The sequence below is a fragment of the Frankia sp. AvcI1 genome, assembly GCF_001420875.1.
Classification (GTDB): Bacteria; Actinomycetota; Actinomycetes; order Frankiales; family Frankiaceae; genus Frankia; species Frankia alni.
Genome location: NZ_LJFZ01000044.1, coordinates 1 through 56,003 on the forward strand (window position 1 = coordinate 1; position 56,003 = coordinate 56,003).

Below are 56,003 nucleotides of genomic sequence, written 5' to 3' on the forward strand. Positions count from 1 at the left end.
CACCGCCACCACCAAATCCACCGAACGAGGAACCCGAACCGCCACCACCCGATCCGGACCCGCACCCCGCTCCACCAACCAATGCGCCAACTGATTCGCCCGCCGATCCAACTCCCCATAACTCAACCGCACACCCTCACCAACAACCGCCACCCGATCCGGAGCCGACGCCACCCGCGCCTCAAACACGTCCGGCAACGTCCCCCCCACCACCCCACGACCCGTCTCATTAACCCCACCCACCAACCACTCCCACTCCCCAGCCCCCAGCACATCCACCGCACCCACCCGCACACCAGGATCAACAACCAACGCCTCCAACACCCGCACCAACCGAGCCGCGATCCCCTCCGCCGTCACCCGGTCGTAGAGGTGGTTCTGGTAGTCCAGGGAAAGGCGCAGATAGGGGTCGGCGGAATTGAGGGTGAGCGGATAGTGGGAGCCCGCGAACGGCCGGATGCCGTCAATCGTGAATCCGGCGGCGTCGTTCGCCTCGACGAGACCCTCGCGGTCGATCGGGAAGGACTCGAACACCACGATCGTGTCGAACAGCGCCGGCAGCCCGACACCCCGCTGGATGTCGGCGAGCCCGTAGTGATGGTGGTCGAGCAGCGCGGTCTGCCGCTGCTGCAGCTCGATGACGACGTCGGCCAGGCTGAGGTCCGGCCGGCACAGCACCCTGACCGGCAGGGTGTTGATGAACAGGCCGACCATCGCGTCCGAGCCCGGCAGGTCCGCGGGGCGACCGTTGACGGNGGCGCCGAACACGACGTCCTTCTGCCCGGTCAGTTTCGACAGCAGAACCGCCCAGGCAGCCTGCAGCAGCGTGTTCAGCGTGACCCCGAGTTCCGCGGCGCGCTTGGCCAGCTCGCGACCCTTGTCGATCGACAGNGGAACCTCGACCCGACCCAGCGCGGACGGCGTCTCCCGCGTGGGGGTGTGGGCGGCCACCAGGGTCGGCTGGTCGAGGTCGGCGAGCTCCGCAGCCCAGACCGTGGCGGAGNCCTGCCGGTCCTGCGCGGACAGCCAGGCCAGGTAGTCGCCGTAGTCGCGGGCCGGGGGCNGGTCCCGCGCACCCGCGTAGAGCCGGATCAGGTCCTCGATCACCAGCGGTGAGGACCAGCCGTCGAACAGGGCGTGGTGCGCCGTGATGACCAGCTTCGCCCGCTGCGGCCCGGTGGTGAGCAGCGCCAGCCGGGTCAGGGGCGGACGGGTCGGAGCCAGCCGGTCGNCGCGGTCCTCGGCGAGGTAGCGCTCGAGCGCCGCCTCCTGCTCGGCGTCGGTGCGGCCGGTCAGGTCGAGGTGCTGCCAGGGCATGTCGACGTGCTCCGGCACCACCTGTACCGGGTCGCCGCCGGCCCCGGTGACGAAGGCCGCGCGCAGGTTCGGGTGGCGCTCCAGGAGAGCCTGCCCGGCCCCGCGCATGCGCGNCGGGTCGACGTGTCCGGAAAGGTGCAGCACGAACTGCATGTGGTAGACGTCGAAGGAGCCCTCGGCGAGCTCCGCCTGGAAGAGGATCCCGGACTGCGCCGGCGGCAACGGCCAGACCTCGGCGAGCCGGCCGTAACGTGCCTCCCAGATCTCCAGATCGTCCTGGCGCACCGCGACCAGCGGGGTGTCGGACGGCGTCAGCCCGCCCACCCGGGGGCCGGCGGCGTACGCGGCCATGCCGCGCAGCACCTCGACCCACAGCTGCGCCAGCTCGGCGACCCGTTCCCGGGACAGCAGCCCGGTGGGGAACATGAGCACGGCCTGCAACTGNCTGCCCTCGGCGGCGTCCGTGGCGACCGCGTTGACCTCCAGCGCGGACAGCGCCGGCAGGTCCGGATCCGGCTGCGGGACCAGCTCGGTGGACCAGGACGCCGGCCCCCAGCCGACTGCCCGCAGGTGCTCGGGCACGTCGGCGTCGGAGATGCGGCCCAGGTAGTTGAACCCGATCTGCGGCGCCGGACGGTTGGCGAGCGCCGCGGCGGTGTCCGGGTTCAGATACCGCAGCAGGCCGAATCCCACCCCCCGGTCCGGAATGNCCCGCAGCTGCTCCTTCACCAGCTTGATCGCNCTGNCGGCGGTGGCACCACCCGCGAGCACGTCGGCCAGGTCCAGCCCGCGCACGTCGACCCGGGCCGGGTACATGCTGGTGAACCAGCCGACGGTCCGGGAAAGGTCCGCCCCGGGCACCACGCTCTCCTCGCGNCCATGCCCCTCGAGCCGGACCAGCGTCGCGCGCTGCGCGCCGCGCCACCTGTCCACCGCGAGGGCGAGCGCCGCCAGCAGCACGTCGGTCCCGGTGCCCCGGAACGTCGCCGGCAGGGTGGTCAGAACCGCCTCGGTCACCTCCGGGGACAGCCGCACCCGCACGCTGTCGACCGTGGCCATCACGTCCACGGCCGGGTCGAACGCCCGCGCGCCGAGCGGGGGGTTCGGCACGGCGAGCACGTCCTGCCAGTGGGCGAGTTCCGCCGCGCGCGCCGGGCGCAGCGCCTCGGCCTGCAGCGCCGACAGCCAGCGGCGGGCGGACGTCCCGACCGGGGGCAGGGCGGACGTGCCGCCGCGACGCGACTGCTGCCAGCTCTCGGCGAGGTCGGACATCAGGATGCGCCACGACACCCCGTCCACCACGAGGTGGTGCAGCACCACGAGCAGCCGACCCGCACCCGACGCCGCGGTGAACCAGACGAAGGCGGCCATGATCCCGGCCCGCGGGTCGAGCCGCCCGACCGCGTCGTCCAGCTCGGCCTTCGCCACCGCCAGCAGCGCCGGCTCGTCCCACCGGCCGTCGCAGGCAACCCGGTGGATCAGATCCGCCGCCCGCGCGGTGCCGGTCGCCGGCACGACGAGGGTCGGGTCGTCGTCACCGATCAGCCGCGCGCGCAGCAGGTCGTGCCGGTCGAGCACGGCGTCCAGCGTCGTGGCCAGTTCACTCGCGTCGATGTCGGCGGGCAGTTCCAGCGCCATCGCCATGGCGAAGCGGTTCATCCCACCGCCGTGGCCGAAGACATGCCGCGCCACCGGCGGCAGCGGCATCGGTCCGATCCCGCCGCCCGGCTCCTCCGCGAGCACGGGCACCCGCGCTCCGCGGACCCGGGCCGTCTCCGCGAGTCTGGCCGCCGTCCGGGCCTCGAAGATCTCCCGCGTGGTGACCTCCAGGCCGCGGGCGCGGGCCCGCGCCACCACCTGGATCGACCGCAGGCTGTCACCGCCCGCCGCGAAGAAGTCGTCGTCGATACCAACCCGCTCCACGCCGAGCACGTCCGCGTAGGCCGCGGCGATGATCCCCTCCGCCTCGGTGCGCGGCGCGCGGTAGGNCTCCTCCACGAACTCCGGCTCCGGCAGGGCCGAGCGGTCGAGCTTGCCGGTCGGGCCGTACGGCAGCTCGCCCACGACCACGAACGCCGAGGGCACCATGTAGTCGGGCAGCCGGGCGGCGAGGAAGCGCCGCAGTTCCGCCGCCGACGCCCCGGACTGCATGTCCACGTCGCCGATACCGCCCGCGCCGTCGTCACCGACGGCACCCTCGCCGGTATGCACCACGTACGCGACCAGCCGCCGGCCACCCGAGGGCGCCTCCCGGCCGACCACCACCGCCCGGCTGATGCCCAGGTGCAGCTCGCACACGGCCTCGACCTCGGCCGTCTCGATACGGAAGCCGCGTACCTTCACCTGACCATCGCCGCGACCGACGCACTCCAGCCGGCCGTCGGCGTCGCGACGCGCCAGGTCACCCGTGCGGTACATGCGCTCGCCCGGGTGACACCACGGGTTCGCCACGAACCGCACGGCGGTCAGGCCCGGCTGGCCGTGGTAGCCGCGGCCGAGGCAGCGTCCCGCCACGTACAGTTCACCGACCACGCCCGGCGGGACCGGAGCCAGTCCCGGGCCCAGCACGTAGGCACGCATGTTTCCCAGCGGGGTGCCGATCGGCGCGACCTCGGCCTGGGGCGACGGCTCGGACGCCGCGAGGGAGAACGTCGTGGCGTAGAAGCTCTCGCTCTGCCCGTAGCAGTTCACGATCCGGGCGTCGGGAAGGGCCTCGCGTACCTGCCGGANCAGCCGGGTCGGCAGCAGGTCGCCGGCGAGGACCACCGAACGCACGCCAGACGTGCTCGGCAGGTGGTCGACCAGTTCCCCGAGCACCGACGGGACCGCGCTGATCACCTGGCCGTGCCAGCCCTCGCGCTCGCCCAGGACCAGGGCGCTCGGTACGACCTCGGCCGTGCCGCCGGTGGACAGGGCGGTCAGCAGCTCGAAGACCGAGACGTCGAAGTTCACCGAGGTGCCGGCCAGCATCCGCCAGCCGGCGGACGGGCTGAGCACGCGGGCCAGTTCCCGCACCCCGTTGACGACACTGCGGTGGGTGATGGCCACCGCCTTCGGCCTGCCCGTGGAACCGGACGTGTACATCACGTACGCCAGGTTGTCCGGGCCGAGCGGCGGGACGCGGCCCGCGCCGTCCGCACCGTCACCGCGGGAGTCCCAGCCGTCGCGGTCGTCGAGGGTGAGGACCGAGAGGTCGTTGGGCGGCAGGGCCTGCCAGGTCGCGACGTCGGTGACCGCGAACCGGGNGGCGGCATCGGACAGCACGACGTCGACGCGTCCGGTCAGGTACTTCGGGTCCAGCGGCAGGTATCCGGCGCCGGACTTGAGGATGCCGAGCAGGCCGACCACCAGGTCCTCGGTGCGCGGCAGCGCCAGGATCACCAGGTCCTCCGGCCCGGCGCCGCGCCGGACGAGCTCACGGGCGACGCGGGTGGCGCGCTCGTCCAGCTGCCGGTAGGTCAGGGTCCGCTCCTCGCACACGACCGCCGCGGCGTCGGGGGTCCGGGCCACCTGCGCCTCGAACAGCGCCGGGATCGTGAGGTCGCGAGCCGCGTCGGCGCTGTCGTCGAGCCCGGCACGCAGTTGCTCCCACTCGGTCTCGTGGAGCACGTCGATGCCGCCGATCCGGCGGCGCGGGTCGGCGGTGAGCTCACGCAGCACCCGGACGAACCGGCTCGCGAGATCCTCGACCGTCTCCCGGTCGAACAGGTCCGTCGAGTACTCCAGGCGGCAGCCCGCCCCGCCCTCGGCGTTCGGGATCATGTTGAAGAACAGGTCGAACTTCGCCGTCGCGGTCTCGAGCGTCTCGTTCGTGACGTCCAGGCCGGCGAACTCCAGCCGGCCCAGCGGCTCCTGCCAGGCGAGCATCACCTGGAAGAGCGGGTGGTAGGCGGTGGAGCGGTCCGGGTTGAGCAGCTCCACCAGCCGCTCGAAGGGCATGTCCTGGTTGTCGTAGGCGGCCAGCGCCCGCTCCCGCACACGCTGGAGCAGCTGGTGGAAGGTCGGATTCCCGGACAGGTCGACGCGCAGCACCCAGGTGTTGACGAAGAAGCCGACGAGGTCCCGCAGCTCCTCGTCGGTGCGCCCCGCGATCGGCGCGCCCAGGGGCACGTCGTCGCCGCATCCCAGGTGGTACAAAAGCACAGCCAGCGCCGACTGCATCACCATCGACACCGTGGTGTCCTGCTCGGCCGCCAGCGTCTCCACCAGGCGGGTCAGGCCGGNGTCGAGGGAGAACTCGACCAGTCCACCCCGGGACGTCATCGACCGGGGACGCGCCCGATCCGTCGGGATGGCCAGCGGCTGGGCGAGATCGGCCAGGGCCTCGCGCCAGTAGGCAAGCTGCCGGGCCGCCAGACTGTCCGGGTCGGACTCGTCGCCGAGCACGTCCCGCTGCCACAGCGCATAGTCCGCGTACTGCACCGGAAGCGGCTCCCACGCGGGGGCCGCGCCCTGCCGGCGGGCTGCGTAGGCGGTGGTGAGGTCGCGCAGCAGCGGCCCGAGGGACTCCCCGTCCAGCGCAATGTGGTGCACCACCAGCACGAGCGTGTGCTCGCGCGGTCCGCACCGCAGCAGCTTCGCGCGGATCGGGGCGTCGGCGGCCAGGTCGAAGTGCGCGGTGGCCACCTGTTCGACCGCCGCCNCCCGCTGCTGTTCGGTGACCTCGGCGACGGGCAGGTCGAACCGGTTCTCGCCGGGGGAAAGGATCCTCTGGTGCGGCACGCCGTCGTCGCCCTCGACGATCACCGTACGGAGAACCTCGTGCCGGTCGATGACATCCCGNAGCGCCGCCTGCAGCGCATCNGCGTTCAGGTCACCAGTCAGTCGGAGGGCAAAAGCGCCGTTGTAGGTCGCCGACGGTCCTTCGAACCGGTCCACGAACCACAGCCGACGCTGNGCGAACGACAACGGGATCATCGTGTCTCCAAATCGGCAGGTCAACCCGGAGGGTGACCCGGAAGTCAGCTCTGGTCGAGCACGGCGAGGAGTTCGTCGTTGTAGAAGTCGTCGAGGGAGCACGCGCCCGACACCGTCGAGAAGTACCGGTCGATCAGCTCCTGGTGGCCGACCAGTTTTCCCAGCAGTTCCGTGCGCCCCTCGGGCCTGAGCTCGGCCACGTTCAACACACCCTGGTAGAGGTTCAGGAACTCGTCGCGCAGATCTTCCTCGTAGGCTTTCAGGGNGACCTCGAGGGCCGCCTCGTCGTGCAGTCCCTGGCCGATGCGCTCGGTGAGAAGACGGGCCTGGATGAAGGCGTCGGTGATGCCGCGGGCGGTAATGGAATCCTTGTGGTGCACCGCGTCGCCGAGCAGTACCCANCCGGGNCCGAAAGCCTTGCGGAAGTAGTTCTCCTGCTGGCCGGTGCCGTACAGTCGCTCCACTCGGCGGCCCGCCGCCATACNCTCGTACAACGCGGGCGCCGTCGCACGGACCGCTTCGAGGTAGGCCGCCTCCACCCGGGTGCGTACCCTGGTGAACTCCGCCTGCGGGAAATAGGTCATGACCAGGGTGAGATCGTCGTTGGTCGGGATCACACCGATCCAGCGTCCCGGCCGCTCGTACAGCTCGAAGTGCGCGGGCACTCCGGCCCAGTAGCTGTAGTACGTGCAGGTCATCCGCGGATGCTCGATGACGTTGCCCGCGCCGGCCCGGCGGGCCACCACGGACCGCATCCCGTCCGCGCCGACGACCAGCCAGGCCCGGTCCGTCGCCACCGCCCCGCCGGGCGTGGTGTATTGCACGCCGACCACCCGGTCGCCGTCGAAGAGCAGGTCCGTGACCTCGCAGGATTCCCGGAACTCCACTCCGGCCGCCACCGCGCCCGCCGCCAGGATCGGGTCGAGCACGAACCGCCTGGGGGCGTAGGTGGTCCGGTTGCCGTCGACCGGCAGGGAGAAACCGGCCAGGCGCACGCCCGGCGCGGTGTAGCTCTGCTGGTCGATCGGCTGGCAGCCCGCGTCCCGCAGGTCACCCAGCAGCCCCCACCGGTCGAGCAGTGCCACGCCCGGCTGGTGGATGTAGTGCGAGGAAAGGGTGTCCCGCGGGAACTGCGCCTTCTCCNGCAGCAGGACCCGGTATCCCTGCCGGGCGAACAGCATGGCCGCCGGCGCGCCCGCGCAACGGGCACCTATGACAATGAGGTCGTACATGGCGCCTCTCCTAGCAGACACTAATGGTTCGCGACATGGTCTCGACCGGGCGTCGCCCGGCGGTCGAGAAAGCCGCCGGACGCCCACGGGAGGCCGGCAGCCGCCCGGTCCTAACCGGCAGTCACGTCCATGGACTCGATGTACGCGGAAATCGAGGCAACCGTCGGGTTGAGGAACATCTGATCGACCGGGACCTCGATGCCGAGCTCTTCCATGAAGGCGCCCTGGATCCTGGCCATGATCACGGACTGGCCACCCAGCGAGAAGAAGTCGTCGTCCACCGAGAGGTCATCGAGGCGAAGTTCGCGGCACCAGATGGCGCGCACGCTGTCGGAGATCATCATGGATCCCTTCACACTCATCGGCTTCGGCGACTACGCCGGCACGCCGTTGTCGGCGCGCTCGTTCCGGAGCTGCTCCGCCAGCGCCCGCCGGTCGACTTTTCCGTGCGGGCTCAGGGGAATACCCGCGACGCTGAGGAACCGGGCGGGCACCATGTTCCTGGGAAGTTTCCCGAGTAGTTGGGCACGCACCTCGTCCTCGGCGAGACCGTCTCGCTCCGAAACGATGAACGCGATCAGCTCGGGCTCACCCAAACCGGTCCGGTCCACCACCACGGCCGCCTGCCTGACGTCNGCCAGCCGGCCGAGCGCACGTTCGATGTCGGTCGGGTCGATGCGCATACCGCGCACCTTCACCTGCGCGTCCAACCGGCCGGCGACGACCAGCTCCCCCGCTCCGGTCACATAGCCGCGGTCACCCGTGCGGTACAGCCGGTGGNCCACACCGTCGACCTCGACGGTCGTGAAGCGCTCCGACTCGGGGCCGGTACCACCCAGGTAGCCGGCACCCACGCTCGTTCCGCAGATACAGATCTCGCCGTACTCGCCCGCCGCGACACCGTGCAGCTGCTCGTCGACGATGTGCAGCTCGGTGTTGTAGGCCGGCCTGCCGACCGGCGCGATGTTCTGCCCGCCCCGCCAGTAGTCGGCGAGGTCGTAGGACGACGCGACGTCCGTGCACTCGGCGACGCCGTACTGGTGGAGCAGGGTGCAGGTGTTTCCGGGCTGCCGGGCCCAGACCTCGATCCNCTCGGTGTGCAGCGGCTCTCCGCCGAAGAGAACATAGTCGAGCTGGGTGAGCGCGGTACCGCCGCGGGCGGTCTCCCACTCCACCAGCAGATACAGCGTGCTCGAGGCACAGTGCACGGTGCGAATGTCATGCCGGGTCAGGATGCGATAGGCCATCNCAGCGTCGAAGTTTCGGCTCGACAGCAGGTACTGGGTTGCGCCGCAGAACAGCGGCATCAGAAGGCTGCGCTGCGAGAGGTCGAACCCGAACGCGCTGACCACCAGATTGTTCGACCCCTGATGGAGACCGTACTCCAGCATCAGCCAGTTCAACAGGTTGAACCAGCCCTCATGGCGGACGGTGGCCACCTTGGGGGTACCGGTCGACCCGGAGGTGAAGACTGCGTAACACAGGTCGTCCCCGGTGACCGAAACGTCCGGGTTCTCCGGCGAGCGACTGCTGAGATCGGCGTCGATTCCGTCGAGGGAGACCAGGTCGGCGCGCGCCGATTCGACCAGGCCCGCCGTCGCCGCGGAGGTCACGACCAGGGCCAGGTCCGGAATCTGCGCAAGCAGCAGCCGGAGCCGCTCCGCCGGGTAGGACGGGTCCATGGGGACATAACACGCGCCCGCCTTCAGGGTGCCAAGAATGGCGACGAGAAGGTCGGCCGAGTAGTCGAGGCAGACGCCAATCTTGGCACCTCTCCCGAGTCCGCGCGCGAGGAGAAGATGNGCGAACTGGTTGGCCCTCGCGTTCAGTTCCGCGTACGTCAGCTGCTGCCCGGCGCAGACGACGGCAACTGCGGTGGGTGTGGCCTGTGCATGCGCTTCGAACTTCGTGTGGACGACGGGGGCCGAGGGCAGGGCGACCCGCTTTCCCTGGATAATCATCAACTGACTCCGATGTCGCGGATATCTGGCCGGACGAGTCGCCGGCGCGTCACGGGAACCACCCCGATTCGGCGCCGGCGGATGCTACGTCGTTAGGAGGCGTACCGATCGGCCGCATCGAGTACCTGCGTCACCCACTTGCCGACAGGCAGTCCGTGCGCGGCGGCCACTTTCGAATAGGAATCCAGTTGGCCGGCGGACAGCTCGATGGTGAGCGTGGTGGCCTGCTGTCGGCGGCGACCGGCGGAGGTCGATCTGATCGGCCGGGGTGCCGCCCGCCTCTCGTCACCGCCTTGCTCGGGGAGTTCGTCCTCCTGGGACTGCTCCGCAAGGCTGGCCCGGATCGCCCGACGAAGTTCGTTGCGCGACCAGTTCTGTTGTTCGGCCTTGCGTAGCCAGTAGTCCTGCTCAGGCGTCGACAGGCGGGTGACCTCGGCGTGATGGGCGAAGCTGAGCCCGTCCCGCCTGCGGTGATGCTCGAACCGGCGGGCCACCCACGCGTAGTTGCGGAGGGTCTGGTAATCAAGCCCGGTTCTCTCGATCGCCTCCTGGTAGCGGCGCCAGCCGTAGGCGGCCTCACCGAAGATCAACCAGTCGGCCAGCCACCACGCCGAGGAGTTGGTGAGTTCACGAAGACTGATCCCGATCTTTTCCCAGGATCGTTCGGACAGGTTCTGCGGGAACGTCATTCCCGACTTCTGCATCTTGGCTTCCAGCCCCATGAGGGACAGGGTCGCATCGCGCTGCGCCGGCTCAGCGCTGGATCCAACCGGCCGTATCTCCACACTGCTCGTGGCTCTCACCGAACACCACCCACAACCTTCATCTCGCAACCAGAGTTACGCCCCGCTTTTGAGCCGACTGCCAGCGTCAGCACCCAATTGGCGATCACTCTCACACCACCCTTTCCGGCCGTCCGNCCGGATCCAGTGGCGGATCAATCCACCGACATGGCCTCACGCAGGCTCTTCGGCCGCAGATCGGTCCAGTTCTGTTCGACGTACTCCAGGCACTCCGCCCGCGCCGCCTCACCGAAGACCACCCGCCAGCCGGCGGGCACCTCGACGAACACCGGCCAGAGGGAATGCTGCTCCTCGTCGTTGACCACGACGTAGAATCGGCCGTTCTCGTCGTCGAAGGGGTTCGTGCTCACATTCCACCGTCCTCGTCCGTCACCAGGTGACTCAAGAAGGGAATCGCAGGACCCGGNGCGATGTCTCCGGGCCGGGTGTCCTGTCGGCAGGACATCGCAGTCGCTCGAAATGCACAGCCCACGTTATGGCCCGACCGATGGTGCCACAAGGGGATGACGGTCTGTCGGCCCCCTGTCGCCNGGCCGAGACCCTTCTGCGGAGAACCCTCTGCACACCGTCCGGACGCTGTGCCACGATGTGCCTGCCGCGTTCCACGGACCGGCCCGCTCGTACCCGGATTCCTCGGATTCCGGACCGCGGCCGGCAAGAGCGCGTGGTTGCTCGTCGACCGCGCCGNCCAGGACTCCGCGACATCCCCCCGATGACCCCGGCGAGTACATCGGAAAGAAATCGCAATCAACACTGACGCGTAGCGGCGACACGCCTGCGCCGCACCGAAGAAAGGGACATCCGGATGGACGCTCTGGCGGAGGCCGTGCTCGCGGGCGCATCGCGCGACGAACTACTGAGCAAGGAGGTGCCGGCCGAGTACCTCGCCACCTATCTGCACGAGGACGACGTGCAGATGTTCGGCGGCACGGCCGACAAGGACGTGCGCCGGTCGCTACGGGTCGGCCGGGTGCCGATGCCGGAGCTGGCTCCGGACGAGGCCCTCGTCGCGGTCATGGCCAGCTCCATCAACTACAACACGGTGTGGTCGGCGATGTTCGAGCCGCTGCCGACCTTCGGTTTCCTGCATCGCTTCGGCCGCCAGGGCGGTTTCGCCGCCCGGCACGACCGGCCGCACCACGTGGTCGGCTCGGACGGCGCCGGCGTCATCGTGCGGGTGGGCTCGGGGGTGCGGCACTGGAAGGTCGGCGACCACGTGGTCATCTCGCCGGCCTACGTGGATGACCAGGAGGCCGCGACGCACGCCGACGGGATGCTCGGCGCGGAGCAGCGCGCGTGGGGCTTCGAGACCAACTTCGGCGGCCTGGCCCACTACACGGTGGTGCGGGTCAGTCAGCTGGTCGCCAAGCCCACCCACCTGTCCTGGNAGGAAGCCGCCTCGGTGACACTGTGCGGCGGCACCGCCTACCGGATGCTGGTCGGCGACCACGGAGCCCGGATCAAGCAGGGCGACATCGTGCTGATCTGGGGCGCCACCGGGGGTCTCGGTGCGTACGCGGTGCAGCTGGTGAAGGCCGGCGGCGGCATTCCGATCGGGGTGGTCNGCTCGGCGGAGAAGGAGCGGGTGCTGCGCCGGCTGGGCTGCGACGTGGTCATCAACCGCGACGANCTGGGTCTGGGAAACGGCACCGAGANCCCGGACGAGATGATCGACGCGGGCAGGCGGCTCGGCCGGCGGATCCGCGCCGAGGTGGGTGAGGACCCGCACGTAGTGTTCGACTACGTCGGTTCCGCCACCTTCGGCATCTCGGTGTTCGTGGTGCGCAAGGGTGGCGTGGTCGTCACCTGCGGATCCAGCACCGGCTTCCAGCACCAGTANGACAACCGCTACCNGTGGATGAACCTCAAGCGGATCATCGGTAGTCACGTGGCCAACCTGCAGGAACAGGTCGAGTGCAACCGGCTGNTGCAGCTGGGCAGGCTCGCCCCCGCGCTGAGCACGGTCTATCCGCTCGACGAGGTCGGTGAGGCCACGCGGCTGGTCCAGACCAACCGGCACATCGNCAAGGTCGGGGTGCTGTGCCTGGCCCCCCGCACCGGGCTCGGGGTCACCGATCCCGCCCTGCGCGCCCAGATCGGCGAGGAGCGGTTGACCCCCCTGCTGGAGCCGTCCGTCCCACGGCAGTCGCCGCGGCCGACCCCGATCGCCGTCTGACCGCCGCGGCCGTAACGGCACCCCCCGAGNACCGCCGCCGGCGCGTCACACCCCGACACGGAAAGAACACCCGGTCTCCGCCGTCCCACGAAAGGTGAACTCCCGATGTTCGTGCCCTGCCACTACCGAGCACCGAACGTGTCCATGATGGTCGACCTGATGCGGGAGAACCCGCTGGCGCTGATGGTGAGCAACGGGGCTCCCGGGGCGGTGCCGTTCGCCACCCATCTCCCCGTCATCACCGACCCCTGCTGGGACGGACAGGCCGGGCCGGACCTGGGCGGCATGGTGCTGCTGGGTCATCTGAACCGAGCCAATCCCCATTGGGNGGCGCTGGAGACCGGCTCGATGATCCTGCTGACGTTCACAGGCCCACACGCCTACGTCTCACCCACCGTCTACGGCCTCACGCCCGCGGCTCCGACCTGGGACTTCACCTCGGTGCACGTGCACGGAGTGGTCGAGAAGCTCACCACGACCGAGGAGACGCTGGAGGTGGTGCGGGCGACGGTGCTGGCCTTCGAGCAGGAGTTCGGCGACGGCTGGGACATGACCGACTCCCTCGGCTACTTCCGCCGGATCGTGCCCCGTGTGGGCGCCTTCCGGCTGCGGGTGACCGGCGCCCAGGGCATGTTCAAGCTCAGCCAGGAACAGACCCCCGAGATCCGCGAGCGGGTGGCGCGGTCCTTCGCCGCCCACGGATCCACGCGGCACGCGCAGACAGCGGAACTCATCAGCCGACTGCCGCACTGACACCGCTCACCATGGTGTGCCGAAAGGGGTTTGTACCCCGTCGGGGCGCGGACCCACCTCGACGTCCACGGTCGCGGACAGGCCGTCATCCCGGCCGTCGGCCGGTCAGGCCCGGGGCAGCTCCGGCTCGGCCTTCCGATCCTTCAGCACCTGGCTGGCGGCGGCGTCCAGGGTGGTCGTCACCCAGGCGCTCAGCTCGCTGCCGACCTGGATCGCCGCGGTGTGCCATCGCTGGAGCCGGTGGTCGGGCAGGACCAGCGCACGCGGAGCTATGGCGGTGCTGGTCGGGCCGGCGACGCGCTGCCGGCCGGCCCGAACGGCATTGCGCAACTGCTTGGTCGTCCACTTCAGGTGCTCAGCGCGATCCAGCCAGGCGTCCTGTTCGTCGACGGGCAGGGACGCCAGCTCGGCATGGTGCTGGAAGCTGAGAGCGGACCGCCGGCGGGGCATATCGAACCGCCGGCAGACCCACGAGTAGTTGCGGAGCGTCTGGTACTGCAGGCCGGCCGCGCGGATGCCCCGTTCATAACGGTCGACGTACTGGTCCTTGCCGTAGATGAGCCAGTCCCCCAGCCACCAGCTGGAGGAGTCGATCAGTCCGGACAGCTGACGGCCGGCGCGCTCCCAGTCCTCGAAGGCCANCCCCGGGGGGATGTGCAGCCCGACCTTCGTGGTGAGCACCTGGGGCAACCGCGGCCCCTGCCCGCCCGGTCGCCGCGCTCTGGGCACTCCCTCGGGTTCCGCGCGTGAGGTCAGCACGTCGGAGTTCTCCCGCCCCTCGATCTGATTCATCATCACGCCTCCGTGTCAACAATTCTGCGAACCTCGGAGTACACCGAGTCATCAGCGGCTGTCTGAATAGGTTCGACGACGACCCGCGTGGAGCGGGCGAGGTCGGCGGCCAGGGCGGCCGCCTCCCCCGGGGTGGGGGCGGCGACGAGGATCATTCCCACGTACCCTCCGTCCTCCGGGTCGACCAGCGCACCGGGCTCGACGAAGAGCTCGGCGCGCAGGACGGCCGGATGGTCGAGCACCCTGCGCCATTCCTCGACGAGAACGAACCGTCCGAGCGGACCGGTGAGGAACCGCACGGCCGCGGCACGCTGCGGCACCAGCGGCTGGGCGTCGCGGGATTGGCCCAGCGCGTCTCCGTAGATCAGCCCGAACAGCTCCAGGTCGGGGATCGCATGGGCGAGCAGGACGTGGGTCCAGCCGCCGCCCAGGCGGGCCTTCACCGTGCCGAGCACGACACCGGCGTCCGTGAGCGTCAGGTCGACATGGAACGCGCCGAAGGACAGCGACAGGCTGCGCAGCGCGGCGACCACNGTGCTCTCGACCAGGGCGAGGTCGTCCGCGGGCAGGTCCGCCGGCAGGACACGGGCCCGAGTCCGCATCCGCGGCCCGGGGCCGAGCTCCTTCTCCGCGATGGCCAGCGTGCGTGGCTCCCCGTCGAGGAAGACGCCCTCGGCGCTGAACTCGCGCCCTCCCACGAACTGCTCGACCAGGAGCTCCTCGTCCGATGGCAGTCGGGCCAGCGCGGCGGTCAGATCCGCGGGCCTTCGCACCAGGGATACCGTGTTCCCTCCCGCCGACCGGCGGGGCTTGACGATACAGGGGCTGCGGGTGTCCCGCAGAAACTCGGCGGCCTCGGCGCGGTCGGCGCAGAGCCGAAAGCGCGGCTGGACGAAGCCCGCGGCGGACAGCGCGGCCCGGCAGCGGTCCTTGTCGGCGATCAGCTCCACGGCCTTCGGCGCGTTGCCGGGGGCGCCGATCTCGGCGGCCACCTCGGCCACCATCTGCTGGCTGCGCGAACCGACGTCGAACACCATGTCGAAGCGGGCGCCGCCGGCCACCATCGACCGCGCCCACGCTACCCACTCATCGGTGCGGGCGAAGTCGACGGCGGAGCAGACGTCCGCCAGCTCGCGCAGCGTGGCCGCCGCGGCGAGCGACCGCGTCCGGTCGGTGACGTGCGTCCACACCCCGCGGGCCCGGCCTTCCAGCAGCGCTCGTCCCGCGATGTCCTCGCCGAGTGGCGCGGGCCAGTCGGCGCCGAGGAGCAGCGCCGCCGGCCGATCGTCGGCGGGCACGATTCCCCCGTTCGCCCCCGCCCGGATGGACAACCGCCTGGCCGCCGTCGGACCGACGAATCGTTCGGGCATCCGGTTACTCCCCTTTCAGCTCGTACCGCTTGCGCAGCCGGCCATCCCGCGAAATCCGGATGACTGGAACACACCATGCTCGGCGGGGGTATTGACCGGCTATCAGGCCGCCATCTGTCGATCATGCCAGCTATCGAATGGGACCGAAAGCCGAACGAGGGCGCGTTGAAACCGCCGCGCTGTGTGATTTCTCCCGAAGCGGCCGCCACGGGCCGCAACAGACCGCCGGGGTACGGCGGAAAACCTGAACGGGAGACCCAGGATGACAACCAGCGCGATTTCCTCCACCTTCGCCCTGAAGGCACACTCCAGCATTCCCGCGGGAAGCGACGACACGCACTGGGGCACCTGCGGAATCAGCGCGCCGGACTTCTCGTCGAACCCGACGGTGGCGAGCGACGACACGCACTGGTAGTGATCGCGCCCCGCGCCGCGACCACAGCAGCCTGAATCAGGAGGTCGCGGCGCCCGGAATAAGGTGCCACTTCACGGTCAGCTCAGCCANCATCCGAGCAGCCTCCGGAGAACCGAGCTTGAGCAGAATCAGCCTGGCCCCCGCCAGCTCGNCACCGGCCGCCACATAGTCCGCCTCGGCGGCGAGAAGTTCGGAGAAGATCATCCGAACGCTCGCCTGAAGCAGACCCACTCCAAGCCGGTCGAAAAGCTCCCGCGCCGCGGCGAGGTGGATACGAGCGACCTCATAGCCGCTTCCCACCATCGCGATCTCACCCAGGGCCAGNAGGCTGCGGCCCTCGATCATGCGGTCGCCCACCTGTTTCGCGAGACGCAACGCCTGGATCAGGCTCGCCTCCGCGGCGCTGAGATTGCCCTGCCTCCACTGGGCCCGGCCGAGTCCGTTGAGAGCATGGCACTCACCGAACTGATCACGGTTCCGGCGGACCAGACGCAGCGCCCATTCGAATGCCTGCGCCGCCGATCCCGCCTCATGATCGCGTAGATACAGCTCGCCGAGCCGAAAAATCACCTGCGCTTCCACGCGCTCGCAGTGAATATCCCGGCAGATGGCCAGCGCCGCGGTGAGCATGTCCCGCGCGGACTCGTGCTCCGTGTCCTCCTCCGTGCGGGCCTTCGCGATGTTGACCAGCACGTGCGCCTCGCCCGCGCGGTCACCCACGGCGCGCAGACCGGTCAGGGCGGTGTCGTACTTGTCCAACATGGCGGAGTGATCGCCGCGCAACCAGTCGATCTGCGCCATGTTGCGAAGCACCAGCGACTGGCCATGCAGATCGCCGATCTCCTCGAACGCCGCGAAGGCCGCGGGCAGCAGACGCTCGGCCTCCTGCAGATCCTGCTGGTACACGGCCAGGCTCCCCAGCGAGTAGCGCATCGCCGCGGCGCCACGGACGTTGCCCGCGCCCTCGCAGACGGNAAGAGCCAGCTCGGCGGTCTCCCGCCAGTCGTCGAAGTAGCCCTTCGCCTCGAAAAGCGTCACCGAGGTCAGGGCCAGGTCCCAGCACAGCTCGTCCATGCCCAGCTCGGCGGCCTGGCGCACGGCGCCCACCAGCGGGCGGCGCTCGCTTTCCCACCAGGTGATGGGGTCCTCGACCAGGTCGTCGATCACGTCATCCGGAAGCTCCCACAGGGCGGCGTCGCCGTGCAGGACGGTGAAGTCGCCACCGTACTCACGGCGGTGCGCCCGCCGCACGAGCGAGAGCCAGCATCCCAGCACCCTCTCCTGGGCGGCCCGCGACTCGTCCTCCCGACCGGCCTCGCGCAGCCGTTCCTTCGCGTAGATCCGGATGAGGTCGTGGTAGCGGTAACGTGGCTCCTCGCCAAGCATGACCACCACGTCGAGCAGCTGCGCGTCGACCAGCCGCTCCAGGGTGTCCTCGGACTCCGTGACGTCGATGTCGAGCAGCGCGGCGGCCGTCCAGGCCGCGAAGTCCTCCCCGTTCAGTAGGGCGAACAGGCGGAAGAGCCGCTGGGCGGACACGTCGACGCCCCGGTAGGCGACGCTGATGGTCGAGCGCAGCTCCAGGNCGCCGTGTTCGAACTCGTCGAGGCGTCCGGCCTCGTCCTGCAGCCGACGGACGAGCTTGGCGATGGGCCAGTGTGGGCGGTGCGCGAGGCGGGCCCCGCCGATCCGCAGCGCCAGGGGCAGGCCGGCGCAGAACTCGGCAAGCTGCGTTGCTGCCGGCAGCTCGGCGCGGACCCGCTGCTGCCCCGCGATGTCCGCGAGGAGGTCGATCGACAGATCGTTGTCGAACACCTCGAGGTTGATGCAGACGGCACCGGCCAGACCGGTCATCCGAGAGCGGCTCGTCACGATCAACGCGCAGCTGGGGCTGCCGGGCAGCAGCGCCTGGACGAGCGGCTCGTCGACCACGTCGTCGAGCACCACGAGGATCCGTTTCGCCGCGAGCCTGCTGCGGTACATCGAGCCGCCCTCGGCCGGATCCTCGGGGACCGCCGGTCCGGGAACGCCCAGGGCGCGCAGGAACCGCGAAAGCACCTCGGCGGAGCCCGCCGCACCGGTCATGCCGCGNAGGTTGGCGTAGAGCTGCCCGTCCGGGTAATGCGCCTTGAGCTCGTGCGCGGCGCGCACCGCGAGCGCGGACTTGCCCACACCGCCCTTGCCGGTGATGGCCAGCACGCGCACCGAGTAGCGTGCCGCCATCTGGTCCTGATCGGCGCCGAGCGACTGGACGATCTCGGCCAGCTGCTCGGATCGGCCGGTGAAGTCGGCGATGTCGCTGGGCAGCTGCCGCGGCGGTACGACGCCGGAGTCCGCGGCCGTGTCCTCCCCGGGCGCACCGGACACCGGACCCGAGCCGGCACCCGTACCAGTACCGGTCGCCGCCGCAGGCACGTCGGCCTCCCGGTCCGGCACCCGCAGGTCGAGGACCGGATCGTGGTTCAGGATCGCCGTCTCGAGTTGCTGCAGCTCCTTGCCTGGCTCGATGCCGAGCTCGTTGACGAAGATGGCACGCATCCGGCGATAGCACTTCAGCGCCTCGGCCTGCCGGCCCGCGCGGTAGAGCGCGAGCATCAGCGAGCCGTACAGCCGCTCCCGCAGCGGCTCACGCTCCACCAGCTCGAAGAGCTCCCTGATGACCTTGTCGTGCCGGTTGAGCGCGAGCTCCAGCCGCACCCGCTCCTCGATCGCGGTCAGCCGCATCTCGTCAAGCTGGGTGGCGGCCCGCTGCACGAAGTCGCTCTCCACGCCCTGCAGCGCCGGGCCCCGCCAGAGGCCGAGAGCGCCGTGCAGCTCCTCGACCGCCTCGGCGACCTGGCCCTTACCGGCGAGGTCGCGTGCCGAGGCGACCATCCGACCAAAGCGGGTGACATCCAATTCTTCCGCGTCGATCGAAAGCAAATAGCCCGACGCGCGGGTGGCGATGGCATTGGAGCGGCCGGCGTCAGCAAAGGTGCGACGCAGTCCCGAAATGCAAATCTGAATCTGGGAGCGCGCCGTTGCCGGCGGCTCCGTACCCCACACCGCCTCGATGAGCCTCTCCAACGGCGTCACCCGGTTGGCTTCCAGGCCCAGCATCGCCAGCACGATCCGTAGCCGGGGACCGCCCACAGTCAGCTGCTGACCGTTGTGAAGCAGCTCCAGAGGACCTAGAAACCTGAACTCCATTTCACCCCACAGGAGCGCTCCAGCCGGAGATCCGGCGTCGTATCCCGGGGCGGCGCCATGCGCGCCGCAGAGCCACACTGTCGACACAGAATCTAACACGTTGGCAACGAGAAGCGTTACATGACCTTGAACCGCAGGGCAGAAGATTGTCGAGCAGCTACGCACGGTTGACGCGCCGCCAGCCTTGGCTTCAGGAACTCGCGGGCACCGTTTATGTTGGCGCGACCGGCCCCACTCAACACCGCGCGATGCCTTGCCTCATGTGGTCAACGCCACCATGACCAGCCAAGCACGGAGATTTGCCAGCGTCGCGCGGGGCGGCGGCCGCCCCCCCGGGGGTGGCCGGGGAACGCGCTCCCGGACCACCCCGCCGGGCACCGGACGCGGGGACCGGCGGACTCATGTGGGGTCGAACATGACTCAGGGTAAAACTCTCACCATGATCTGGTGGTCGACCTGAGGGAGCCAGCGGCCGAGCTGGCGGGTGCGATGTCCTCATTCGTGCCGGCGCTGGTGGTGGTCGGAGCGGGGTCGCGGTGGGCGGTCTGGTCGTGGAGCAGGTGCCGGGCAAGCATGATCATGCTGCGGCAAGCATGATCATGCTGCGGAGAACCGCGCCGAGGGCGCGACTTCTGGCGCGGGACGTGGCGCACCGGGTGATGGCGCTGCCAGCCCTGGCGCTGGTCCTTGCCGCATACGGCCCGATCCGCCTACCAGGAGTGCCTGGCTAGCAACGGCGTCCCCCTGCCCACTCCGCCGGCAGGGCAGGGGGCACCGCCCGGCGGCTCCCGCCTGCAGGGCGCCCAGCCCTCTCAATCAAGGATCGTGACATCGCCGGGACGGGGATCCCGCCCCAGGACAAGTCGATGGTGCTCTCGGCCGTGCGCAACGCAGGTGGGTAAGCGTAGGTCACCACCCACAGATGATCGATCGCCTGGNAGCGGACTGTCATGCGGCACGGAGCCGGATGCGGGCTGGGCACACCGGTTCACGCCGCACACGTGATCACCCATCACCGCACCTCCCGTGCACATGTCCTCGCGGGAACCGTAGTCCTGGTACCCGCGCAGAGCAGAGAATCTCACGAACCTACCCGGACGACCGACGGATTACTTGCGTTCCGCGGTCGGAAGAAAGATCGCGTCGGATATGAGGGCGGTGCGGGAGGTGGCCATGGTGAACGCGTCGATGATGAGTTCGGTGCGCATGTGGTTCGCCATCGACCAGCCGATGACCCTGCGGGAGTAGAGGTCGATGACGGTGGCGAGATACAGCCATCCTTCGCCCGTGCGGACGTAGGTGATGTCCCCGACGAGCTTGGCGCCAGGGCGGGTGGCGGTGAAGTCGCGGCGGATGAGGTCGGCGGGCGGGCGCCTGACCGGGGGTCGTGGTGCGCCGGTAGGCCTTGGGCTGGCAGCCCTTCAGCCCGGCCCGACGCATGATCCGCCGGACGAGGCGAACCGAGGTGGGCCGGCCCGACGTGGTCAGGGNGGCGGCGATCCGCCGCGCGCCGTAGGTCTGGCGGGACGCGGCGAACAACGCCCGTACCTGGGTCTCCAGGGTGGCGTGTCGCCGGGCCCGGGGTGACGCCGGGGGGACTCGGCCACTACGCCCGCGCTCTACACCGCCGGCAACGCTTCCTCCTGACCCGCCATGTCTGACGTCCGACCGACATCAGATGCCAGCCGGGGCTGCGGTGAATGCCCGCAGCGGCCCGATCACGACGCGGGCGGCGCCCGCTTCAGCCAGGACCAGCTGACGGTGGGTACGGGAGTCCGTCAGCACCGCTCGCGCTAACGCTCCTCCGACTCGCATCAGCAGCCCGCAGGTCCACCGGGCTGGGCACGTACGGGATGGACGCGTGCGCAACGCAGGTGGGTAAGCGTAGGTCACCATCCACAGATGATCGATCGCCTGGCAGCGGACTGTCCTGCGGCACGGAGCCGGACGCGGGCTGGGGTACACCGGTTCACGCCGCACACGTGATCACCCATTCGCGGAGCGCGAGGAGATCGCGCTGGGTCGTGCCCGTGGGGACAGCATCCGTCAGATCGCCCGGGGCCTGGGCCGGCCCGCGTCGACGGTGTCGCGGGAGCTGTGACGTAACGCCGGTACCCGGTGCGGGACGCTGGTCTACCGGGCCACGCTCGCGCTGTGGCATCGTGACCGGCGGGCCACCCGCCCCAAGACCGCCAAGCTCGCAGGCAACGAGCAGCTGCGCGGCTATGTGCAGGAGCGGCTCGCCGGGCCGGTCCGCCGTGGCGACGGCACGGTGGTGCCCGGCCCGTGGAGGGCGCCGTTCACCGGTAGGAACAAGCCGCACCGCCAGGACCGCCGCTGGGTCAGCGCGTGGAGCCCGGAGCAGATCTCGCGGCGGCTGCGGGTCGACTTTCCCGACGACGCGGCGATGCGGATCTCACATGAGGCGATCTACCAGGCCCTTTACACCGAGGGGCGGGGGGCGTTGCGCCGTGAGCTGGTCGCGTGTCTGCGCACGGGCCGCGCGCTGCGGGCGCCACGCGCGCGGGCCGGACGGCGCCCCGATGGCATGGTCACCCCCGAGGTGCGGATCGGTGCCCGCCCGGTCGAGGCCACAGACCGGGCGGTCGCGGGGCACTGGGAAGGAGACCTGATCATCGGGTTGAACCGGTCCGCGATCGGCACGCTGGTCGAGCGCACCACCCGGTTCACCCTCCTGCTGCACCTGCCCCGCATGGACGGCTACGGCCATGAACCGCGGGTGAAAAACGGTCCGGCGCTGGCGGGCCGCGGCGCCGACGCCGTCCGCTAGGCGATCACACAGGCGTTCGCCGTGCTGCCCGAGCAGCTGCGCCGGACCCTGACCTGGGGTGGTGACCTCGACTGGCCGGCGGCCGTGAGACAGCGCCCGGGTGAAGGATCGGCGGGCGGCGGCCTGGTCGCGGCGGGTGCTGGCGAGGACGTCGATGACCTGTCCGTACTGGTCGACGGCCCGGTACAGATACGTCCAACGGCCGGCGACCTTCACCTACGTTTCAGCCACGAACCACCTGTCGCCGGGACGGTGCCGGCAGGGCCGGGCCGCGTCGGCGAGCAGGGGTGTGAAGCGCTGCACCCAGCGGTAGATCGTGACGTGGTCGACCTCGAGGCCCCGTTCGGCGCGGAGTTCCTCGACGTCCCGGTACGGCAGCGCAAACCGCAGGTGCCAGCGGACCGCCAGGACGATCACCTCGGGTGGAACCGGAACCCGGCGAACTCAGACGTCCGAANCGGGACATGGACACGACGTCGACGCATCCACCGATCACGACCGATCGGCGGCTACGCGAAGGCGGACATCGCCGATGCAACAGTGCCGGCAGGGTCATCTGCCGTGCCTGTCACCCGCGCTCCGGTGTCGGGTCCGGTTCCGTCCGCGCGGCCGTCCCACCTTCCCCTGCCTCCCGGCGCTGGCGAGCCGTCCCCGGCCGATCCTCCCCGGCCGCATCGCCCTCAGCCGTTGACAGTCAAACAACCGGTTGGTAGAAACTGCCTCACCGCGTGTTGCGCGAATCACAATTGATCTCAGGGGGTCAATGTGCGAAAAACCGCACGCCTTGCGGCGTCCGTAGCGGTCTTATCGGCAGCCGTCGCCGGCTGCGCCTCGTCCGGCTCCGGGGCAACGGCCGGGTCTGGCGGCGGCGCGGCCGCATCCACCATGGCCTGCTCGGCGGATCCGTCCACGGACGCGGTCAGGACCTACACAGCGCCGCCGACGGCGCCGAACCCCGCGGTCCGGGGAAAGAAGATCGCGATCATCGCAGTGGGGATGTCGTCATCCACGGTCGCCGTCGGCGCCCGGGGCGTCGAGGAGGCCGCGAAGGCCATCGGATGGACGACCACCCTGTACGACGGCAAGCTCAATCCGGCCAACTTCCCGGTGATGGTGAAGCAGGCCGTCGCATCGAAGNCCGACGGCATCATCGGGGTCGGGCTTGATGCGCCCCTGGTGACGCAGGCCGCCAAGGACGCGACNGCGGCCGGCGTTCCCATCATCTCGGTCCAGGGCTGGGATCTCAACGACGACCCGTCGACCCAGACCGAGAAGCCGATCTTCACGACCCATATCAGCTTCGGTGACCGCTACCAGGACTTCGCCGCGGCGGTGCGTGCCTACGGCGCGGCGTCCGCGCAGTGGGCTATCACGAAGGCCGACTGCCGAGGCAAGATCATCGACTTCTCGAACAACGAGTACACCACGCTGAAGCTGCTTGAGCAGGGCTTCTCGCAGAAGATCAAGACAGGCTGCCCGGCGTGCAAGCGGGTCGAGGTCCCCTGGCTCGCCGCGGACTTCGGGCNGGCCCTGACCTCGAAGGTCAAGGCCGCCTTCCTGCAGAACCCGGACGCGGTGGCCGCCAACGGCGCGACCAACCCGACCCTCGGCATCACGCAGGGTGTGACCCAGTCCGGGCTCACCGGCAAGATGCAGATGATCGGCGGATTCGGCGTCGCCGCCGACTACGACGCGCTGCGGTCGCACCAGGGTCTGACGGCCGTGAACTCGTGGCCGCTGCAATGGTGGTCCTTCGCGGCCGTCGACACGCTGAACAGCTACTTCAACAAGACGCCCGCCCGGGATGAAGGCCTCGGGTTCGAGATCGTGGACGGAGCGCAGGACCTTCCCACGGCAGGCAAGGACTTCGCGCCGGGCTTCGACGTCCCGGCGGCGTACGAGAAGTCCTGGGGAGTCACGCGCTGATGTCGGCGATGCCTGCTGACGACGCCCGGACCGCGATCGTCGTCCGGGGGCTGTCGAAGAGCTTCGGCAGCACCCAGGCGCTGGACGGGGTGCGGCTCGAGCTCGCGTGGGGAGAGATCCATGCCCTGGTGGGCGGCAACGGCTCGGGCAAGTCGACCCTGATCAAGATTCTCGCCGGAGTGCTCGAGGCCGACGCCGGCGAGCTGACGACGGACGGGTCGACGTGGGACCTCACCCGGCACACGCCGGCGGAGTCCGCCCGGGCCGGCTTCCGCTTCGTCCACCAGGACCTGGGCGTCGTGCCCGTGCTCAGCGTCGGCGACAATCTCGGGCTCGGCGGTCACTTCGTCCGGGGGCCGTTGGGCACCATCCGCTCGCGACGCTCGCGGCGACGGGCGGCCGAGGTGCTGCGCCGGTTCGATCTGGACGTCGACCCGCGGGTGACTGCGGCGTCGCTGTCCACACCGCAGCGCGCCCTGCTCGCCATCGCCCGCGCCCTGCAGGACGTCGACGAGTCCGGCCGGGCCATCCTCGTCCTCGACGAGCCCACGGCCGCGCTGCCGGCCGAGGAGGCGAGCGAGCTCCTGCGCACCCTGCGCCGGCTCGCCGAGGCCGGGCACAGCGTCGTGCTCGTCACCCACCGCCTGGACGAGGTGCGGCGGGCGGCCGATCGGGTCACCTGCATCCGGGATGGCCGACACGTCGGCACCCTCGATGCGGCCGACCTGTCCGAGGCGCGACTGGTTGAGCTGATCCTGGGCGGCAAGCTCGAGCGCACGGTCACGGCCGCCGGGCCGGCCGACGCGTCGGCGGCGCCCGTGCTCGAGCTGCGTCATGTCGCGGGTGGCCCGCTGCGCGATGTCAGCCTGACGCTGCGTCCGGGCGAGATCGTCGGCATCGCCGGCCTGCTCGGCAGCGGACGGACCGAGCTGATGGAGATGATCTACGGCGCGCGCCGGATCGAGCGCGGTGACCTGGTCGTGCGCGGCACTGCCGTCCAATCGCCGTCGACCTCTGCGATGACCCGCCGGGGCGTCGCGTTCGTTCCCGAGGACCGTATCGCGGCGGGCATCTTTCCGCAGGAAAGTGTCGCGACGAACATGACCGCCGGCCAGTCGGGACGCTATTTCGCCAAACTGCGGCTGCNCACCGGCCTGCTGCTGCGGGACGTGGCGCGGGATGTCTCCACCTATGCGGTCCGGACGAGCAGCGTTCACCTGCCCATCAATGCCCTGTCCGGCGGCAATCAGCAGAAGGTCGTGCTCGGCCGGTGGTTGCGCACCTCACCCACGGTGCTCCTGCTCGACGAACCCACACAGGGCATCGACGTCGGATCCCGCGAGACCGTCCTGGGCCTCGTGTCCGAGGCGAGCCGTGCCGGCACCGCCGTGATCCTGGTGAGCTCCGAGTTCGAGGAGCTCACCAGGATCAGCCACCGGGTCCTCGTGCTGTGCGACGGCCGCATCGCCGACGAACACCCACACGGGATGACCAGCCATGACCTGCTGGAATCCGTGCTCGAGAAGCAGAGGGCGACCCGATGAAGGCGCAGTTACGGATTACCGAGTTCTTCGAGCGGTACGGCCTCGTGGCCCTGCTCGTCGCGGTCATCGTCTTCTTCAGCGTGAACTCCGCGACCCCCCAGTTCGACACCGTCGCCAACCTCAGGAACATCCTCACCGACCAGTCAATCCTCGGGATCCTGGCCATCGCGACCGTGATTCCGCTGGTCGCCGGTCAGATCGATCTCTCGGTCGGGCCGAATGCCGGCCTGACCTCCGTTCTGTGCGCGGGCCTGGCCGAATGCCGGCCTGACCTCCGTTCTGTGCGCGGGCCTGATGTCGAAGTCCGGCTGGCCGCTGTTCCCCGCGATCCTCGCCGCCATCGTCGTCGGCCTCGTCATCGGCACGATCAACGCGATCCTCGTCGCCTCGGTGGGCATCAACTCGATCATCGCCACGCTGGGGATGTCCAGCGTGATCGGGGCGGCCGTCCTCGCGTACTCCGGCGGAGTCTCGATCACCACGGGCGTGAGCCCCGGGCTCCTCAGGCTCGGCCCGGGGAAATGGCTCAGCGTCCCCACACTCTTCTACTTCCTCCTCGGCATCGCCCTCGTCGCGTGGTATCTGCTGGAGAAGACGCCGACGGGTAAGAACCTCTACGCGATCGGATCGAACCCCCGGGNGGCGTTGTTGGTGGGCATCGGCGTCTCCCGGCAGACGTTCGGCTCTCTCGTGCTCGCCGGCGGCATCGCGGGCGGCGCCGGCGTTCTGCTCGTCGCGGCCGTTGGCGCCGGCAGCCCACAGCTCGGCTCGAACTACACGCTGCCGGCCATCGCTGCGGCGTTTCTCGGCGCGACGTCGATCCAGCCCGGTCGGTACAACGTGTGGGGCACGATCACCGCGGTGTTCTTTCTCGCCATCAGCGTCAACGGGCTGACCCTGTGGGGGGCCGCCCCGTGGGTCAGCGAGCTCTTCGACGGTGCGGCGTTGATCGTGGGCGTCGGGCTCGGTGTCTACGCCGGAGCCCTTCGGCGCAGGAGGCCCGGCCGCAGGGGGACGGCGTCGCCGGACGAGATGGCAGCCGCGGCCACGACGGCGCCCCATGACGCACCACCCGTCCTCGACGCACCACCCGTCCTCGACGGAGCCGACGACACCGACGGGTCGGACCGCCGTCCCACGAACGTGACGCAGGACGCGGGCGCGAACCGGGCCGGACCCTGACCTCGCCGACCGCGCAGCCACCGGCCGGGTGCCGGGGATGGTCAGCGAATGGAACAGACGAGTGGGAACGGAGAACCGCAGTCACATGACGGGACGGGTAGCAGGCAAGGTCGCCTTCATCACCGGCGCCGCACGAGGGCAGGGACNCAGCCACGCCGTCCGGTTGGCCGAGGAGGGCGCGGACATCATCGCCATGGACATCTGCCGGTCGATTCAGGGTGTGCCCTACGACGGGCCGTCCCCGGAGGACCTCGCCGAGACGGTGAAGCAGGTCGAGNGGNTGGACCGACGCATCGTCGCGGTCGAGGNCGACGTGCGCGACCAGGAGGCGGTGTCGGCCGCGCTCGCTCGGGGACTCGACCGGTTCGGCCGGCTCGACATCGTCGCGGCGAACGCCGGGATCAGCTCGGCACCGCATCCCGCGCAGGACATCCCCGACGACGTGTGGACCACGATGCTCGACATCAACCTCAGCGGCGTGTGGCGCACGTGCAGGGCGGCCATCCCGCACCTGGTTGCGGCGGGCCACGGCGGGGCGATCGTCCTGACGAGCTCGGCGGCGGGGCTGCAGCCGTATGCGAACGTCGCGCACTACGTCTCGGCGAAGCACGGCGTGGTGGGCCTGATGCGCGCGCTCGCGCTCGAGCTGGCGCCACACAACATCCGGGTGAACAGCCTGCATCCCACCCAGGTGGACACTCCGATGATCATGAATGACTCGACCTACCGGCTGTTCCGGCCCGACCTGTCGCACCCGACCCGCGAGGACTTCGCGCCGGCCTCGCAGGCCATGAACGCCCTGCCCCTTCCGTGGGTCGAGGCCCGGGATGTCAGTAACGCACTGTTGTTCCTGGCCTCGGACGAGGCGCGCTACATCACCGGCGTCGCGCTGCCGGTCGACGCCGGAGCCCTGATCACCTGACCTCGGATTCTCCGAGATCGGACGCATACCTGGATCCTTGACCCTCAACTGGCATGCGGATACTTTTAATCCAAACGGTTGGTTGGTAACATGNGGCCGATTTTTCGAAGGGAANCCAAAATGCAGGACGAGTTTTTCGTCATCGACGGCGTCGCGCACACGTTCGACATGAGCGAGGCCAACATGGCCTCGCCCGAGTACGCCGACGCGCTGCGCCGGCTGCAGGCCAGTTTCTTCGCGGGACAGCCCGCCGGCTACGACCTCGATGCCGAGGCGACGCTGCGTGACTGGANGGTCGAGGAGACCGCGGACATCCTCTTCCGGGAGTNCCACACCGACGTGGCGGTGTTCCACCCCGTCCCGATCTTCTTCTTCAAGGACGGCTACTCCAGCGTCGACAAGGCCGTAGCGGNGACGCGGCGTTGGCCCAACCGGTTCATCGGCTCCTACATCGCCATCGACCCGCTGCGTCCCGACCCGCTCGGCGAGATGGAGCGCCAGGTCGAGCTGCTGGACAACCCCGTCGGACTGAAGCTGTACCCGGTCAGCTATCACGAGGGCGACGTCACCCCGTGGCGCATGGACGACCCCACGATCGGATTCCCGCTCTACGAGAAGGCCCGCGAGCTCGGTCTGACCTGCGTCGCGACACACAAGTCGCTACCGATGGGCCCGTCGCCGTCCGGCGGTGACGCGTTCAGCCCGATCGACGTCGAGGGCGCAGCCGCCGCATTCCCCGACCTCAACTTCTCCATCGTCCACGGCGGACTGTCGTTCGTCGAGGAAACAGCCTGGCTGCTCGCGCGGTTCCCGAACATCTGGGTCAACCTCGAGACGATGAACCTCGTCCTGACCATGCGTCCGAGTGTGTTCGGCGAGTTGCTCGCCGGGCTGCTCGGGGTCGCGGGTGAGGACGCTCTGAATCGTATCTACTGNGCCAGCGGCGCGATGAACTCGCACCCGCGACCCGGCCTGGAAGCGTTCGTCGACTTCCAGTTCACCGAAGAGCAGATGGCGCGACACGGGATCTTCTTCCCGGTCCCACAGCTTACCCGCGAGCACAAGAAGGCGATCCTCAGCGGCAACATCGCGCGGCTGCACGGTTGGGACGTCGACGCGCTGGCCGCCGNCATCAAGGGCGACGAGTTCGATCTCGCCCAGGGCGCGCCGCTACCGATCCCCTACTCCACGACGCCGCTGAAGGACGCCGTAACCACCCCGCTGCCCGAAGGGACTTGCGTTGCCTGAGATCCCGCTGTCCGTGCCCGCACCCACCACCCCGCCCACCTCCGAGCCCGGCCTGGCCGACCGGATCCGCGAGGTCCTCAACACCATCGGCGACCCGTGCAGCGTGGCGTCGGGGACCCCGATGGGCATCGAGGAGATGGGCCTGATCGATACCGTCGAGGTCGAGCCGGACGGACGCGTCCGGGTCGCCATGCGGCTCACCGCGCCACTGTGCCACAACGTCGGCTACTTCAGCGTCGAGATCAAACGTCGCCTGACCGAGGTCACGGGGGTCACGTCGATCGTGGTCAGCATGGACCACGGTCTGGACTGGACCCCCGCGCTGATCAGCGAGGCGGCACAGACGCGGCGCAGAACGACGCTCCGGTCGCGCGGGTTCCCCGCCCGCTGAGCGGTCAGCCGGCTGGTCTTCGACGGTCGTCGTCGCCGTCGATTCCGCACGATGCCGCGGGCACACCAGACACCGCGTCGAGCTGTCCGGCGACCGCAGTCTCGATCGCTTTCCGACCCTGGTCGCGTTCCCTCCGCGGCCGTCCGTGAAGGAGAACAGTCGTGCAGTTCGGGATCGTCACCTTCTCGACCGACGAGGGCATCCGTCCCGACGACCTCGCCGTCGCGGTCGAGGGCCACGGCTTCGACCACCTGTTCCTGACCGAGCACTCGAACATCCCCGCGAGCCGCGAGACGCCGTACCCCGGGGGAGGCGAACTACCGCCCGAGTACCTGCGCACCTACGACCCGTTCGTGGCCCTCACCATCGCGGCGCACGCGACGAACACGCTGCGCATCGGCACCGGGATGTGCCTGTTGGGCCAGCGCGATCCCATCCACACCGCCAAGTCCGTCGCGAGCCTCGACCAGCTGAGCGGGGGACGGTTCCTGTTCGGGGTCGGCGCGGGCTGGAACGTCGAGGAGATGCGCCAGCACGGCACCGAGCCGCGCCTCCGCACCCGCCTGGTCGGCGAGCGTGTCCAGGCCATGAAGGCGCTGTGGAGCGACGACGTGGCGAGCTTCGACGGCGAGCTGGTCAGGATCGCCCCGACGACGGTGCGACCCCGGCCCGCACAGACCCCGCACCCGCCGATCGTGCTCGGCGGGATGGGGCCGACGGTGATCGACCGGGTACTCGAGTACGCCGACATCTGGGCGCCGAACCCGGGGTGGCCGCCGATGCCGGACCTGGCGGACCGCATCGCAGAGCTGCGGACCCGGTCGGCCGAACGGGGCCGCGGGCACATCCCGGTGTACCTGTTCGGGATGGCGNCCGACGCCGACCGGATCGCCGCGTACGAGGCGATGGGCGTGGACGCCTGCGTGTTCCTGCTGCAGACGGCGCCCCGGGACCAGANGCTCGACGCCCTTCGCCTCATTGCGAAGACGGCCGGCCTCACATGACGCCGATCACGGCACTGCCTCGGTCGGCGGTTCAGCCGCATGTGAGGGCGGGCACACCTCATCGTGACGGCGGTTCTGATTTGCCCGCTGCATCGAGGAAGGGGTAACCTCGGCCAAACAATCGGTCGGTTACGGGGTGTGATGAAGTCCAGGCGCGAGAAGGCCACCGGCCAGCCCACGGATCGCCGCAATCGTGAAGCGGAGATCCTGCAGGCCGCCCTCGAGATCTTCGCGCGCAAGGGCTATGCCGCCGCCAGCATCCAGGACGTCGCGGACGCAGTCGGCGTACTCAAGGGCAGTCTTTATCACTACATCGACTCGAAGGAAGACCTGCTCTTCCAGATCTTCGACAACGCCCATGTCGACGCCGAGCGGTTGATGACCGAGCTCGACGCCCTCGAGGTCGACGCGGTCGAGCGGCTGNGGTCCTATCTCGAGCGCAGCGTCTCGAACACGTTGCAGAACCTCGAACTACAGACGCTCTATTTCCGGGACTGGCGCAATCTCACCGGTGAGCGGCGGAAGAAGCTGGTCGAACGCCGCCGACAGTACGACCACTACCTACGTGGCCTGATCACGAAGGCGTACGAGACTCTGGGNATCGAGAGCACGGTCAATCAGCGTTACGTGTCCTCCTTCGTCATCGGCGGCACGAACTGGGTGGCCGACTGGTACCGCAGCGACGGCGACGACTCCCCCGACGAGGTCGCGCGCAGCTACGCGCAGCTCGCGATGGCGACCGTCCTGGGGATCGCGCAGCCCGCCAAGGCGCTGACCGCGCAGGCGGCATCGCACGAAGGACAGTAGTACGTAGGCCGCACGGACGTAGGCCGCACGGACGTAAGCCGCACGAACCAGGTCGCACGAAGTCCGTGGGTGCAACTTCGACGACCTCGCCCCCACACCTCCCGTGCCGAGTCAGCTATCCTGCGCGCACGGCGGCCCCGGCGGGCCGGCGGAGAGTGCACGGTTCGGCGCAGAATTCCCCCGCGATTCCCCCGTTGACAGGTCTACCGCCGACGCCTAACGTGATGGCACCAAACAGTTGGTTGGCGGTCGTTGCTTTTATTGTGGGCATCGGAATCCTGGGCGTCCGGTTGACCACCGCCCCTATTCTGCCAGCCGTGAAATCAACGAAGGAGCGTTGAATGGGACGGATGGACGGAAAAGTCGNGTTCGTGACCGGTGCGGCCCGCGGACAGGGGCGCGCCCATGCGTTACGGCTAGCCGAAGAGGGCGCGGACATTATTGCCGTCGACCTGTGTGGCCAGATCGGCTCGGTTCCCTATGACATGGCAACCGCCGACGACCTCGCGGAGACGATCAAGGAGATCGAAGCCCTCGATCGGCGTGTCGTCGGACGGCAGGCCGACGTCCGCAAGTCCGGCGAACTCGATGCGGTGGTAGAGCAGGCCATCAGCGAGCTCGGTCCGATCGACGTGGTGTGCGCGAATGCGGGAATCTTCAGCATGGCGCCCTTCAGTGAGATCACCGACGAGATGTGGGACGACATGTTGGCCGTCAACCTCACGGGCGTCTTCCGCACCGTGAGGGCCGTTCTGCCCTCCATGATTGAGTCGGGTCGAGGAGGTTCGATCGTCCTGATCAGCTCGGCCGCCGGTCTGGTGGGCTTCGCCAACTTCGCCCATTACACCGCGGCCAAGCACGGCGTCATCGGCCTGATGCGGACCCTCGTCAACGAGATCTCATCGCACGGCATCCGCGTCAACACGGTCCATCCGAACTCGGTCGACACCAAGATGATTATGAATGACGCCACATACCGGTTGTTCGATCCGGCGAACCCAACACGGGAGCGGTTTGGNGAGATCTTCCAGACCTTGAACCCCATGAGAATTCCATGGGTGGAACCGGTCGACGTCTCCAACGCCGTGCTCTATCTGGCGAGCGACGAATCACGTTACGTGACCGGAGCCATGATCCCGGTGGACGGCGGTTTCCTGCAGAAGGTATAACGGGCCGAAGGGGGCGCACCGACATTTGTCCGCCACCCCCGGCGGCCTATTGTCCCCGGAACGCCGGAGGGTGTCCCGTCCGCCCCACCGTTCCGTCCACAGCCAAGTCAGTCTGGGGAGTGAATCATGCACGCAGCGATGTTTCAGACACCCTTCATGCCGCCGACCCGGTCGGCGCGTGAGACCTTCACGTGGGCCGTCGAGCAGGCCGTGGTCTGCGATCAGGCCGGGCTCTCGGAGTACTGGATCGGCGAGCACGCCACCCAGGCGTGGGAGTCGATCCCCAATCCGGAGCTCGTGATCGCGGCGGCGGCGCTGCAGACCGAACAGATCAGACTGGCACCGGGAGCACATATCTCCTGCCGTACCACCACCCGGCGACGCNGGCGGTCCAGATCGCCTACCTGACGCAGNTCACCCAGGGTCGTTACATTCTCGGCATCGGTGCCGGCGCCTTTCCCGAGGACGCCGCACTGCGGGGGCTCAAGGACCTGACCGAGAACCACAGGATGGTGACCGAGTCCCTCGAGATCATGCGGAGGGTCTGGCGCAAGGAGCCGTTCCAGTTCGAGGGCGACTACTGGCGGGCCGGTTATCCGGAGGCACCGGAGGGGCATCCCCTCCGGGACGTCGGCCTGTACAACGGAACGATCGAGATNGGCCTGACAGGTCTCAGCCCGAACTCCCCGTCGCTGCGTTTCGCCGGGCAGAACGGCTACTTACCGCTCTCCATCTACTCGGGTGACGACTTCCTGCGCAACCATTGGGAGACCTATTCCACGGCGGCCCAGGAGAAGGGCCGGACCGTCGACCGCNCGGTGCACCACGTGGTTCGCGACGTCTTTATCGCGGACACGGACAAGGAGGCGCGCAGGTGGGCGATCGAGGGCGGCATGGGCAAGGCCTGGCAGGAGTACGTGCTACCGCGCTACCACAACTACGGCATCCTGGAGACGATGATCAAGAATCCGGGCATGAGCNCGGATGACGTCGATCTCGACTACCTGGCCGACAACGTCTGGATCGTCGGTTCGCCGGAGACCGCGGTCGAGAAGCTCGAAGAGGCCTTTGCCGCGACCGGCGGGNGGGGGNCGATCATGATGTACGGCTACGACTACATCGACAACCCGGAGCCATGGAATCACTCGATCGAGTTGCTGAGCCGGGAAGTCGCCCCGAAGGTGTCGTTACCGGCCTGAGGCCGGTGGAAGCCGGTGGGAGTGCCCCATGAAGATATCCTGCGCGTTCGGGCCTGCCGAGCAGACGCCCGACGACATTGTTGCGGCGGAGAGCCTGGGATACGACCGGGCCTGGGTATACGACTCGCCCGCGGTGTACCTCGATCCGTGGGCAACGCTCGCGGTCGCCGCCACCCGTACCTCCCGGATAGGACTCGGGACGGCGGTGGTCAGTCCGGGCCTGCGTCATCCCCTGGTAACCGCCTCGGCGATCGCGACGCTGGAGTCGTTGGCTCCCGGTCGGGTGTCGATCGGGGTCGGAGNCGGTGCCAGCGCGCGGTGGCTGCTCGGTCAGAAGCCAGCTCGTTGGGCCGAGGTGGAACAGTACATCGTCGCTCTTCGTGGCCTGGTGCGCGGCGAAGAGGTCGAATGGGAGGGCAAGGCCCTGCGGATGCTCCATCCCACGGGATGGGGCCCCGCCCGGCCGATCGACGTGCCCCTTCTCGTCGGGGCCGAGGGCCCGCGCGGCCTGGCCGTGGCGAGGCGCCACGGCGNCGGGGTCACGACGTTCGTGCACACGGCTCCCCGGGAGTTCGACTGGGTCATGCGCCTGGTCTTCGGCACGGTCCTCCAGGATGGNGAGTCGGTTGACTCGGACCGTGTCTTCGACGCGGTCGGAGCCATCGCCGCGCTCGGCTACCACGCGACGTACGAATGGCAGGGCCAGGAGGCGGTCAGGTCCCTGCCGGAAGGCGAGCGATGGCTGGACGTGGTGGCGCGGCTACCTGCCGACACCCGGCATCTCGCCCTGCACGCGGGCCATGGCGTCGTGGTCAACGACATCGACCGGGACATCGTCCCCCGCCACATGGCCGCGGCGTCGACGTGGGTGGGAACAGCGGACGACATAAGCCGGCACATCGAGGAGTTGTGCGCGGCCGGGGTCACGGAGGTGACCTACCAGCNGGGTGGCAAGGACATCGTCGGCGAGCTGGAACGCTTCGCCGAGATCGCGGCCGAGCACCGAGGACGAGCCGAGACGGGTTCTCCTCGATGAAGAGGAGACGGGTCGATGGTTGATGCGGCGGGTCCTCACCCCGCGACCCTGCGACGGGTGCTGGGGCACTACCCATCCGGCGTCACAGTCGTGACCGCGGTCAGCGACGGGGTACCGGTCGGCTTTGCCTGCCAGTCCTTCCACTCGCTGTCCCTCGATCCTCCCATGATCCTTGTCCTGCCCGCTCGAGGGTCGACCACATGGCCGAAGATCCGTCAGACCGGCTTGTTCTGCGTCAATATCCTCGCGCAGGAGCAGGCCNATCTCTGCCAGGCATNCGCCGTGAGCGGCGGCGAGAAGTTTCGCGGCGTCGACTGGCGTCTCAGCGATCGAGGGTCGCCGATCATCGCCGGCGCGAGCGCCTGGATCGACTGCGACCTGGTGGGCGAGCACGATGGCGGGGATCACACGATCGCCGTCGGCCTCGTCATGGGCCTCGAGTCGGACGAGTCCCGGGCGCCGCTGATCTTCCATCGGGGGACCTTCCACACGTTGGAACGCGTCTGAGAATCCCCGGCCCGGGCGGGCGCGGTGAGGAACGGCGGGGAGGTGCTCGCCCGGGCTCTTCGGGCGTTCACCTCCCTGCCGTCCCTCCCGCGCTTGTCCCGGCGACCGACCGGTGGCCGGGGCCCGTCTCCGGCGCGCCGGGCGTCCCGTACCGGGCGCGCAGCTCGTGCTTCTGGATCTTGCCAGCCGGCGTGCGCGGGAGGTCGTCGGTGAGGGCCACCGAGGTCGGGCACTTGTAGCGGGCGATCCGGGTTCGGCAGAATTCGATGATGGACCGTTCGTCGGCGACGGCTCCGGGACGCAGGACGACGACGGCCGCGACGGTCTCGGTCCACTTCGCCGACGGCAGGCCGATCACCGCGCACTCCGCGATCGCGGGATGGGCCATCAGGACGTTCTCGACCTCCGCCGAGTAGACGTTCTCCCCGCCACTGATGATCACATCCTTGATCCGGTCGTGCAGGAAGTAGAAGCCGTCCCGGTCGACGTGCATGACGTCCCCGGTGCNCAGCCAGCCCCCGGGCACGAGCGCGAGGGCGGTTTCGCGATCCTTGCCCCAGTAACCGCTCATCACTCGGGCGGACCGTACCCACAACTCGCCGACCTCGCCGACCGGCACCTCGACGAGCGTGACCGGGTCGACCACCCGGGCCTCGGTCTCGGGCACGAGGCGACCGCAGGACCGCAGCAGCGGCGACCCGGCAACGTGACACTCCGGCGGCAGCGCCGTGATCAGCGGCAGCTCCGTCATGCCGAACCCCTGGACAAGCTCGCAGTCGAAGGTCGCGAGCGTCCGTTCCAGCACCGGGCCGGTCATCGGGCCGCCGCCGTAGTAGAGACGGGACAGCGACCGGGTCCNCTCGTCGCCCTTGCGCAGCAGGTCGACGAGGCGCGCGATGACCGCCGGAACCGCGATCATGTTCGTGACGCGGTGTTCGGCGATCGTGTCGAGCACCGCCGTCGGCTCCACCTCGCGTAAGAGCACGGTCGTGCAGCCGGCCCACAACCCGGTCAGGGTCCAGGACGTTCCGCCGATGTGGAAGGTGGGCAACGTGCACAGGCTGACCGCGTCCCGCCCGATGCCGGCAACGCCGGCCAGGATGCGCAGCGAGTCCAGGACGGCCCCGTGCGTGGACATCACGCCCTTCGGCTGGCCGGTGGTCCCGGACGTNTACATCTGGATGGCGACGTCGTCCCGGTGCGGGCGGTACCCCGGGTCCGTCGCGGGGAAGGTGTCGTACCAGTTGCCCGTTCCGGTGCGTGTGTCAATGGTGCGGACNACGAGGGTGACCTCCGGATCGGCCTCGAGCCGCCGCGCGACCTCGGCGAACTCGTCGTCGACCACGATCACCGCGGCGTCGGCGTCGGNGACGATCGCGGTCAGCTCGGGGTAGGCCAGCCGCCAGTTCAGCGGGACGATGACCGCGCCGACCTTGCCGCANGCGGCCAGAACGGCGAAGTAGTGGGCGCTGTTCTTCCCGAGGAACGCCACGCGGGCACCGGCGGTGACCGCGAGCGCGTGGCCGATGCGATTCGACATCCCGTCCAGGTCGCCGTACGAGAGGGCGCGGCCGTCGGCGTGAAGGGCGGTACCACGGCTGGAACGGGCCGCGTGTTCGCGCAGAAGGTCGATAGTCGAGTGCACCGTCATCGCGGCTCGATTCTCCTCGTCGGTTTTCACGATCGCCGGGGAAGGGTACCAAACCAAACGATTGGTGGGTACCTGTCTGGACCGACCCAGCTCCGCTCGCGGGACCCGTTGACCCAACCGGTCCCGACGACCTACGGTTTAGCAACCAAACGGTCGGAAGGGGCCTTGATGACGAAACGTTGGCGGACGAGGGGCAGGGCGAGAAACAGGGCGAGGGCGGCCGGCGGTACCGCCGGCCGACCGGCGGTACGGGCGGGNGGGNGACGTGGCGAGCAGTCGCCGGCACGTCTGGGTCGAGGCCGCGGCCGAGCGGGTGTGGGCGCTGGTCGGCGATCCCGGGGCGATCGCCGCATGGTTCCCGAGCATCGTGGCCTGCGAGATGTCCGGATCGACGCGCACGTGCACCCTGCGGTCCGGGGAGGTGGTCGCCGAGGAGATCATCACCGTCGACGACGCCCTCATGCGCCTGCAGTACCGGATCGTCCGGGGCATCGACGTCGAGTCGCACCTGGGAACCGTGGATGTCATCCCCGACGGGAACCACCGGTGTCTCGTGCTGTATGCGACGGATGTCCGTCCGGATGATCTCGCGGGGCCGCTCGGGACCTCGGTCGAGCGCGCGCTCGACCTCCTCGCCGAACGGTTCGAACAGCCCTCCACCCGCCCCGACTGATCCCGCGATCGATCGTCGACCCGACCTGCGGGCCACCGTTCACCGTTGACGACCAATCGTTTGGTAGATAATGTTGATCTCGCTGCGCGGTCTGCCCGCGCCCGAACGCCGGAAGGTATGACATGGCGGAAGCCTTCATCGTCGAAGCGGTTCGTACTCAGGTCGGACGTCGCGGGGGCAGCCTCAGCGCCGAACACCCGGTCGACGTCGCGGCGCACGTNCTGACATCCCTGGTCAAGCGCGCGGGCATCGATCCGGTGGTGGTGGACGACGTGATCCTCGGAGCCACCGACATGGTCGGCCCCCAGGCCGGCGANATCGCCCGGCTGGCGTGGCTGGCCGCCGGGCTGCCCGAGAACGTGCCCGGCGTGACCATCGACCGGCAGTGCGGTTCGTCCCAGCAGGCGGTGCACTTCGCCGCGCAGGCCGTCATGAGCGGCACCCAGGATGTCGTCGTCGCCGGCGGCGTGCAGTTGATGAGCGTCGTCCCCATGAACATCGCCTGGTCGGCCGGCCAGGACCTCGTGCACCCGGACCCGTTCTCCGGCAGTCGGGGCTGGCAGGGCCGGTATGGCGCGCAGGAGGTCAGCCAGTTTCGGGCGGCCGAGCTCATCGCGCGGCGGTGGGAGATCCCCCGCGAGGAGATGGAGCGCTTCGCCCTGGCGAGTCATGAGCGCGCGGTGCACGCCACCGAGCACGGCTGGTTCGAGCGCGAGATCGAGGCGTTCGGCGCCGGGTCGCGCGACGAGTGTCCCCGGCCCAGCACATCCCTGGAGCGGATGGCGACGCTGAACCCGCTGACCGAGGGCGGATCGATCACCGCGGCCCTGTCGAGCCAGATCTGCGACGGTGCGGCGGCCCTGCTAATCTGCTCCGAGCGCGCGGTCGAGCAGTACGGGCTGCGCCCGCGCGCCCGCGTCCATGCGATGTCGGTGCGGGGCGACGACCCGGTCTACATGCTCACCGCCCCGATCCCGGCCACCCGCGACGTGCTGCGCCGCGCCGGTCTCGCCCTCGACGACATCGACCTGTTCGAAATCAACGAGGCGTTCGCCTCGGTCGTCCTGGCCTGGNAGCGTGAGCTCGGCGTCGGCTCCGAGCGGCTCAACGTCAACGGCGGCGCGATCGCGCTCGGGCACCCCATCGGCGCCAGTGGCGCGCGCATCATGACCACGCTGCTGCACGAGCTCGAGCGCCGGCAGGCCCNCTTCGGGCTGCAGTCGATGTGCGAGGGCGGCGGCCAGGCCAACGCCACCGTCATCGAGCGCCTGTGAACACGGCCGGGGCCGCGCCGACCGGTGGGGACCGCGACGTGGACAGCGATGGCGAGATGTTCCGAGCCCGCGTGCGGTCGCTGCTCGCCGAGAACCTGCCCGCGGGCTGGAGCGGCATCGGCGCGCTGTCCGACCGCGAACAGGAGGAGTTCCGCACACGCTGGCGCAGGCTGTTACACGAGAACGGACTGCTCGCGGTGGGCTGGCCGATCGAGTACGGCGGATCCGGCCTGAGCCCGCGCGAACAGCTCATCCTCGCCGAGGAGTGCACCACGGCGGGCNTGCCCCAGGGCGGCCTGAACGACAACTTCGGGGTGCAGATGCTCGGTTCGACGCTGCTGCGCTGGGGCACCGAGGAACAGCGCCGGTACTACCTGCCGCGGATCCTCAGCCAACAGGACATCTGGTGCCAGGGCTTCTCCGAGCCCGAGGCAGGGTCCGATCTCGCCGGCATCCGCACCCGCGCGGAGCTCGTCGAGGGCCGCTGGATGATCAACGGACAGAAGATCTGGACCTCCTACGGGCACCTGGCCACGCACATCTTCGTCCTGTGTCGCACCGACTCCTCCGTGCCGCCGCACCGGGGGATCAGCCTGCTGCTGTGCGCCCTCGACCAGCCGGGCATCGACCTGCGCCCGCTGCGGACGCTTACTGGCGAGGCCGAGTTCAACGAGGTCTTCTTCACCGACGCGGAATGTCCCNCCGACGCCGTGGTCGGGCCGGTCGACGGCGGGTGGCCCGTCGCCATGAGCCTGCTCGGTTTCGAACGCGGCGAGGCGGTGGCCACCCTGGCCATTCGCTTCCGCAAGGACTGGGAACGNCTGCACCGCATCGCGGTCGACCCCGAGGGTCCCACCGATCCGGTCATCGTCGAACGTCTCGGGCGGAGCCGACAGCGGGTGGAGGAGCTGCGGTGCCTCGGGCTGCGCGCGGTCGACAGCTGGGTCGCCGGTCNGGACATCGGCGCCGAGTCGTCGCTGCACAAGCTGTTCTGGAGCGAGTGGATCCAGGAGACGACCGAACTCGCCCTCGACGTGCTGGGCATGGACGCGGTCACCGCCGGCAGCGACGGGCTGCGCGGCGTGAGCTTCCCCGCCGCCGAGGCCGGAACCCCCAACACCGCGGGTACCTGGGCGGACTACTTCCTCCGGGCGCGCGCCGCGACCATCTACGCCGGCTCCAGCGAGATTCAACGCAACATCATCGCGGAGCGCATGCTGGGACTGCCGAGGGAGCCGCGATGACGGGCGTGTCGGCAAGCCTCGACGACGACCAGATCCAGCTGCAGAAGACGCTGCGCGCGGCGCTCTCCCGCCACTGCTCCGGGCCGGCGCAGCTCGCCCTGGCCACGGGCGAGGAGGACTTCGACCCGGCGCTGTGGAAGCTGCTGTCGACCGAACTCGACCTTGTGGGGCTCGCCGCACCCGAGCGGTTCGGCGGCGGTGGCGCGCCGCTGCCGGTGCTGGGCGTCGCGCTGATGGAGCTGGGGCGTGCGCTGTACAGCGGGCCGTACTTCTCCTCGGGGGTTCTCGCCACGCAGGCGATCGTGGGCAGCGGCGACGTGGCCGTCGGGGCGGAGATCCTGCCCGGGCTGTGCCGGGGTGAGGTCCTGGCGACCGTCGCCGGACTGCGCGACGACGGCCCGGACGGCCTTCCCGACATGGGTGGCGTGGTCGCCACCGCCGCGACCGCCGACGGCGACGGGACACCCCGGCTGACGGGGGTCTCCGACCATGTCTGGGAGGCGCACGGCGCGCACCGGCTCGTCGTGTTCGCGTCGACCCGCGACGGGGTCGGCTGCTTCCTCGCCCATCCGGACGCACCCGGCGTGCTGGTCGAACGGCTGCCGGGCATGGATCTCACGAGACGCCTGTCGCGGGTCCGGTTCACCGCCGCGGCCGCCCGACCGCTGGGCGCGCTCGACGGCGGCTCCCGGGCGCTCGCGAGGCTGCGGCGGATCGCGCCGGTGTGCCTGGCGGCGGAGCAGATCGGCGGCGCCGAGCACTGCCTGGAACAGGCCGTCGACCACGCGAAGCGACGCCACCAGTTCGGTCGTCCCATCGGCAGCTTCCAGGCCGTGAAGCATCAGCTCGCCAGCGTGCTGATGGACGTCGAGGCGGCGAAGGCGGCGACCGTCTTCGCGCTGGGCGCCCTCGAACACGAATCCCCGGATGCCGCGACGATGGTGCATGTCGCCAAGGCCGCCGCCTCCGACGCCTTCTTCCACGCGGCGGGCGCGTTGATCCAGACCCTCGGCGGCATCGGCTACACCTGGGAACACCCGGCCCACCTGTATCTGCGTCGAGCTGTCAGCGGCCGGGCGCAGTTCGGCTTCCCGTCGGCCCATCGACGGGCCCTCGGCGCCGAGGGTGGCCACTGATGGGCGAGGCACCGGGCGGGACGACGGACGAGACGATCGTCTTCCCGATCGACCCGGTGCACGTCATGCTGTTCGCCCGGGCGGTCGGTGACGACAACCCGGTCTACACCGATCCCGCGGCGGCGGCCCGCGCGGGCCTCGGCGGCGTCCCGGCCCCGCCGACCTTCGGTGAGGCGTTGCAGCAGTTCATCCCGGGGTACCCATGGCGGCCCCGGCCGGACACGCCATGGGTCGGATCGCAGCGCCCGGGCTCGACGCAGGTCGCGGACAGTCCGGTTGTCCTGCACGCGGAGCAGCGCTACACCTACGTCCGACCGGTTGTCGCCGGGGAGACTCTGCGTGCGGCGAAGCGAGCCGGCGAGAGCTGGGAGCGGACCAGCGCCAGGAGCGGGACGCTGCGGTTCCGCGAGATCGTCACCGACTTCGCCGACGAGGCCGGCGAGCTGGTGCTGCGCGCGGTGGCGGTGGAGGCCCGAGTCGGGGAAGGCGGCGCCGTGAGCCGTCGGGCCCCGGCCGATCGGCCTGGCCGCGACGCCGGCCGTCGGCTGCCGGCCGGCGACACCGCCGGCGACACCGCCGGCGACACGGAAGGGGGTGCCAGTACCGCGCTGCCCGCGGGCCAGATCTGCCAGCGGCCTCTGGTGACAGATCTCTCGCGAGCTGTGATCGTGCAGTACGCGGGCGCGTCCGGTGACTACAACCCGCTGCACCATGACGAGCCCTATGCCATCGAAATCGCCGGCTACCCGTCGGTCATCGCCCACGGCATGCTCACGATGGGGATCACCGGCCGCCTCGTGACCGATCTCGTCGGCGTGACGCGACTACGCGAGTTCGGCGGGCGGTTCCGCGCGCCGGTGTTCCCCGGCGACTCGCTGTCCGGCACCGCGGCGATCATCGCCGTCGAGGGCGCCGGGACCGATGCCCTCGTGACCATCGAGCTCGCGACCACCAACCAGCGCGGCGCGGTCGTCTTCACCGGCACCGCGCTCGTCGTCGGCGACTCGTTCGACCATCCATCCCTCGACGTCACGGATCGCCCCGCGATCGGNGTCACCGAAGAAGTGAGGTNAGCGCGTGATATCGGTGAACATTGCTGGTAGCTACTGCCTGCCCCCGCGCCCCGACATACCGATGGCCCTCGACGAGATGATCTATACGGTCACCTCGGGCGCACTGNGCGACGCCGGACTCGGCATCGGCGACGTCTCGGGCTCGTTCATGGCGGCGTCCGACCTTTACGACGGCCGCGCGATCGCGACCATGACGCTCACCNGATCGACCGGCTCGTTCCACAAGAACGAGATGCGCGTCTGCAACGACAGCCTGGCGGCGCTCACCCTGGCCGCGGCCGAGGTGGCGGCGGACGCGGCCCAGGCGGTGATCGTCTGCACCTGGAGCAAGCTCAGCGACGCGAACCGGGACGCCATGGCCGCACTCGGCCTGGAACCGGTGTTCACCCGAGGGCTGAACGCCCATCCGGACGCCGTCGTCGCACTGCGGCGGTCGTCCGATCTGGGGCGGCCGACGCTCGTCGAACGGACCGCCGTCGAATCGGCCGACGTCGCCGTCGCGCTGGTCCTCACCGCACCCTCGCCCGAGNGGCGGACCCGCGGCACGGTCATCGGCCTCGGCGCCGCGAACGGCCCGTACCTGCGTCCAGGTGAGCCGCTGCTGGGGCCCGTCACCGCCGCCGCGACCGCGGCGTGCAAGCTCGCCGGCCGCGACGTGACCGATCTGCGCCGCGCCCGGGTCGCCGGCCTGCACGCGGTGGACGACGACGAGCTCGCACGCGCGGTCGGGGTGCCCCACGACATTCTGGCCCGCCAGAGCGAACGGTGGGCCGACCTCGGCTACGCCGCCGGCCTGCTCGCCGTGCACGAGTCGCTCGCCGCCGGCGAGCCCGGCCCGGCGCTGGTGCTCTCAGCGGGCGGCATCGGATACGAGAACGCGCACGCCGCGTTGGTGGAGGTCGCATGAGCCCGCAGCAGCCCGCGGTCCTCGGCTTCGGCCAGACCCGCTACAAGACGTCACGGGTCGACGTCGGCACACCCGAACTCATCTTCGAGGCGGTCAGCCGCGCGCTGGCCGACGCCGACACCGAGCTCACCGAGATCGACGCCGTCGTGTTCGCCTCGGCGCCCGAGGTGTTCGAGGGCGTGTACGAGCCGGATCGCTGGTGCGTCGAGGCGTTCGGCGGGGTCGGCAAGCCGCTGATCCGGGTGCACACCGGCGGGGCCACCGGAGGCTCCGGCCCACTCGCGGCGTCACGGCTCATCTCGGCCGGCCTGTACGAGACCGTGCTCGTCGTCGGCCTGCAGCGCACCTCGGAGACGGCCGACGCGCAGGCGGTGTTCACCACGATCTTCGATCCGGTGTACGAGCAGGACGTCCAGCTCAACGTCATCACCGGCATCGCGCTCGTCGCCTCGCGACAGATGAGGTACTTCGGCCTGACCGAGGATCACATGGCGTGGGTGTCGACGAAGAACTTCGGCAACGCGCTGCGCAACCCGTACGCGCACCTGCACCGCGAGATCACCGAGCAGGAGGTCAAGCAGTCCCGTTCCCTGTCGTACCCGCTGCGCCTGCTGCACACCTGCCCGCGCTCGGACGGCGCCGCGGCGGTGGTGATGACCAGCGCGGAGAAGGCCCGCGAGAAGTCCCACGCCGCCTACGTCGCGGGCCTGGGCTGTGCGGCGGACGTGTACCGCATCGGCGACCGCATCCACGACGACGAATCCGACTTCGCCATCCCGCGCGCCCAGGCATGGGCGGCCACCGAGGCCTACCAGGAGGCGGGCATCACCGACCCGCGGCGTGAGCTGGACGTGGTCGAGGTCTACGCGCCGTTCGCCAACCTCGAGATCGCCTACTACGAGTCGCTCGGCCTGGCGCCTCCCGGCCGCGGTATCGATCTGGTCGAGACCGCAGCCACCGCGATGGACGGCGACATCCCCGTCGTGCCGTCCGGGGGCTGCATGACAACCAATCCCATCGGCGCCACCGGCCTGATCCGCTTCGGNGAGGCCGCCGCGNAGGTGATGGGACGGGCCGGCGATCACCAGGTCGACGGCGCCCGGCTGGCCCTCGCCACGGCCTGCGGCGGAATCGACCAGTTCTACACCGCGGCCGTCCTCTCCGCCCAGCCCACCTGACCGAGACCCCCGGCCGTCGTCGCACGCGGCCGACGCCCGGACAGCAGACGCCCCGCACCACCGGCCACCTGACAGACACGAGGTCCGACATGACCGTTCCCACGACTGTCCCCACGCGCATCCCCGGCGAGTGGCACATCCCTTACCAGTACACGATCGGGACGTTCGCGACGGCGTTCTTCGACGCCCTGCGCGAGCAGCGGATCCTCGGCTGCCGATGCGCACAGTGCGGTCGGGTGAGCGTGCCGCCGAAGTCCTTCTGCGAGTACTGCTTCGTCCCGATCGACGAGCTCGTCGAAGTCGGTGACACCGGCCGGATCGAGGCCGTCACGGTCGTGACCGCCCCGTTCNCCGGCTCGCCGCCCGTCCCGTACGTCGTCGCCTACGTGCGGCTCGATGGCGCGACGTCGTCGATCTGCAACTACGTNCACGGCGTGGACCTCGGCGATCTCGATCGGCTGCCGGCCGACATCGCGATCGAGGCACCGGTACGTGCGGTTTTTGGCGACAAGCGCGAGGGGCGGGTGACCGACTTCTGGTTCGAGCCCGTCCGAGACCGGTCGTGATGGTTCCGTCGCAGCCGGAGCGGCCGACCCGGCCGCGGCCGGATCTGCCACTCGCCGGTCTGCGGGTGCTCAGCCTCGCCGAGCAGTATCCCGGGCCGTTCGCAACGATGCTGCTGGCCGACCTCGGCGCCGACGTCATCCTGATCGAACGTCCCACGGGAGGCGACCCGACGCGGCGATTCACCGGCCATTTCGAGGCGTTGAACCGCAACAAGCGCTCGATCGCGCTCGACCTCAAGTCCGAGGACGGGCGGGAGGTGTTCTGGCGGCTCGCCCCGACCGCCGACGCGGTCGTCGAGGGCTACAAGCCGGGCACCGTCGACCGTCTCGGGATCGGACCGCGCCAGGCCCGGACCCGCCTGCCGGCGCTCGTGTACGCGTCGATCTCCAGCTTCGGGCAGACCGGCCCGCTCGGGGCGCGCGGCGGGCACGACATCTCGATGCAGGGCATGACGGGCCTGGTGCAGGGCGACGACCCGCGGCCGGCGCCACTCCCCCTGGCCGACCTGGCCTCGGCCATGTTCGCCGCCTTCGGGGTCGTCGCAGCGTTACTCGGCCGCGAGCGTAACGGGACCGCCGGGTACCTCGACGTCTCGATGCTCGACTCGCTGGTGAGCTGGCGCAGCACAGTGCTGGTGTCCGAGCTCAACGGGCTGGATCCCGCGCCGTACCCGCCGCTCGACCCCGGCTACGGCGTGGTCGAGAACTCGCGCGGTGAACGGCTCACATTGAGCATCGCCGGGGAGGACCACCAGTGGCGGGGACTGTGCGCCGCACTCGGGCTGGACCATCTCGCCACGCTGAGCACCGTCGAGCGCGAACGGGACCGCCGGGCGATCGCCGACGAGCTGAGGTCGGCCTTCCGCAAGGCCGACTGGGCTCTGCTCGAGCCACAGCTCGCCGCGCACGGAGTCGGGTTCGNCCCGGTCTACGACGATCGGGAGATCACCACGGACGAGCAGGTCGTCGCCCGCCGGATGATCGTCGACGTGCCNGGCGCCGGCGATCCGCCCGGCGCCGGACCGGACGAGCGCGGCGGGCGGGTGCGGGTCGTCCGGCAACCGGTCCTGTTCGACGGCGCCGGGGGTGTGATCGCCTCCCGCGCGCCGCGGCTGGGCCAGCACACCCGCCCCGTGCTGCGCGACCTCGGCTATTCCGACCTCGACGTCGATGCGCTCGTGGCGCGCGGCGTCGTCGTGACACACGAAGGTGGACGGTCTTGACCGACATGCGATTCGACGGCCGCGTCGCCGTCATCACCGGCGCCGGCGCCGGACTCGGCCGGCAGCACGCCCTGTTACTCGCGGCCCGTGGCGCGGCCGTGGTCGTCAACGACCCGGCGCCGCCCGCGGACGGTGTCGGCGTCGCGCCGGCCGCGGCCGTGGTGAACGAGATCGTCGCGGCGGGGGGAACAGCCGTCGCCGACGTGAGCTCTGTCGCCACGCCGGAGGGCGGTCAGGCGATCGTGGACGCGGCCCTGGCCGCCTTCGGCGGCCTGGACATCGTCGTGAACAACGCGGGCATCGTCCGGGACAAGACGTTTCCGAAGATGACTCCGGACCTGATGGACCCGGTGCTCGACGTCCACCTGCGCGGCGCGTTCTTCGTGACCCGCCCGGCCTACCTGCACATGCGGGATCGCGGGTACGGCCGGATCGTGTCGACCTCGTCGGCAGCGGGGCTGTTCGGCAACTTCGGCCAGACCAACTACGGCGCCGCCAAGATGGCCCTCGTCGGGCTGACCCGGGTACTCGCGCTGGAGGGTGCACGCCACGGCGTCAAGGCGAACGTCCTCGCGCCGATCGCCGCGACCACCATGTCGGCGGGACTGCTCGACGAGGACTGGGAGCGTCGGCTCGACCCGGCGCTCGTCTCGCCCGTCGTCGCGTTCCTGTCCCACGAATCCTGCCCGACCAGCGGGGAGATCTTCTCCGCGNCGGCCGGGCGGGTCGCCCGAATCTTCATCGCCGAATCGCCTGGTTTCTACTCGCCGGAGCTCAGCCTCGAAGACGTCCGTGACCGGTGGGATGTCATCTGCTCGGAGACGGGCTACGGGGTGCCGATGAGCGCCGAGCAGGAGCGCGACCTGCTGAGCGCGGCGTTTCGGCGGGCCGAGGCCGGCTCCGCCTCCGCCGCCGCGGCCTTCTGAGGCGACCGATGGACAAGACCTGCGGCTCGGCCGACGAGGCGATAGCCGACATCGCCGACGGTGCATCGCTCGCCGTCGGCGGGTTCGGGCTGTGCGGAATCCCGCACGTCCTGATCCAGGCGCTGCTGGCGCGTGGGACGACCGATCTGGAAACGGTGTCGAACAACTGCGGCGTCGACGGTGCCGGACTGGGGCTCCTGCTCGCCGCCGGGCGGATCCGGCGCACGACCGGCTCCTACGTCGGGGAGAACAAGGAGTTCGCCCGCCAGTACCTCGGCGGGGAGCTGGAGCTGGAACTGTGCCCACAGGGCACACTCGCGGAGCGGCTGCGGGCCGGGGGCTCGGGAATCCCGGCGTTCTTCACCCCGGCGGGGGTGGGGACGGCGGTCGCCGACGGCGGGCTGCCGTGGCGTTACACGCCGGCCGGGGACGTCGCCGTCGCCTCGCCCGCCAAGGAGACGCGACGGTTCGGCGACCGGGAGTACGTGCTGGAGCACGGCATCACGACGGACTTCGCGCTCGTCCGGGCGGCCGTGGGAGACCGCCACGGCAACCTGGTCTACGCCCGGTCGGCGCAGAACTTCAACCCGCTGTGCGCCATGGCCGGACGGATCACTGTCGCCGAGGTCGAGCGGCTGGTCGAACCGGGCGACCTGCCCGCCGAACAGGTGCACACNCCGGGAATCTTCGTCCAGCGAGTCATCGAGGTGGGTCCGGACGGGAAGGGCATCGAAAAGCGAATGATCAGGACGGAGGGGTGATCGTGGGTCTCGACCGCGACNAGCTCGCCGCACGGGTCGCGGCGGAACTGTGCGACGGCCAGTACGTGAACCTCGGCATCGGGCTGCCGACCCTGGTGCCGAACTTCCTGCCGGCCGGGATGGAGGTCGTGCTGCATTCGGAGAACGGGATCCTCGGTGTGGGCCCCTACCCCGTCGAGGACGACGTCGACCCGGATCTGATCAACGCTGGCAAGGAGACCGTCACCGTGCTGGCCGGCGCGGCCTTCTTCGATTCCGCGGGGTCGTTCGCGATGATCCGCGGCGNNCACATCGACGTCGCGGTCCTGGGCGCGATGCAGGTCTCGCGGAACGGGGACCTCGCCAACTGGACGATCCCGGGAAAGACCATCAAGGGCATGGGCGGCGCGATGGACCTCGTCCACGGGGCCCGGCGGGTCATCGTGATGATGGAGCACACGAACAGAGCGGGCGCGCCGAAGATCGTCCGCGAGTGCGACCTGCCGCTGACCGNCACACGATGCGTGCACCGCATCATCACCGACCTCGCGGTGATCGACGTCGAACCCATCGGACTCGTACTCCGCGAACTCGCTCCGGCGGTGACCCTCGACGAGGTCCGGCGACGCACCGGCGCCGATCTCGTCGAGGCCCTGGAGCGTTCGGCCGGATAGCAGGCGGCGGGAGTACTGCCGGCGGCGGGAGTACTGCCGGCGGCGACTTCGGCCCCNCCGGGAAGGGAATCGGGCCGACACTTTTCCTCGAAGTGATCCCGCCCCTTTGAAGTGAACATCGAGCACTACTGGCGCGAAAATTCGGGTCACCCACAGCAAAGGCGATGATTCCACTGAGCGAAGAACCGAAAAGCAGACACATCGACGGGATCGTCAGGTCCAGCCGATCCGGCATGCAGTGGGATCCGCCAGGGCCGATCCCTNCCGGCGCAAGAATGTCCATCACGGATTCGGACGGGAGGGAGACCTGGCAGGTGGCGGACTACACCGACNCATGGACACCAGGCCGGAGCCGACCACCGGTGCCCGCCCTTCGNCTCGTATCGCTCCCGCGCGAGCGGGCGGCCCTGGCACTCGGGCGAATCGAGACGATGNCCGGGCCGGTATGAACGACCGCGCCACAGCACTGGTCACCGGAGGCTCGCGGGGAATCGGCCGCGGCATCGCTGAGAGACTCGCCGCGGCGGGGTATACCGTGGTGATCGCTGCACGCAGGTCCCAACCGCTCGAGGAGACCGCCGCGCAGCTGCGAGCAGCGGGCGGCGATGTGCACGGTGGCGCTGGGGATATGGCACAGGAGTCGGACGTCGAGGCACTGGCCCGCTTCCAACTCGAAATATCACCCAGGCTGGAGCTGCTGGTTCTCGCGGCAGGTGTGGGCACGGCTGGTCCGTTCGCCGAGTACCCGCTGCGTCGCCTGGACGTCCAGGTCGCGGTGAACCTGCGGGCTCCATTTCTGCTCGTGCAGCGTCTGCTGCCGGCGTTGCGGGCTGCGGCCGACGCGCAGCGGAGCCGAGGCGCCCGGGTCGTCGCGATCGCGTCGATCACTGGCGTTGCCGCCGAACCGGATCTAGCCGCGTACGGGGCTACCAAAGCTGCACTGATCTCGCTGTGCGAGTCTCTCACCGTGTCCGAGGGAAAGCNCGGCGTCAACGCCACGGCCATCTCGCCGGGCTACGTCGACACCGATATGACCGAGTGGGTGCGCGGCCGTATTCCCCGAGATGAGATGATCAAGGTTGACGACGTCGCCGAGCTGGTCATGGGGTTGAGCCGGATGTCGCGCTACGCAGCAGTGCCCAATGTCGTGCTTACCCGACCGGGCGTTCAACTGTGGCGGGCATGAGCTGTCGACCAGACTGGGGCCTGGCTGGTAGTCGGTTCTCCGGATCCGGTCNCCGCGCCGGTGTTGACCCCGCGCCCCGCCGGGCCGACACCTCCCGGCGCACGTTCCTGTCCGCGCAGGCCTCCGGCATACTGGCCTGCGACTTCTTCACGGTGGACACCGCGTTCCTCCAGCGGATCTACGTGTTCTTCGTCGTCGAACACGCCACCCGCGACGTCCATGTTCTCGGGGTCACGAAACATCCGACACCTCCCGCGGAAGATCGCATCAACCGCAACAGACCAGATCACAGGCCGAATCGGGATTCTGGAGCCCCACAGGCCGACCCGATGACCTCGAGTCTCGCCACCCCGCTCGCGAGAGACCACCAGACACCGACCGGACGCCGCCGGTACGGACGGTCGAGCTCAGTCCTGCCCGGAGACGGTGTCGGCGCGCCGGACCAGCTCCCGGAACTGCTCGCGGAGCTCATCGGTGTCCAATGAAGCTGCGTCCGGTCCCGCCACGCCCTCCCACCACTGCGCCGAGGCCACGTCACCGAGTTCGGCCGCCACGGCAGCGGCCACGCCCGCCAGGTGCGCCCGACGCCGGTGCCCGTCCCGCTGGGGGCCCAGCTCGTCGGCGGCGGCGAGCATTACGGCCGCGTCGTCCAGACGTCCTTCGCTGCGGGCGGCCTGCGCGCACTCCGCGAGGACCGCGGCCACCGAGAACCCGCTGTCCACCTCCTGCGCCGTGGCTGCGGCCGCCCGCCAATGCCGCATCGCCGCGGACCGGTCGCCGCGCAGCAGCGCGCCGTCCCCCCGTCCGATGGGCACGTGCACGGCCGCCCACACGTCGTTCCCAACGTCGAGCCGCTGCGTGACGTGCGCCTCGGCCTGAGCCAGCAGAGCCCCTGAACCGTCGAAGTCCCCCAGGCGCAGCGCCGCCGCCGACGCGAAGATCGCCGCCTCCGCGGCCAGGGAGGCGTCGTCGACCCGTTCGGCCAGCCGCATCGCCCGCTCCGCGGTGGCGAACAGGTTCGCGGCGACGCGGTTGAACCCAGCGCGCGCCACCAACCAGCGGGCCCGGCCTCGCTCGCTCAGGTCGCCCTCACGCAGGCGTTCGGTCCAGGCGAAGCCTTCGTGGGTGTGCCCGCTCATCCACATCGGCAACCACACCGACCACAGCAGCTCGGCGGCGTCGTCGTGANGGCGGGCGTCGACGAGCTGGTCGTACCCGAGCCGCAGCACGCCGCGATCGACCTCGACCTGCTCCACCGCCGTCATNTCGCCGCGGCCCCGGATCCGTGCGCCGAGTTCGCGCGCCGTGTGGAGGGCCCACTGGCTGACGCTCCNCTGGACCTGCTCCCGCTCGGTCGGTTCGAGCGTCTCGAGCGCNCACCGGCGTACCGGTTCCAGCAGCCGGAACCGCGCGACCTGTCCGGCGTCGCTGCGGGCGACCAGCGAGTGCTCGATCAACTCGGCGAGCGCGCCCACCGCATCCGCCGTGTCCGGCGCAGCGATCCCGTCGACGGTATCCAGGGAGAAGCTGCCCGGGACGATGGCGAGCCGCGGGAACAGCCGGCGAGCCGCGGGGCCGAGTATTCGGCAGCTCCACTCGATGGTGGCCGCCATGGTGCGTTGCCGCGCCGGCAGGTCCCGGGGGCCGGCCACAGGCAGCTCCGCCAACTGATCGACCCGGTCCAGCAGTGCCTGGGGGCCGAGTCGCGCGGCTGCGGCGGCCAGGAGTTCGATGGCCAGTGGTAGCCCGTCGGCCCGCCGACACAGCTGCGCGACGGGATCGTCGTCCTGCCCGCCCGTCGTCGGCGATCGTGCGCCGGCGGCGGTCAGCCGCTCGCTGAAGAGCCGCACGGCCGCCGCCGGGTCCAGCGGGGCGATGCGGATCTCGCGTTCCCGACGCACCCGCAGCGGAACGCGGCTGGTGGCCAGGACCACCGCGCCGGGACAGGCCGACAGCAGCTCGACCAACTGCGGAGCGCAGGCGGCCACACGCTCCAGGTTGTCCAGAACGAGCAGGACCGCCGCCCCGGCAAGGTGCACGGCGAGGCCGGTCACGGTGTCGGCGTGGGTTCCCGCCGCGAGGGCGACGACGGCGAGGACGTCGTCGGGGTCGGTGACGTCGGTGAGGTCGGCGAAGAATGCCCCGCCCGGGTGGTTGGCGACCACCGTCTGTGCCGCCAACAGCGCGACGGTGGTCTTGCCGACCCCGCCTGGGCCGGTGAGCGTCACCAGCCGGCCCGGCGCGGAACGCAGAGCGGCGACGATCTCGGCGACCTCGTCGTCCCGCCCGACCACCGGGACAGNCGGCGGAGGCGGAGGGTGGGACGTCAAGGTGCGGGACGGCATCTCGAGGGCCCCGTTCCCCGCCCGTCCCAGCGTCGACAGCAGCGCCGTGGCCTCGGCGTCGCGGAGCTGCAGCGCCGAGGCCAGCGACCGCACGGTGTGCGGCTGGGGCTGGGTCCGCCGCCCGCGTTCCAGCGCGCTGACCGCATCGACGGACAGGCCCGCGGCGGCGGCCAGCTCCTGCTGGGTCAGCGACCTGGCCTCCCGCAGTTCACGCAGCACGGCCGCGAAGCTGCGCGCCTTCCGCNCCGGTCCCGACGGATCATTCACGATCTCGATTATGTCCGCCGCTGTAGGGGCGGTGTCCGGGCGTTGTCCGGTTGTCGAGCCGCATCCCGATGATCACGATGGACAGTGACAGGACGAACCGGCGAGTGAGGAGTCGAAGGCATGGTCCCCGAGGCCCTGGAAGCGTTGCGCGTGGCGATCAATTCCCACGTCCCGGAGCGGATCGCCAGCTGCTTCACGGACGACTACGTGGCCGAGCGGCCGCTGAAGCCGCATGAGGGGTTTATCGGCTCCGACCATGTCGCCGCGAACTGGAGGAAGATCCTGGCCGGGCTGCCGGACCTGCAGGCCGAGATCCTGCGCCACGCCCAGAACGGCGACGAACTGTGGTCGGAGTGGGAGATGCGGGGCACCGCCCCGACCGGGGCGACGGTCGTGCTGCGCGGCCCAGTGGTGCTCACCACCCGCGACGGACGGATCGCATGGGCCCGGTTCTACCCCGACCCGGTCACCATGAACGGCCCGACCCACACCACCGTCTCCCGGGTGCTGGACGCCCCGGCCGACCGGATCTTCGCGGTGCTCCGCGACCCCCGCCGCCACCCCGAGCTCGACGCCACCGGCTTCCTGCGCCGCGCCGAGACCCTCGACCCGATCGGCGCCGTCGGCGACACCTTCGTCATGGCGATGCACAACGACGAGCAGGGTGACTACCGGATCGAGAACCACGTCGTGACCTTCACCGAGAACCGGGTCATCGGCTGGGCGNCCGGCCGACCGAGTCAGCGCGCGGACGGTCACCGCTTTACCTGGACGCTCACCCCGACCGACGACGGCCGCACCGAGGTGACCCACACCTACGACTGGGCGGCGGTCACCCACCCGGCAAAAGTACCGCGTCTGCCGCTTGTCTCCGCTGCCCAACTCGAAGCGTCGGTGGGGCAACTGGCCACAATGGTGGCGTAGACGCTGGGTTCTGTCGCCAATCCCGCGTCGGGCTGTCCCGGATCCGGACGACGCTACTCGGAGGGCACTCGACGTTGACTCGGTCGTTGACTTCGACTTCGATCCAACCCCACTTGAACGCAGTTTCGGCGTTGTTCTGGATGCGGCNGGGACACTCCCGACCGAGGTGGCGCACATTGATCAAGCCTGGCGGCCGAATAATCGACATCCACCCCTCTCCCGTAAAGATGGCTCTTCGCAGTTGGCCGGGTGTCGTGCTCGCCGACTGACCGACTGTGATCGGTCGCTGTGACGGGGTTCAGTCGCGGGCGAGCCCGTTGGGACGTCTTCTTCGTCACCCCGGCCACCGTGTTGCGCTGGCACCGTGACCTCCTCGCCAGGAAATGGACCTATCCGCGGAAGTCGCCCGGACGGCCACTGATCCGCCGGGAGATCCGCGATCTGGTCCTGCGCCTGGCGCAGGAGAACCCGACCTGGGGCCACCGCCGGATCCACGGCGAGCTCGTCGGGCTGGGCTACCCGGTCGGGGTCGCCACCGTCTGGCGGACCTGCACCGCGCCGGTGTTGACCCCGCACCCCACCTTCGACCGGCAGCTGCAGGTCGAGCGGTTCATTGATCGGCATGGCAGCAGATTTCCAGCTCCATGCCGTCCGGGTCGCGGAAGAACAGCGACCACTCGGATCCGAGCCGCTGGATCTCGCCGGTGTCAGCCCCCAGACTGCGCAGCCGATCCCTAGTGGCTTGGAGGGTCTCCAGCGAGTCGACGGCGAGAGCGAAGTGGTCGATCGGGCCCCGCCCGCCTTTCTGGCGCCTGTCGCCGATGATGGCTTCGGNCGGCACCTCGAAGACATTGAGCGCGGCACCTTCACCGAGGTCGACGACGGCCATGCGTGGGTGGTCTCCCACAGCCTGCATCTCGGACGTCATCGTGGCCCCGAGTGCGTCGGTGTAGAACTTCACGATCTTATCGAGATCGGCTGTGAGCGTGGCGACGTGATTGAAACCGATTGTGACCGGCACTGCGTCCTCGTTTCGGTCAGGACATCTGCTCGACCTGGTTTGCCAGGTCTGTCTCGGTGACGGCATGAGTGGAGATCTGGCTTGCGGAGATCGGCCGCACTGGTGAGCGGCGGCGATGACTCCCGGGGAAATGCGAGGCCGTCGGTGGACGACCCCTCCCGGGCTCGTCGTGGAATTGGTGCCGCGGCTGGGAGATGGCCATTGGCAGGCTGGATAGTGGGACAGGCGCGGGCCAGCGCGGCGGCGGCCGTTAGGCGGCGGTGTTGGCTGCGGGAGTGGTGCGATGCGCGTGGTCGGGGTCAGTTCGGGGGCGGAATGCCGCGGCGACCCAGGTGAAGCCGACGAGCGCGAGCACCGCGACACCGATGATCACTGGACGGGCTGGGCCGGGGGCGGTGAGCATGATGCCGACCCCGCCGAGGCCGGTGAGGGCGGCGGCCGGTAGCGGGGCGACTCGGGCGCGGTAGAGGCCGATGGCGAGCAGGAGGTAACCGACGCCGCCGGCGACGAGCGCGAAGAAGATGACGTTTCCGATGCTGGCGTTGTGGAAGTGGTCCCACAGGTCGACCATCGCGGCCCGTTGGGGTTGCCGGGCGATCTGTCCGGCGATCAGTGAGGCCGTCGCGATACCGGCGAGCGCGATCGTGCCGACGACGGTGAGCGTGGCGCCGGTTGCGGCCAGTTTCGGCTTGTGTGGGCGGATGGCCGCCGCGAGTGTCAGGCCGGCTGGGATCAGGAGCGCCGCGGCGAGCATGGCGAGCAGACCACCGGCGTCCGAGCGGGTCGGGTGGGCGCTGACGTCTGCGAGGAAGTTCGCGGGATCGTCCACCCAGGGGGCGGAAAAAAGTCGCGCGATCAGGGCGACCAGGGGTGCGGCGACCAGGCAGAGCAGCAGGGCCGGGGGCGGTGTGGGGCCACTACGGGCGGATGGGGTCATCGGAGGCGTCCTTTCGGCGGGTGGAACGGTTGCCGCGACGGTGTCGCATCCGGACCGTGGGGCGCGTCGGAGTACGCCCGGATCTTTTCTTCCGGGTATTCCCGGAAGAAAAGACGACCGGTGCGGTGTCACCATTCACGGATGGAGATGACGCTGGCGCGGCGGAGAACCGCGGTGGCTGTCGCGGGGGCGGCGTGGCTGCTGCTGCCGGCCGGCGTCGGTGTGCTGGTGTGGCTGGATCAGCGTCTGCGCGCCATGGGACGTCCCGACCTCGTGACGACCACCGGCGGGGCAGAGATCCCGTTTGTGCTGGTCGCGGCGACCGCGTCGACGGTCGGAGTCGCTCTCGCGCTGCGTCGCCCGCGCCATCCGGTCGGTTGGCTGTTCCTCGCCCTGGGCGGCGTCCTGCTGCTGTCCGGTGGGACACAGGGGTATGCCGCCTACGGCGCGGTGGCCCGCCCGGGTCGTCTGCCCGCCGCGGACCTGGTGGCGATCTACGCGGATGCCGGTTTCATTCCATGGCTGGTGCTCGTCGCGCTCATTCTTCATCTGACGCCGACGGGCCGACCGCTGTCCGCCCGTTGGGGACGGATCNCGCTCGCGACCGCGGTCGCCGGCGGCCTGTGGCTGCTCGTGGGTCTGGTCACCACCGAGACCATGCAGCCCCCGTTCCAGTCAGTCACCAATCCGCTGCTGATCGGTGGGCCGCTCGGTCCGTTGCTGGTCGCTCGCAGGGTCCTGGGGCTGGCGACTGGAGCTGGTGTTGTGCTGGCGGCGGTGTCGCTGATCGTCCGGTTCCGCCGATCCGTAGACGTCGAGCGCCGCCAGTTGCTGTGGGTGGCGGTGGNCGCGGTCCCCTTGCCGGTGCTGATGGCTGCGTCGTTCNCCGCCTCGTACGCGGGCAACAACACCGCCGCCGGCCTCGCCGCGGCGACGTTGATCGGCCTGCTGGCGATCGGTGCCGGNCTGGCGATCGGCCAGTACCACCTCTACGACGTCGAGGAGATCCTCAGCCGGGCCGTCACGTACCTGCTCGTCTCCGGGCTGCTCGCGGCGTCCTACGCGACGGTCGTGATCGTCGTCGGGCAGTCGCTCGCCGGCCGGACCGGGCGTTCACAGATCTCCGCGGTGCTCGCGACGCTCGCCGCTGTCGCGGTCACCGCCCCGGCCTACCGGAAGATCCAGGAAGGGGTCGACCGGCGGTTTAGCCGGCGGCGGTTCGAGACCTTGCAGGTGATCCGACGCTATCTACGGGACCCCGACCCCGACGTCNCCGTTGAGGAGGTGTTGCGCCGTGCACTGGGTGACCCCACGCTAGCGGTGGCCTACCTGGTCGATGACCGTCGCCAATGAGCCTGTCACGATTTCCGTGTAAGCCAGAGGTGAATAGCTTAGCTTACGCGTTCA

At 69.9% G+C, this 56,003-nt stretch carries 29 protein-coding genes and 62 pseudogenes; 53 read left to right on the forward strand and 38 right to left on the reverse strand.

Going from position 1 to position 56,003, the window contains the following annotated elements:
• The 29 genes and pseudogenes from UK94_RS69630 to UK94_RS29370 all read right to left on the reverse strand — a co-directional run.
• Window positions 1–755, reverse strand: a 755-nt coding sequence (locus tag UK94_RS69630; protein ID WP_235490538.1) for a condensation domain-containing protein, incomplete at both ends; no start/stop codon positions are given.
• Window position 756: 1 nt separating this feature from the next.
• Window positions 757–891 (reverse strand): annotated as a pseudogene (locus UK94_RS69635) (condensation domain-containing protein); the annotation flags it as partial.
• A gap of 1 nt (window position 892) precedes the next feature.
• Window positions 893–1,003: pseudogene (locus UK94_RS69640) on the reverse strand (hypothetical protein); the annotation flags it as partial.
• Between the two features lies 1 nt (window position 1,004).
• Window positions 1,005–1,063 (reverse strand): annotated as a pseudogene (locus UK94_RS69645) (hypothetical protein); the annotation flags it as partial.
• A gap of 1 nt (window position 1,064) precedes the next feature.
• Window positions 1,065–1,231, reverse strand: a pseudogene (locus UK94_RS69650) (condensation domain-containing protein); the annotation flags it as partial.
• Between the two features lies 1 nt (window position 1,232).
• A pseudogene (locus UK94_RS69655) lies at window positions 1,233–1,430 on the reverse strand (condensation domain-containing protein); the annotation flags it as partial.
• A 1-nt stretch (window position 1,431) separates the two neighbouring features.
• A pseudogene (locus UK94_RS69660) lies at window positions 1,432–1,761 on the reverse strand (hypothetical protein); the annotation flags it as partial.
• Window position 1,762: 1 nt separating this feature from the next.
• A pseudogene (locus UK94_RS69665) lies at window positions 1,763–2,026 on the reverse strand (hypothetical protein); the annotation flags it as partial.
• 37 nt (window positions 2,027–2,063) lie between these two features.
• Window positions 2,064–2,193: pseudogene (locus UK94_RS69675) on the reverse strand (hypothetical protein); the annotation flags it as partial.
• A gap of 1 nt (window position 2,194) precedes the next feature.
• Window positions 2,195–3,273, reverse strand: a pseudogene (locus UK94_RS69680) (condensation domain-containing protein); the annotation flags it as partial.
• Window positions 3,274–3,306: 33 nt separating this feature from the next.
• A pseudogene (locus tag UK94_RS69685) lies at window positions 3,307–4,046 on the reverse strand (AMP-binding protein); the annotation flags it as partial.
• A 1-nt stretch (window position 4,047) separates the two neighbouring features.
• Window positions 4,048–4,562: pseudogene (locus UK94_RS69690) on the reverse strand (AMP-binding protein); the annotation flags it as partial.
• A 1-nt stretch (window position 4,563) separates the two neighbouring features.
• Window positions 4,564–5,540 (reverse strand): annotated as a pseudogene (locus UK94_RS69695) (condensation domain-containing protein); the annotation flags it as partial.
• A 1-nt stretch (window position 5,541) separates the two neighbouring features.
• Window positions 5,542–5,959, reverse strand: a pseudogene (locus UK94_RS69700) (condensation domain-containing protein); the annotation flags it as partial.
• A 1-nt stretch (window position 5,960) separates the two neighbouring features.
• Window positions 5,961–6,099, reverse strand: a pseudogene (locus UK94_RS69705) (hypothetical protein); the annotation flags it as partial.
• Between the two features lie 22 nt (window positions 6,100–6,121).
• Window positions 6,122–6,213: pseudogene (locus UK94_RS69715) on the reverse strand (hypothetical protein); the annotation flags it as partial.
• Window positions 6,214–6,500: 287 nt separating this feature from the next.
• Window positions 6,501–6,635 (reverse strand): annotated as a pseudogene (locus UK94_RS69720) (FAD-dependent oxidoreductase); the annotation flags it as partial.
• A gap of 7 nt (window positions 6,636–6,642) precedes the next feature.
• Window positions 6,643–6,718 (reverse strand): annotated as a pseudogene (locus UK94_RS69725) (hypothetical protein); the annotation flags it as partial.
• Between the two features lies 1 nt (window position 6,719).
• Window positions 6,720–7,377, reverse strand: a pseudogene (locus UK94_RS69730) (FAD-dependent monooxygenase); the annotation flags it as partial.
• A gap of 1 nt (window position 7,378) precedes the next feature.
• Window positions 7,379–7,466 (reverse strand): annotated as a pseudogene (locus UK94_RS75410) (hypothetical protein); the annotation flags it as partial.
• A gap of 110 nt (window positions 7,467–7,576) precedes the next feature.
• Window positions 7,577–7,807: a phosphopantetheine-binding protein gene (locus UK94_RS29355; protein WP_041940409.1), complete on the reverse strand. Its 231-nt coding sequence runs from the start codon at window positions 7,805–7,807 to the stop codon at window positions 7,577–7,579.
• A 33-nt stretch (window positions 7,808–7,840) separates the two neighbouring features.
• Window positions 7,841–8,101 (reverse strand): annotated as a pseudogene (locus UK94_RS69740) (peptide synthetase); the annotation flags it as partial.
• 1 nt (window position 8,102) lies between these two features.
• A pseudogene (locus UK94_RS69745) lies at window positions 8,103–8,246 on the reverse strand (hypothetical protein); the annotation flags it as partial.
• A gap of 1 nt (window position 8,247) precedes the next feature.
• Window positions 8,248–8,556 (reverse strand): annotated as a pseudogene (locus UK94_RS69750) (AMP-binding protein); the annotation flags it as partial.
• A 1-nt stretch (window position 8,557) separates the two neighbouring features.
• Window positions 8,558–8,714: pseudogene (locus tag UK94_RS69755) on the reverse strand (hypothetical protein); the annotation flags it as partial.
• A 1-nt stretch (window position 8,715) separates the two neighbouring features.
• Window positions 8,716–9,268, reverse strand: a pseudogene (locus tag UK94_RS69760) (AMP-binding protein); the annotation flags it as partial.
• A 1-nt stretch (window position 9,269) separates the two neighbouring features.
• Window positions 9,270–9,427, reverse strand: a pseudogene (locus tag UK94_RS69765) (peptide synthetase); the annotation flags it as partial.
• A 92-nt stretch (window positions 9,428–9,519) separates the two neighbouring features.
• The gene (locus tag UK94_RS29365; protein ID WP_235490540.1) at window positions 9,520–10,212 is read right to left on the reverse strand and encodes an LmbU family transcriptional regulator; all 693 of its coding nucleotides are present in this window, start codon (window positions 10,210–10,212) and stop codon (window positions 9,520–9,522) included.
• A gap of 152 nt (window positions 10,213–10,364) precedes the next feature.
• Window positions 10,365–10,580, reverse strand: a complete 216-nt coding sequence (locus UK94_RS29370) for an MbtH family protein (RefSeq protein ID WP_011603697.1) — start codon at window positions 10,578–10,580, stop codon at window positions 10,365–10,367.
• 455 nt (window positions 10,581–11,035) lie between these two features.
• Here UK94_RS29370 and UK94_RS69770 point away from each other — a divergent pair.
• The 9 genes and pseudogenes from UK94_RS69770 to UK94_RS29380 all read left to right on the forward strand — a co-directional run.
• Window positions 11,036–11,617 (forward strand): alcohol dehydrogenase catalytic domain-containing protein (locus tag UK94_RS69770; RefSeq protein WP_235490542.1); only part of this gene is annotated, 582 nt, incomplete at its 3' end.
• A gap of 1 nt (window position 11,618) precedes the next feature.
• Window positions 11,619–11,794: pseudogene (locus UK94_RS69775) on the forward strand (crotonyl-CoA carboxylase/reductase); the annotation flags it as partial.
• A 1-nt stretch (window position 11,795) separates the two neighbouring features.
• Window positions 11,796–11,859 (forward strand): annotated as a pseudogene (locus UK94_RS69780) (hypothetical protein); the annotation flags it as partial.
• 27 nt (window positions 11,860–11,886) lie between these two features.
• Window positions 11,887–12,069 (forward strand): annotated as a pseudogene (locus tag UK94_RS69790) (zinc-binding dehydrogenase); the annotation flags it as partial.
• A gap of 15 nt (window positions 12,070–12,084) precedes the next feature.
• Window positions 12,085–12,157, forward strand: a pseudogene (locus UK94_RS69800) (hypothetical protein); the annotation flags it as partial.
• 1 nt (window position 12,158) lies between these two features.
• Window positions 12,159–12,254, forward strand: a pseudogene (locus UK94_RS69805) (hypothetical protein); the annotation flags it as partial.
• Window position 12,255: 1 nt separating this feature from the next.
• Window positions 12,256–12,406: pseudogene (locus UK94_RS69810) on the forward strand (crotonyl-CoA carboxylase/reductase); the annotation flags it as partial.
• 105 nt (window positions 12,407–12,511) lie between these two features.
• Window positions 12,512–12,734: FMN-binding negative transcriptional regulator (locus tag UK94_RS69815; RefSeq protein ID WP_268761709.1), on the forward strand; the 223-nt coding region annotated here is incomplete at its 3' end.
• Window position 12,735: 1 nt separating this feature from the next.
• Window positions 12,736–13,159: pseudogene (locus UK94_RS29380) on the forward strand (FMN-binding negative transcriptional regulator); the annotation flags it as partial.
• 105 nt (window positions 13,160–13,264) lie between these two features.
• Here the strand turns inward: UK94_RS29380 and UK94_RS29385 are convergent.
• The 3 genes and pseudogenes from UK94_RS29385 to UK94_RS69820 form a co-directional block, all read right to left on the reverse strand.
• Window positions 13,265–13,800 (reverse strand): LmbU family transcriptional regulator (locus UK94_RS29385; RefSeq protein ID WP_235490544.1); only part of this gene is annotated, 536 nt, incomplete at its 5' end.
• A gap of 1 nt (window position 13,801) precedes the next feature.
• Window positions 13,802–13,954 (reverse strand): annotated as a pseudogene (locus UK94_RS75415) (antibiotic biosynthesis protein); the annotation flags it as partial.
• A partial coding sequence (locus tag UK94_RS69820; protein WP_235490546.1) for a hypothetical protein occupies window positions 13,954–14,484 on the reverse strand: 531 nt, incomplete at its 5' end. The gene UK94_RS69820 and the pseudogene UK94_RS75415, both read right to left, overlap by 1 nt.
• Window positions 14,485–15,583: 1,099 nt before the next feature.
• Here UK94_RS69820 and UK94_RS34185 point away from each other — a divergent pair.
• Window positions 15,584–15,736, forward strand: coding sequence for a hypothetical protein (locus UK94_RS34185; RefSeq protein ID WP_157734496.1), 153 nt, complete (start codon window positions 15,584–15,586; stop codon window positions 15,734–15,736).
• Between the two features lie 4,322 nt (window positions 15,737–20,058).
• On the opposite strand, the pseudogene UK94_RS29405 reads toward UK94_RS34185, so the two are convergent.
• A pseudogene (locus UK94_RS29405) lies at window positions 20,059–20,415 on the reverse strand (DDE-type integrase/transposase/recombinase); the annotation flags it as partial.
• A 464-nt stretch (window positions 20,416–20,879) separates the two neighbouring features.
• On the opposite strand from UK94_RS29405, the pseudogene UK94_RS29410 reads away from it, so the two are divergent.
• Window positions 20,880–21,713 (forward strand): annotated as a pseudogene (locus UK94_RS29410) (IS30 family transposase); the annotation flags it as partial.
• 60 nt (window positions 21,714–21,773) lie between these two features.
• Here the strand turns inward: UK94_RS29410 and UK94_RS33210 are convergent.
• Window positions 21,774–22,173: pseudogene (locus UK94_RS33210) on the reverse strand (IS6 family transposase); the annotation flags it as partial.
• A gap of 308 nt (window positions 22,174–22,481) precedes the next feature.
• Here UK94_RS33210 and UK94_RS69825 point away from each other — a divergent pair.
• From UK94_RS69825 to UK94_RS76635, 38 genes and pseudogenes are all read left to right on the forward strand, one after another.
• A pseudogene (locus UK94_RS69825) lies at window positions 22,482–22,853 on the forward strand (hypothetical protein); the annotation flags it as partial.
• A gap of 3,600 nt (window positions 22,854–26,453) precedes the next feature.
• Window positions 26,454–26,514: hypothetical protein (locus UK94_RS75420; protein WP_268761711.1), on the forward strand; the 61-nt coding region annotated here is incomplete at its 3' end.
• Window position 26,515: 1 nt separating this feature from the next.
• A pseudogene (locus UK94_RS69830) lies at window positions 26,516–26,648 on the forward strand (SDR family mycofactocin-dependent oxidoreductase); the annotation flags it as partial.
• A gap of 29 nt (window positions 26,649–26,677) precedes the next feature.
• A pseudogene (locus tag UK94_RS29440) lies at window positions 26,678–27,290 on the forward strand (mycofactocin-coupled SDR family oxidoreductase); the annotation flags it as partial.
• A gap of 1,240 nt (window positions 27,291–28,530) precedes the next feature.
• Entirely contained in the window at window positions 28,531–28,929 is a 399-nt protein-coding gene (locus UK94_RS29450; protein ID WP_011603679.1) for an iron-sulfur cluster assembly protein, read from the forward strand.
• A 161-nt stretch (window positions 28,930–29,090) separates the two neighbouring features.
• The coding region (locus UK94_RS29455; RefSeq protein ID WP_235490548.1) for an LLM class F420-dependent oxidoreductase at window positions 29,091–29,801 on the forward strand (711 nt) is incomplete at its 3' end.
• Window position 29,802: 1 nt separating this feature from the next.
• Window positions 29,803–29,886: pseudogene (locus UK94_RS75425) on the forward strand (hypothetical protein); the annotation flags it as partial.
• A gap of 188 nt (window positions 29,887–30,074) precedes the next feature.
• Window positions 30,075–30,356, forward strand: a 282-nt coding sequence (locus UK94_RS69840; RefSeq protein WP_235490550.1) for a helix-turn-helix domain-containing protein, incomplete at its 3' end; no start/stop codon positions are given.
• A 751-nt stretch (window positions 30,357–31,107) separates the two neighbouring features.
• Window positions 31,108–31,758: pseudogene (locus tag UK94_RS29465) on the forward strand (mycofactocin-coupled SDR family oxidoreductase); the annotation flags it as partial.
• A 1-nt stretch (window position 31,759) separates the two neighbouring features.
• Window positions 31,760–31,909, forward strand: a pseudogene (locus tag UK94_RS69845) (SDR family oxidoreductase); the annotation flags it as partial.
• Between the two features lie 138 nt (window positions 31,910–32,047).
• Window positions 32,048–32,293, forward strand: a 246-nt coding sequence (locus UK94_RS69850) for an LLM class flavin-dependent oxidoreductase (RefSeq protein WP_235490552.1), incomplete at its 3' end; no start/stop codon positions are given.
• A 30-nt stretch (window positions 32,294–32,323) separates the two neighbouring features.
• Window positions 32,324–32,567 (forward strand): annotated as a pseudogene (locus UK94_RS69860) (LLM class flavin-dependent oxidoreductase); the annotation flags it as partial.
• A gap of 1 nt (window position 32,568) precedes the next feature.
• Window positions 32,569–32,724: pseudogene (locus UK94_RS69865) on the forward strand (LLM class flavin-dependent oxidoreductase); the annotation flags it as partial.
• A 1-nt stretch (window position 32,725) separates the two neighbouring features.
• Window positions 32,726–32,889: pseudogene (locus UK94_RS69870) on the forward strand (LLM class flavin-dependent oxidoreductase); the annotation flags it as partial.
• 1 nt (window position 32,890) lies between these two features.
• A pseudogene (locus tag UK94_RS69875) lies at window positions 32,891–32,994 on the forward strand (hypothetical protein); the annotation flags it as partial.
• 1,165 nt (window positions 32,995–34,159) lie between these two features.
• Window positions 34,160–34,405, forward strand: a 246-nt coding sequence (locus UK94_RS69880; protein WP_235490553.1) for a flavin reductase family protein, incomplete at its 3' end; no start/stop codon positions are given.
• Between the two features lie 2,692 nt (window positions 34,406–37,097).
• A partial coding sequence (locus UK94_RS69885; RefSeq protein ID WP_235490574.1) for a hypothetical protein occupies window positions 37,098–37,195 on the forward strand: 98 nt, incomplete at its 3' end.
• Window position 37,196: 1 nt separating this feature from the next.
• Window positions 37,197–37,291: hypothetical protein (locus UK94_RS69890; RefSeq protein WP_313949613.1), on the forward strand; the 95-nt coding region annotated here is incomplete at its 3' end.
• A gap of 1 nt (window position 37,292) precedes the next feature.
• A pseudogene (locus tag UK94_RS29495) lies at window positions 37,293–38,048 on the forward strand (acetyl-CoA C-acyltransferase); the annotation flags it as partial.
• 1 nt (window position 38,049) lies between these two features.
• A pseudogene (locus UK94_RS69895) lies at window positions 38,050–38,181 on the forward strand (acetyl-CoA C-acetyltransferase); the annotation flags it as partial.
• 1 nt (window position 38,182) lies between these two features.
• Window positions 38,183–38,249: pseudogene (locus UK94_RS75430) on the forward strand (hypothetical protein); the annotation flags it as partial.
• A gap of 38 nt (window positions 38,250–38,287) precedes the next feature.
• Window positions 38,288–38,530 (forward strand): acyl-CoA dehydrogenase family protein (locus UK94_RS69900; protein ID WP_235490556.1); only part of this gene is annotated, 243 nt, incomplete at its 3' end.
• Window position 38,531: 1 nt separating this feature from the next.
• Window positions 38,532–38,950: pseudogene (locus tag UK94_RS69905) on the forward strand (acyl-CoA dehydrogenase family protein); the annotation flags it as partial.
• A 9-nt stretch (window positions 38,951–38,959) separates the two neighbouring features.
• Window positions 38,960–39,069, forward strand: a 110-nt coding sequence (locus UK94_RS69910) for a hypothetical protein (protein WP_268761712.1), incomplete at its 3' end; no start/stop codon positions are given.
• Between the two features lies 1 nt (window position 39,070).
• Window positions 39,071–39,203, forward strand: a pseudogene (locus UK94_RS69915) (acyl-CoA dehydrogenase); the annotation flags it as partial.
• Between the two features lie 32 nt (window positions 39,204–39,235).
• Complete coding sequence (locus tag UK94_RS69920) at window positions 39,236–39,493, forward strand: acyl-CoA dehydrogenase family protein (RefSeq protein ID WP_235490578.1); 258 nt, start codon at window positions 39,236–39,238, stop codon at window positions 39,491–39,493.
• Window positions 39,490–40,629 carry an acyl-CoA dehydrogenase family protein gene (locus tag UK94_RS29505; protein ID WP_041939146.1) on the forward strand — a complete coding sequence of 380 codons (1,140 nt, stop codon included), beginning with the start codon at window positions 39,490–39,492 and terminating at the stop codon, window positions 40,627–40,629. The genes UK94_RS69920 and UK94_RS29505 overlap by 4 nt, the downstream gene beginning before the upstream one ends.
• On the forward strand, window positions 40,629–41,680 hold a 1,052-nt coding region (locus UK94_RS69925; RefSeq protein ID WP_268761710.1), incomplete at its 3' end, for a MaoC/PaaZ C-terminal domain-containing protein. The genes UK94_RS29505 and UK94_RS69925, both read left to right, overlap by 1 nt.
• A 2,196-nt stretch (window positions 41,681–43,876) precedes the next feature.
• On the forward strand, window positions 43,877–44,137 hold a 261-nt coding region (locus tag UK94_RS69930; protein WP_235490559.1), incomplete at its 3' end, for a zinc ribbon domain-containing protein.
• A 1,444-nt stretch (window positions 44,138–45,581) separates the two neighbouring features.
• On the forward strand, window positions 45,582–46,289 hold a 708-nt coding region (locus UK94_RS29535), incomplete at its 3' end, for an SDR family NAD(P)-dependent oxidoreductase (RefSeq protein ID WP_235490584.1).
• Between the two features lie 221 nt (window positions 46,290–46,510).
• Window positions 46,511–47,178, forward strand: a 668-nt coding sequence (locus UK94_RS29540; protein WP_235490562.1) for a CoA transferase subunit A, incomplete at its 3' end; no start/stop codon positions are given.
• A gap of 1 nt (window position 47,179) precedes the next feature.
• Window positions 47,180–47,263 (forward strand): annotated as a pseudogene (locus UK94_RS69935) (succinyl-CoA--3-ketoacid-CoA transferase); the annotation flags it as partial.
• Window positions 47,264–47,284: 21 nt separating this feature from the next.
• Window positions 47,285–47,548 (forward strand): annotated as a pseudogene (locus UK94_RS69940) (CoA-transferase); the annotation flags it as partial.
• A gap of 2 nt (window positions 47,549–47,550) precedes the next feature.
• A pseudogene (locus tag UK94_RS69945) lies at window positions 47,551–47,755 on the forward strand (CoA-transferase); the annotation flags it as partial.
• A 1-nt stretch (window position 47,756) separates the two neighbouring features.
• Window positions 47,757–47,916: pseudogene (locus tag UK94_RS69950) on the forward strand (succinyl-CoA--3-ketoacid-CoA transferase); the annotation flags it as partial.
• Window positions 47,917–48,361: 445 nt separating this feature from the next.
• Window positions 48,362–48,899, forward strand: a 538-nt coding sequence (locus UK94_RS29550) for an SDR family oxidoreductase (protein WP_235490565.1), incomplete at its 3' end; no start/stop codon positions are given.
• A 1-nt stretch (window position 48,900) separates the two neighbouring features.
• Window positions 48,901–49,102, forward strand: a pseudogene (locus UK94_RS69955) (SDR family NAD(P)-dependent oxidoreductase); the annotation flags it as partial.
• 52 nt (window positions 49,103–49,154) lie between these two features.
• Window positions 49,155–49,350 (forward strand): annotated as a pseudogene (locus tag UK94_RS76635) (integrase); the annotation flags it as partial.
• A 2,055-nt stretch (window positions 49,351–51,405) separates the two neighbouring features.
• On the opposite strand, the pseudogene UK94_RS69960 reads toward UK94_RS76635, so the two are convergent.
• Window positions 51,406–51,666 (reverse strand): annotated as a pseudogene (locus UK94_RS69960) (helix-turn-helix transcriptional regulator); the annotation flags it as partial.
• Window positions 51,667–51,834: 168 nt separating this feature from the next.
• On the opposite strand from UK94_RS69960, the gene UK94_RS29565 reads away from it, so the two are divergent.
• From UK94_RS29565 to UK94_RS69970, 3 genes and pseudogenes are all read left to right on the forward strand, one after another.
• Window positions 51,835–52,440 (forward strand): nuclear transport factor 2 family protein (locus tag UK94_RS29565; RefSeq protein WP_235490567.1); only part of this gene is annotated, 606 nt, incomplete at its 3' end.
• A gap of 1 nt (window position 52,441) precedes the next feature.
• Window positions 52,442–52,638 (forward strand): annotated as a pseudogene (locus tag UK94_RS69965) (ketosteroid isomerase); the annotation flags it as partial.
• A gap of 309 nt (window positions 52,639–52,947) precedes the next feature.
• Window positions 52,948–53,216: pseudogene (locus tag UK94_RS69970) on the forward strand (helix-turn-helix domain-containing protein); the annotation flags it as partial.
• A 32-nt stretch (window positions 53,217–53,248) separates the two neighbouring features.
• Here the strand turns inward: UK94_RS69970 and UK94_RS69975 are convergent.
• From UK94_RS69975 to UK94_RS29575, 3 genes and pseudogenes are all read right to left on the reverse strand, one after another.
• Window positions 53,249–53,472 (reverse strand): VOC family protein (locus UK94_RS69975; protein WP_235490569.1); only part of this gene is annotated, 224 nt, incomplete at its 5' end.
• Between the two features lies 1 nt (window position 53,473).
• Window positions 53,474–53,725 (reverse strand): annotated as a pseudogene (locus UK94_RS69980) (VOC family protein); the annotation flags it as partial.
• Between the two features lie 184 nt (window positions 53,726–53,909).
• On the reverse strand, window positions 53,910–54,596 hold the full coding sequence (locus tag UK94_RS29575; protein WP_157734500.1) for a DUF4386 family protein: 687 nt from the start codon (window positions 54,594–54,596) through the stop codon (window positions 53,910–53,912).
• Window positions 54,597–54,770: 174 nt separating this feature from the next.
• Here UK94_RS29575 and UK94_RS69985 point away from each other — a divergent pair.
• Window positions 54,771–55,190, forward strand: a pseudogene (locus tag UK94_RS69985) (hypothetical protein); the annotation flags it as partial.
• Between the last annotated feature and the right edge of the window lie 813 nt (window positions 55,191–56,003).

Bases quoted from the DNA above. Each gene is read 5' to 3' on its own strand.
- UK94_RS29505 (WP_041939146.1), top strand. From the start codon at position 39,490: ATGACGGGCGTGTCGGCAAGCCTCGACGACGACCAGATCCAGCTGCAG.
- UK94_RS34185 (WP_157734496.1), top strand. From the start codon at position 15,584: ATGACAACCAGCGCGATTTCCTCCACCTTCGCCCTGAAGGCACACTCC.
- UK94_RS29355 (WP_041940409.1), bottom strand. From the start codon at position 7,807: ATGATCTCCGACAGCGTGCGCGCCATCTGGTGCCGCGAACTTCGCCTC.
- UK94_RS29575 (WP_157734500.1), bottom strand. From the start codon at position 54,596: ATGACCCCATCCGCCCGTAGTGGCCCCACACCGCCCCCGGCCCTGCTG.